The sequence below is a fragment of the Geodermatophilus obscurus genome (assembly GCF_900115395.1).
GTDB classification, from domain to species: Bacteria; Actinomycetota; Actinomycetes; order Mycobacteriales; family Geodermatophilaceae; genus Geodermatophilus; species Geodermatophilus obscurus_B.
Genome location: NZ_FOWE01000012.1, coordinates 112,438 through 169,202, shown reverse-complemented (window position 1 = coordinate 169,202; position 56,765 = coordinate 112,438). Strand labels below are relative to the sequence as shown.

55 protein-coding genes and 1 tRNA gene (1 of these 56 running past the window's edge) are annotated in these 56,765 nt (G+C 76.3%); 32 read left to right on the top strand and 24 right to left on the bottom strand.

The window, feature by feature from the left end; translation table 11 throughout:
• The first annotated feature begins 121 nt into the window (after positions 1 to 121).
• The 4 genes from BM165_RS22050 (at position 122) to BM165_RS22035 (ending at position 4,173) form a co-directional block, all read left to right on the top strand.
• Entirely contained in the window at positions 122 to 1,378 is a 1,257-nt protein-coding gene (locus tag BM165_RS22050) for a HupE/UreJ family protein (protein WP_075015681.1), read from the top strand.
• 221 nt (positions 1,379 to 1,599) lie between these two features.
• The gene (locus BM165_RS22045) at positions 1,600 to 2,655 is read left to right on the top strand and encodes a class I SAM-dependent methyltransferase (protein WP_083427602.1); all 1,056 of its coding nucleotides are present in this window, start codon (positions 1,600 to 1,602) and stop codon (positions 2,653 to 2,655) included.
• 79 nt (positions 2,656 to 2,734) lie between these two features.
• Positions 2,735 to 3,271, top strand: a complete 537-nt coding sequence (locus BM165_RS22040) for a peptidylprolyl isomerase (RefSeq protein ID WP_075015680.1) — start codon at positions 2,735 to 2,737, stop codon at positions 3,269 to 3,271.
• Between the two features lie 35 nt (positions 3,272 to 3,306).
• Complete coding sequence (locus BM165_RS22035) at positions 3,307 to 4,173, top strand: rhomboid family intramembrane serine protease (protein WP_143108273.1); 867 nt, start codon at positions 3,307 to 3,309, stop codon at positions 4,171 to 4,173.
• Between the two features lie 3 nt (positions 4,174 to 4,176).
• Here BM165_RS22035 and BM165_RS22030 read toward each other — a convergent pair whose 3' ends face one another.
• Both BM165_RS22030 and crgA read right to left on the bottom strand, forming a co-directional pair.
• On the bottom strand, positions 4,177 to 4,584 hold the full coding sequence (locus tag BM165_RS22030; RefSeq protein ID WP_075015679.1) for a PH domain-containing protein: 408 nt from the start codon (positions 4,582 to 4,584) through the stop codon (positions 4,177 to 4,179).
• Positions 4,585 to 5,075: 491 nt separating this feature from the next.
• On the bottom strand, positions 5,076 to 5,351 hold the full coding sequence (crgA, locus tag BM165_RS22025; RefSeq protein ID WP_075015678.1) for a cell division protein CrgA: 276 nt from the start codon (positions 5,349 to 5,351) through the stop codon (positions 5,076 to 5,078).
• 138 nt (positions 5,352 to 5,489) lie between these two features.
• Between crgA and BM165_RS22020 the strand changes: the two genes are divergently transcribed.
• Positions 5,490 to 6,266, top strand: a complete 777-nt coding sequence (locus BM165_RS22020) for a DUF881 domain-containing protein (protein WP_083427601.1) — start codon at positions 5,490 to 5,492, stop codon at positions 6,264 to 6,266.
• 25 nt (positions 6,267 to 6,291) lie between these two features.
• The gene (locus BM165_RS22015; RefSeq protein WP_075015677.1) at positions 6,292 to 6,939 is read left to right on the top strand and encodes an aminodeoxychorismate/anthranilate synthase component II; all 648 of its coding nucleotides are present in this window, start codon (positions 6,292 to 6,294) and stop codon (positions 6,937 to 6,939) included.
• Between the two features lie 55 nt (positions 6,940 to 6,994).
• Here BM165_RS22015 and pknB read toward each other — a convergent pair whose 3' ends face one another.
• From pknB to BM165_RS21980, 7 genes are all read right to left on the bottom strand, one after another.
• Positions 6,995 to 8,992 (bottom strand): Stk1 family PASTA domain-containing Ser/Thr kinase, encoded by a 1,998-nt coding sequence (pknB, locus tag BM165_RS22010; RefSeq protein ID WP_075015676.1) that lies wholly within the window; start codon positions 8,990 to 8,992, stop codon positions 6,995 to 6,997.
• A 136-nt stretch (positions 8,993 to 9,128) separates the two neighbouring features.
• Positions 9,129 to 11,036 (bottom strand): protein kinase domain-containing protein, encoded by a 1,908-nt coding sequence (locus BM165_RS22005; RefSeq protein WP_075015675.1) that lies wholly within the window; start codon positions 11,034 to 11,036, stop codon positions 9,129 to 9,131.
• Positions 11,036 to 12,484, bottom strand: coding sequence for a peptidoglycan D,D-transpeptidase FtsI family protein (locus BM165_RS22000; protein ID WP_075015674.1), 1,449 nt, complete (start codon positions 12,482 to 12,484; stop codon positions 11,036 to 11,038). Before BM165_RS22000 ends, BM165_RS22005 begins: the two co-directional genes overlap by 1 nt.
• Positions 12,481 to 13,896 (bottom strand): FtsW/RodA/SpoVE family cell cycle protein, encoded by a 1,416-nt coding sequence (locus BM165_RS21995; RefSeq protein ID WP_075015711.1) that lies wholly within the window; start codon positions 13,894 to 13,896, stop codon positions 12,481 to 12,483. The genes BM165_RS22000 and BM165_RS21995 overlap by 4 nt, the downstream gene beginning before the upstream one ends.
• Positions 13,896 to 15,278, bottom strand: coding sequence for a PP2C family protein-serine/threonine phosphatase (locus BM165_RS21990; protein WP_075015673.1), 1,383 nt, complete (start codon positions 15,276 to 15,278; stop codon positions 13,896 to 13,898). The genes BM165_RS21995 and BM165_RS21990 overlap by 1 nt, the downstream gene beginning before the upstream one ends.
• A gap of 82 nt (positions 15,279 to 15,360) precedes the next feature.
• The gene (locus BM165_RS21985) at positions 15,361 to 15,822 is read right to left on the bottom strand and encodes an FHA domain-containing protein FhaB/FipA (protein WP_075015672.1); all 462 of its coding nucleotides are present in this window, start codon (positions 15,820 to 15,822) and stop codon (positions 15,361 to 15,363) included.
• A gap of 13 nt (positions 15,823 to 15,835) precedes the next feature.
• Positions 15,836 to 16,657, bottom strand: coding sequence for a DUF3662 and FHA domain-containing protein (locus tag BM165_RS21980; RefSeq protein WP_075015671.1), 822 nt, complete (start codon positions 16,655 to 16,657; stop codon positions 15,836 to 15,838).
• Positions 16,658 to 16,842: 185 nt separating this feature from the next.
• On the opposite strand from BM165_RS21980, the gene BM165_RS21975 reads away from it, so the two are divergent.
• Positions 16,843 to 16,925, top strand: a tRNA-Leu gene (locus BM165_RS21975).
• A gap of 56 nt (positions 16,926 to 16,981) precedes the next feature.
• Here the strand turns inward: BM165_RS21975 and BM165_RS21970 are convergent.
• Genes BM165_RS21970 through BM165_RS21960 form a run of 3 tightly spaced genes read right to left on the bottom strand, consistent with a single transcriptional unit; the run spans position 16,982 to position 20,325 of the window.
• Positions 16,982 to 17,620, bottom strand: a complete 639-nt coding sequence (locus tag BM165_RS21970) for a response regulator transcription factor (protein ID WP_075015670.1) — start codon at positions 17,618 to 17,620, stop codon at positions 16,982 to 16,984.
• 9 nt (positions 17,621 to 17,629) lie between these two features.
• The gene (locus tag BM165_RS21965) at positions 17,630 to 19,549 is read right to left on the bottom strand and encodes a histidine kinase (protein WP_083427600.1); all 1,920 of its coding nucleotides are present in this window, start codon (positions 19,547 to 19,549) and stop codon (positions 17,630 to 17,632) included.
• 53 nt (positions 19,550 to 19,602) lie between these two features.
• The gene (locus BM165_RS21960) at positions 19,603 to 20,325 is read right to left on the bottom strand and encodes a hypothetical protein (protein ID WP_075015668.1); all 723 of its coding nucleotides are present in this window, start codon (positions 20,323 to 20,325) and stop codon (positions 19,603 to 19,605) included.
• 200 nt (positions 20,326 to 20,525) lie between these two features.
• Here BM165_RS21960 and BM165_RS21955 point away from each other — a divergent pair, with 200 nt between their 5' ends.
• Complete coding sequence (locus BM165_RS21955) at positions 20,526 to 21,056, top strand: SigE family RNA polymerase sigma factor (RefSeq protein ID WP_075015667.1); 531 nt, start codon at positions 20,526 to 20,528, stop codon at positions 21,054 to 21,056.
• Positions 21,053 to 22,120 (top strand): hypothetical protein, encoded by a 1,068-nt coding sequence (locus tag BM165_RS21950; RefSeq protein ID WP_075015666.1) that lies wholly within the window; start codon positions 21,053 to 21,055, stop codon positions 22,118 to 22,120. Before BM165_RS21955 ends, BM165_RS21950 begins: the two co-directional genes overlap by 4 nt.
• A 4-nt stretch (positions 22,121 to 22,124) precedes the next feature.
• Here the strand turns inward: BM165_RS21950 and BM165_RS21945 are convergent, their stop codons facing one another.
• The 3 genes from BM165_RS21945 to BM165_RS21935 form a co-directional block, all read right to left on the bottom strand.
• Positions 22,125 to 22,520: a nuclear transport factor 2 family protein gene (locus tag BM165_RS21945; protein ID WP_075015665.1), complete on the bottom strand. Its 396-nt coding sequence runs from the start codon at positions 22,518 to 22,520 to the stop codon at positions 22,125 to 22,127.
• A gap of 75 nt (positions 22,521 to 22,595) precedes the next feature.
• Positions 22,596 to 23,054, bottom strand: coding sequence for a DUF1707 SHOCT-like domain-containing protein (locus BM165_RS21940; RefSeq protein WP_075015664.1), 459 nt, complete (start codon positions 23,052 to 23,054; stop codon positions 22,596 to 22,598).
• Positions 23,055 to 23,165: 111 nt separating this feature from the next.
• Positions 23,166 to 24,329, bottom strand: coding sequence for an acyl-CoA dehydrogenase family protein (locus BM165_RS21935; protein WP_075015663.1), 1,164 nt, complete (start codon positions 24,327 to 24,329; stop codon positions 23,166 to 23,168).
• Between the two features lie 77 nt (positions 24,330 to 24,406).
• On the opposite strand from BM165_RS21935, the gene BM165_RS21930 reads away from it, so the two are divergent.
• Both BM165_RS21930 and BM165_RS21925 read left to right on the top strand, forming a co-directional pair.
• Positions 24,407 to 24,994 carry a TetR/AcrR family transcriptional regulator gene (locus BM165_RS21930; protein ID WP_075015662.1) on the top strand — a complete coding sequence of 196 codons (588 nt, stop codon included), beginning with the start codon at positions 24,407 to 24,409 and terminating at the stop codon, positions 24,992 to 24,994.
• A complete protein-coding gene (locus BM165_RS21925; protein ID WP_075015661.1) occupies positions 24,991 to 25,455 on the top strand; it encodes a GNAT family N-acetyltransferase in 465 nt (154 codons plus the stop codon). The genes BM165_RS21930 and BM165_RS21925 overlap by 4 nt, the downstream gene beginning before the upstream one ends.
• A gap of 7 nt (positions 25,456 to 25,462) precedes the next feature.
• On the opposite strand, the gene BM165_RS21920 is transcribed toward BM165_RS21925, so the two are convergent.
• The 3 genes from BM165_RS21920 to BM165_RS21910 form a co-directional block, all read right to left on the bottom strand.
• On the bottom strand, positions 25,463 to 25,972 hold the full coding sequence (locus tag BM165_RS21920) for a hypothetical protein (protein WP_075015660.1): 510 nt from the start codon (positions 25,970 to 25,972) through the stop codon (positions 25,463 to 25,465).
• Complete coding sequence (locus tag BM165_RS21915; protein WP_075015659.1) at positions 25,969 to 26,235, bottom strand: helix-turn-helix transcriptional regulator; 267 nt, start codon at positions 26,233 to 26,235, stop codon at positions 25,969 to 25,971. The genes BM165_RS21920 and BM165_RS21915 overlap by 4 nt, the downstream gene beginning before the upstream one ends.
• A gap of 202 nt (positions 26,236 to 26,437) precedes the next feature.
• Entirely contained in the window at positions 26,438 to 27,583 is a 1,146-nt protein-coding gene (locus BM165_RS21910; RefSeq protein WP_244274395.1) for an HNH endonuclease signature motif containing protein, read from the bottom strand.
• A gap of 480 nt (positions 27,584 to 28,063) precedes the next feature.
• On the opposite strand from BM165_RS21910, the gene BM165_RS21900 reads away from it, so the two are divergent.
• Genes BM165_RS21900 through BM165_RS21875 form a run of 6 tightly spaced genes read left to right on the top strand, consistent with a single transcriptional unit; the run spans position 28,064 to position 33,292 of the window.
• Positions 28,064 to 28,984, top strand: coding sequence for an aldose 1-epimerase family protein (locus BM165_RS21900; RefSeq protein WP_244274394.1), 921 nt, complete (start codon positions 28,064 to 28,066; stop codon positions 28,982 to 28,984).
• 1 nt (position 28,985) lies between these two features.
• A complete protein-coding gene (locus BM165_RS21895; RefSeq protein ID WP_075015656.1) occupies positions 28,986 to 29,690 on the top strand; it encodes an MOSC domain-containing protein in 705 nt (234 codons plus the stop codon).
• Positions 29,691 to 29,692: 2 nt separating this feature from the next.
• Positions 29,693 to 29,917, top strand: coding sequence for an RNA-binding S4 domain-containing protein (locus BM165_RS21890; protein WP_075015655.1), 225 nt, complete (start codon positions 29,693 to 29,695; stop codon positions 29,915 to 29,917).
• On the top strand, positions 29,914 to 31,344 hold the full coding sequence (locus BM165_RS21885) for an RNB domain-containing ribonuclease (protein ID WP_083427597.1): 1,431 nt from the start codon (positions 29,914 to 29,916) through the stop codon (positions 31,342 to 31,344). Before BM165_RS21890 ends, BM165_RS21885 begins: the two co-directional genes overlap by 4 nt.
• Positions 31,341 to 32,534 carry a pyridoxal phosphate-dependent aminotransferase gene (locus BM165_RS21880; RefSeq protein ID WP_075015654.1) on the top strand — a complete coding sequence of 398 codons (1,194 nt, stop codon included), beginning with the start codon at positions 31,341 to 31,343 and terminating at the stop codon, positions 32,532 to 32,534. Before BM165_RS21885 ends, BM165_RS21880 begins: the two co-directional genes overlap by 4 nt.
• On the top strand, positions 32,531 to 33,292 hold the full coding sequence (locus tag BM165_RS21875; RefSeq protein WP_075015653.1) for a nitrilase-related carbon-nitrogen hydrolase: 762 nt from the start codon (positions 32,531 to 32,533) through the stop codon (positions 33,290 to 33,292). Before BM165_RS21880 ends, BM165_RS21875 begins: the two co-directional genes overlap by 4 nt.
• On the opposite strand, the gene BM165_RS24470 is transcribed toward BM165_RS21875, so the two are convergent.
• Entirely contained in the window at positions 33,289 to 34,452 is a 1,164-nt protein-coding gene (locus tag BM165_RS24470; protein WP_075015652.1) for a PRC and DUF2382 domain-containing protein, read from the bottom strand. The genes BM165_RS21875 and BM165_RS24470 overlap by 4 nt on opposite strands.
• 130 nt (positions 34,453 to 34,582) lie before the next feature.
• On the opposite strand from BM165_RS24470, the gene BM165_RS21865 reads away from it, so the two are divergent.
• The 3 genes from BM165_RS21865 to BM165_RS21855 all read left to right on the top strand — a co-directional run bounded on the left by BM165_RS21865 (position 34,583) and on the right by BM165_RS21855 (position 38,367).
• Positions 34,583 to 36,202, top strand: a complete 1,620-nt coding sequence (locus tag BM165_RS21865; RefSeq protein WP_075015651.1) for a CYTH and CHAD domain-containing protein — start codon at positions 34,583 to 34,585, stop codon at positions 36,200 to 36,202.
• A gap of 148 nt (positions 36,203 to 36,350) precedes the next feature.
• Complete coding sequence (locus tag BM165_RS21860; protein WP_244274393.1) at positions 36,351 to 37,550, top strand: metallophosphoesterase; 1,200 nt, start codon at positions 36,351 to 36,353, stop codon at positions 37,548 to 37,550.
• A 76-nt stretch (positions 37,551 to 37,626) separates the two neighbouring features.
• Positions 37,627 to 38,367 (top strand): GntR family transcriptional regulator, encoded by a 741-nt coding sequence (locus tag BM165_RS21855; RefSeq protein WP_075015649.1) that lies wholly within the window; start codon positions 37,627 to 37,629, stop codon positions 38,365 to 38,367.
• Here the strand turns inward: BM165_RS21855 and BM165_RS21850 are convergent.
• Positions 38,354 to 39,502, bottom strand: coding sequence for a phosphotransferase (locus tag BM165_RS21850; protein WP_075015648.1), 1,149 nt, complete (start codon positions 39,500 to 39,502; stop codon positions 38,354 to 38,356). The genes BM165_RS21855 and BM165_RS21850 overlap by 14 nt on opposite strands.
• Before the next feature lie 139 nt (positions 39,503 to 39,641).
• Between BM165_RS21850 and BM165_RS21845 the strand changes: the two genes are divergently transcribed.
• From BM165_RS21845 to BM165_RS21835, 3 genes are all read left to right on the top strand, one after another.
• Entirely contained in the window at positions 39,642 to 40,112 is a 471-nt protein-coding gene (locus BM165_RS21845) for a MarR family winged helix-turn-helix transcriptional regulator (RefSeq protein ID WP_075015647.1), read from the top strand.
• A complete protein-coding gene (locus tag BM165_RS21840) occupies positions 40,109 to 40,567 on the top strand; it encodes an SRPBCC family protein (protein WP_075015646.1) in 459 nt (152 codons plus the stop codon). Before BM165_RS21845 ends, BM165_RS21840 begins: the two co-directional genes overlap by 4 nt.
• 111 nt (positions 40,568 to 40,678) lie before the next feature.
• Entirely contained in the window at positions 40,679 to 40,942 is a 264-nt protein-coding gene (locus BM165_RS21835; protein ID WP_075015645.1) for a GlsB/YeaQ/YmgE family stress response membrane protein, read from the top strand.
• A gap of 26 nt (positions 40,943 to 40,968) precedes the next feature.
• Here BM165_RS21835 and BM165_RS21830 read toward each other — a convergent pair whose 3' ends face one another.
• Positions 40,969 to 41,607: an MBL fold metallo-hydrolase gene (locus BM165_RS21830; protein WP_075015644.1), complete on the bottom strand. Its 639-nt coding sequence runs from the start codon at positions 41,605 to 41,607 to the stop codon at positions 40,969 to 40,971.
• Between the two features lie 18 nt (positions 41,608 to 41,625).
• Here BM165_RS21830 and BM165_RS24995 point away from each other — a divergent pair, with 18 nt between their 5' ends.
• Positions 41,626 to 41,952 carry a hypothetical protein gene (locus tag BM165_RS24995; RefSeq protein ID WP_244274392.1) on the top strand — a complete coding sequence of 109 codons (327 nt, stop codon included), beginning with the start codon at positions 41,626 to 41,628 and terminating at the stop codon, positions 41,950 to 41,952.
• Between the two features lie 48 nt (positions 41,953 to 42,000).
• Here BM165_RS24995 and BM165_RS24990 read toward each other — a convergent pair whose 3' ends face one another.
• The gene (locus BM165_RS24990) at positions 42,001 to 43,680 is read right to left on the bottom strand and encodes an Hsp70 family protein (protein ID WP_177225281.1); all 1,680 of its coding nucleotides are present in this window, start codon (positions 43,678 to 43,680) and stop codon (positions 42,001 to 42,003) included.
• Positions 43,681 to 43,872: 192 nt separating this feature from the next.
• A complete protein-coding gene (locus BM165_RS21810) occupies positions 43,873 to 44,682 on the bottom strand; it encodes an enoyl-CoA hydratase-related protein (protein WP_083427595.1) in 810 nt (269 codons plus the stop codon).
• Between the two features lie 381 nt (positions 44,683 to 45,063).
• Here BM165_RS21810 and BM165_RS21805 point away from each other — a divergent pair, with 381 nt between their 5' ends.
• Both BM165_RS21805 and BM165_RS26165 read left to right on the top strand, forming a co-directional pair.
• Positions 45,064 to 46,803 (top strand): protein kinase domain-containing protein, encoded by a 1,740-nt coding sequence (locus BM165_RS21805; RefSeq protein WP_083427594.1) that lies wholly within the window; start codon positions 45,064 to 45,066, stop codon positions 46,801 to 46,803.
• A 14-nt stretch (positions 46,804 to 46,817) separates the two neighbouring features.
• The gene (locus BM165_RS26165) at positions 46,818 to 48,407 is read left to right on the top strand and encodes a serine/threonine-protein kinase (RefSeq protein WP_075015642.1); all 1,590 of its coding nucleotides are present in this window, start codon (positions 46,818 to 46,820) and stop codon (positions 48,405 to 48,407) included.
• 25 nt (positions 48,408 to 48,432) lie between these two features.
• Here BM165_RS26165 and BM165_RS21795 read toward each other — a convergent pair whose 3' ends face one another.
• Positions 48,433 to 49,221 carry a hypothetical protein gene (locus BM165_RS21795; protein WP_075015641.1) on the bottom strand — a complete coding sequence of 263 codons (789 nt, stop codon included), beginning with the start codon at positions 49,219 to 49,221 and terminating at the stop codon, positions 48,433 to 48,435.
• A 151-nt stretch (positions 49,222 to 49,372) separates the two neighbouring features.
• On the opposite strand from BM165_RS21795, the gene BM165_RS21790 reads away from it, so the two are divergent.
• The 6 genes from BM165_RS21790 to BM165_RS21765 form a co-directional block, all read left to right on the top strand.
• Positions 49,373 to 50,656, top strand: a complete 1,284-nt coding sequence (locus BM165_RS21790; RefSeq protein WP_075015640.1) for a competence/damage-inducible protein A — start codon at positions 49,373 to 49,375, stop codon at positions 50,654 to 50,656.
• A complete protein-coding gene (locus tag BM165_RS21785; RefSeq protein WP_075015639.1) occupies positions 50,653 to 51,048 on the top strand; it encodes an SRPBCC family protein in 396 nt (131 codons plus the stop codon). The genes BM165_RS21790 and BM165_RS21785 overlap by 4 nt, the downstream gene beginning before the upstream one ends.
• A 115-nt stretch (positions 51,049 to 51,163) precedes the next feature.
• Positions 51,164 to 52,339, top strand: coding sequence for an HNH endonuclease signature motif containing protein (locus BM165_RS21780; protein ID WP_244274391.1), 1,176 nt, complete (start codon positions 51,164 to 51,166; stop codon positions 52,337 to 52,339).
• A gap of 101 nt (positions 52,340 to 52,440) precedes the next feature.
• Positions 52,441 to 54,078: an acyl-CoA dehydrogenase family protein gene (locus BM165_RS21775; protein ID WP_075015706.1), complete on the top strand. Its 1,638-nt coding sequence runs from the start codon at positions 52,441 to 52,443 to the stop codon at positions 54,076 to 54,078.
• Positions 54,079 to 54,221: 143 nt separating this feature from the next.
• Positions 54,222 to 56,321, top strand: coding sequence for a putative bifunctional diguanylate cyclase/phosphodiesterase (locus tag BM165_RS21770; protein ID WP_244274390.1), 2,100 nt, complete (start codon positions 54,222 to 54,224; stop codon positions 56,319 to 56,321).
• A gap of 145 nt (positions 56,322 to 56,466) precedes the next feature.
• On the top strand, positions 56,467 to 56,765 hold the start of the coding sequence (locus BM165_RS21765; protein WP_075015637.1) for an NYN domain-containing protein. The gene runs 406 nt beyond the window's last position; only the first 299 of its 705 coding nucleotides appear in the window; it begins with the start codon at positions 56,467 to 56,469; its stop codon lies off the right edge, out of view.

Here is a 56,765-nt window from a genome sequence, read left to right as displayed (position 1 = left end):
GTCTCCGCCGGCGCTGGGTAGCGCCTGTACGTACTCTGTGAGACAGGTATCTCACCGTCGGTAACGTCCTCCCAGTCGGCGTCCAGCGGACCCCCAGGAACGGTCGGCACGGTCGGCGGCCATGGCCTCCCTCCTCCGCCGCCGCACGCTCGCCACCGGCTCCGCCCTGGCCGGCGGCCTCGTCCTCCTGACCCCCTCGGCCGCGGACGCGCACGGCCTCGGGAGCAGCACGCTGTCGGTGCGGGTCGGCGAGGACGGGGTGGACGCCACCGTGAGCGTCGCCCTGGAGACCGTCGAGGAGGCGCTGGGCACCGCCGACCCCGACGCGGTGGCGGCCTACCTCGACGAGCACCTCACCGTCACCGGCCCGGACGGGACGACATGGGCCGAGACGTGGTCCGACCCGGTGGTCGAGTCGGTCGAGGGCATCACCTCCCTCAGCGCCGACGTCGCCCTCGACACCGGCGGCGCGGACCCGTCGGCCTTCACGCTCACCTACGACGGCGTCATCGAGGCCGACCCGACGCACGAGGTGGTCGTCGTCCTCACCGACGCCGCCGGGGACGTCTCCACCGCCGGCGTCCTCACCGCCGCCGACGACGGCCTTCAGGTCGGCGGGGCGACCGGGACCGGCGTCCTCGACATGGTCGGCCACGGCCTCACCCACGTGCTGCAGGGCGCCGACCACCTGCTGTTCCTCGTCACGCTGCTGCTGGTCGCGCCGCTGGCCGTCGTCGCCGGCCGGTGGCGACGGCGGGACGACGGCGCGGTCGCCACGCTGCGCCGGGTGCTCGGCGTCGTCACGGCGTTCACCGTCGGGCACTCGCTGACGCTGCTGGCCGCGGCGCTGGGCCGGGTCTCCCTGCCGAGCGCGCCGGTGGAGGTGCTCATCGCCGTGTCGGTGGGCGTCGCGGCGGTGCACGCGCTGCGGCCGCTGGCGCGCCGCGGGGAGCTCGCGATCGCCGGCGGGTTCGGCCTGGTGCACGGCCTCGCCTTCGCCGGCATCCTCACCGACCTCGGCGTCGACGGGTCGGCGTCGCTGGTGTCGCTGCTCGCGTTCAACGTCGGCGTCGAGCTGGCCCAGCTGCTCACCGTGGCGCTGCTGTTCCCCTCGCTGTACCTGGCCTCCGGGACCCGCTGGTACCCGGCGGTGCGCGTCACCGGCGCCGTCATGGCCCTGGCCGCCGCCCTGGGGTGGGGCCTGGACCGCCTCGGCCTGCTCGCCGACCCGCTGGCCGGGGTGGAGGCAGCGGCCGTCGCCTCCCGGTGGTGGGTCGTGGCCGGTCTGGCGGCCGTCGCGGGAGCCTGCCGGCTGGCCGATCGCAGCAACCCGGCGACGACGAGGAAGCGCGAGCCGGGCCCCGCGCTCGGGGGTTGAGGACATCTCCTCCCGAGGCGGACCCGTCTCTCTTGACCCGGGCGGGTCCCGGACACGAGAGTCCCGGGCGCCTGCTCAGCGACAGGCGATCGCCGGGTGACCGGGAGATGGTCACCCCGACCGGCGCGCGGTGTCGTCGTCGGACCTCGCAGCCCGCGCCCGCCCGGCTCGTCCTCCGCACGGGCCCCGCAGCACCCGTGACACACGACCAGGGGGATGGCATGGCCATCGACCAGGATCGACTCGACGCCCTGCTCGGCCGCTTCGTCACCGATGTCGGTGCCGGCTTCCACGCCGTCAACGCAGTCATCGGGGACCGGCTGGGCCTGTACCAGGCGCTCGCCGCCACCATGCCCGCCACAGCGGCGGAGGTCGCTCGGCACGCCGGCGCCGACGAGCGCCACGTCCGCGAGTGGTTGTCCGGACAGGCCGCAGGGGGATACGTCACCTACGACCCGGAGACCGAACGCTTCTCACTCACCGAGGAGCAGGCCTTCCTCCTCGCCGCGCCCGAGGGACTGCAGGCCGCCGCCGCGTTCCACCTGCCGGTGGCGTTGGCGATGAACGCGGGACCGATCACGGAGGCGATCCGCACGGGGGAGGGCTTCGCGTGGCACCGGCACGACCCGACCCTGTTCGAGGGGACCGAGCGCTTCTTCCGCCCGGGCTACGCCATGAACATCGCCTCGTCGTGGATCCCCGCCCTGGAGGGCGTGGAGGAGCGGCTGGCCGGCGGGGGCCGGATCGCCGACGTCGGCTGCGGGCACGGCTCCTCCAGCCTCCTGATGGCCCAGTCCTACCGGGCCGCGCAGGTCGTCGGCTTCGACTACCACCGGGCGTCGATCGAGCAGGCGGGCAAGCGGGCCGGCGACGCCGGGCTGACGGACCGGGTCTCGTTCGAGGTGGCCTCCGCGGCGGACTTCCCCGGCCGCGACTACGACCTGGTGACCGTCTTCGACGCCCTGCACGACATGCCCGACCCGCTGGGCGCCGCGCGGCACATCCGGGACGTGCTCGCCCCGGACGGCACCTTTATGCTCGTCGAGCCCTACGCCGGTGACCGGCTCGAGGACAACCTCGGTCCGGTGGGCCGGCTGTACTACACGGCCTCCACGGCCATCTGCGTCGCCCACTCCATGACGGAGGAACCGCGCACCGCTCTCGGCGCCCAGGCAGGGGAGGCCCGCCTCACCGACCTGCTGCACGAGGCCGGCTTCAGCCGCGTCCGCCGGGCTGCGGAGACACCGTTCAACCTGGTCCTCGAGGTGCGGCCCTGACCCGCCGTCCTCCCTGCACCGGACGGTCCGGAGCCCCTCGGCCCCGGACCGGTCCAGGCGGGGGTGGGAGAGTGGGGGCGTGACCGAATCGACCTCGCCCGCCCGCCGCGCGGTGCTGCACACCAACCACGGCGACATCACCGTGGACCTGTTCCCCGACCACGCGCCCAAGACGGTCGCCAACTTCGCCGACCTGGCCGAGGGCCGCCGCGAGTGGACGCACCCGGCCACCCGCGCGAAGACGACCGACCCGCTGTACGACGGGACGATCTTCCACCGGATCATCAGCGGCTTCATGATCCAGGGCGGCGACCCGCTGGGTCAGGGCTTCGGCGGCCCCGGCTACCAGTTCGGCGACGAGTTCCACCCCGAGCTGCAGTTCGACCGGCCCTACCTGCTCGCGATGGCCAACGCCGGCCCCGGCACCAACGGCTCGCAGTTCTTCATCACCGTCGGCCCGACGCCGCACCTCAACCGCAAGCACACGATCTTCGGCGAGGTGGCCGACCAGGCCGGCCGCGAGGTCGTCGACCGGATCGCCGCGGTGCGCACCGGTCGCGGCGACAAGCCGGTCGAGGACGTCGTGATCGAGTCGGTCGAGGTGCAGCGCAGCTGACCAGCTCCCCACCCGACGGGGGTGCCGGCGGCGCCGTGCCGTCGGCGCCCCCGCCGACCACCTGCTACCGGCACCCCGACCGGCCCACCGGCGTCCGCTGCACGCGCTGCGACCGGCCGATCTGCCCGGAGTGCATGACGCCGGCCTCGGTGGGCTTCCAGTGCCCCGACGACGTCCGCGCGGGCAACGCGGCGGTGCGCCGGCCGCGCCGCGCCTCGCAGTGGGGTGCCGCGCGCCGGCGGTTCGGGCCGGTCACCACCACGCTGGTGGCGGTCAACGTGCTCGTCTTCGTCGTCACCGCGGTCTCGGCGGTGTCGGTGGGCGAGAACCCGCTGGACAACTACCGGTCGCCGGTGTTCGTCCGGTTCTCGCAGGTCCCGGTCCTCGTCAGCCTGGCCGACGAGCAGTGGCGGCTGATCACCGGCGCGTTCCTGCACATCGGGCTCACGCACCTGCTGCTCAACATGCTCAGCCTGCTGCTGTTCGGCCCCGAGATCGAGTCGCGGCTGGGCTGGTGGCGCTACCTCGCCGTCTACCTGCTCTCGGCCCTGGGCGGCTCGGTGGCCATCCAGCTCCTCGGTGAGCCCGGCCGGCCCGTCGCCGGGGCCTCCGCGGCCATCTACGGGCTGCTGGGCGCCCTCGGCGTGCTCATGCTGGTCGCCCGGCAGGACCTGCGCGGCCTGCTCGCCCTGCTGGCCATCAACGTGGTCATCAGCTTCCTGCCCGGCGTCTCGCTGCTGGGCCACCTCGGCGGCCTGGTGGCCGGGGTCCTCGCCACCGGTGTCGTCGTGCTGGCCCGGCGCCGCACCGGGCTGCAGGCCGCGGGCCTGGCCGTGCTCGGGGTGGTGCTCCTCACGCTGGCCCTCGCCGTCCCCGTGCCCCTGACCGTCCTCGGCTCCTAGTCGTCATCCCGGGCGCAGCGCCTCCAGCGCCTGTGCGACGGCGGCCGGGTCGGTCCCCAGGTCGCGGCGGCCGAGCAGCACCAGCGTGCCGTCGTCGTCGGGGCCGGCGGCGGTGTCGAGCTCCAGCAGCCGCGAGCGCACCCCGAGGCGGCTGGTGGTCCGCAGCCGCACCCGCAGGCCGGACCAGGGCAGGCGGGTGCGCCCGGTCAGCGTCCGGACGACGACGCCGCCGGGATCGGCCGCCAGCCGCGGCCGCAGGACGACGTCGCGCAGCGCCAGCCCGAGCAGCAGCCCGCCGGCGGCTCCGACGAGCACGGCGCCGGCGGCGTCGAGGGTCAGCGCGGCCAGTGCCAGGAGCACGCCGCCCGTGCCCAGGACCGTCGTCTCCGCCGTCCGCGCCGACCACTGCACGTCCCCACCCTGCCCGATCGGTGCACACGTCGCCGGGGACCTCCGTCCACAGGCTCGAGGCCCTGGGGACAACCGTCGGCGGCGGGCATCCGCCCTGCTCGGCCCGCGTGTCGAGCGTCTGTGCGCAAGCCTCTGCTTGCTGTGGGTGACGGCCGGGGGAGGGGTGCCATGTCGACACGTCCACAGGTGGGTACACAGCTGGGGACAAAGCACAGCTCTGTAGTTACGCGGCCGTCCTGCGTGTCCCACGCGCCTCACTGCTGACGTCCCCGCAGGTCAGCGCGGTGCACTCGAACACCCGTTCTCCACATGTCGTGGACAACCCTGGGGGCGGGACGTCATGTCGACCTGTGGACCCCCCGCGGGCCTGTGCACAGCGGTGGACACCCCGGCACGGGCACTGCCGGCCCCCTGGTGTAAGGACCCGGAACGCACGAGACCCCCGTCCCGGGAGGGGACGGGGGTCTCGTGGCGGACGGAGCGGTCCGGCGTCAGCGCCAGCGCATCGACATGACCAGGCCGACCACCATGAGGCCGAAGCCGATGGCGAAGTTCCACGCGTTGAGCGAGACCATGAACGGGATGCGGTCGCCGGCCACGTAGTAGACGACGATCCACAGCAGGCCCAGCAGCATGAGCGTGACCATGAGCGGGGCGTACCAGCGGGGGCTGGGCTGCGCGGCGCGGGCGGCGGCCGCCGTGCGGGACTGCAGCACACCCTCGGGCGGCGTGTAGACCGACTTCTTGCGGACCTTCGACTTGGGCACCGGAACCGACTCCTGCTGACTCTCCTCGGGTGCCGGTCCGTCGCGACCGGCACGATCGCTGCCCAGCCTAAGCTCCGGGGGGACGGCCGCGGCCCCGCCGACCGTCGCGTCCCCCCTCGCGTCCCTCCAGGAGCTCCCGTGACGGCCCCCGAGCCCCCCGCTCCGGCCCCGGGCACGTCCCCCGGCCGGCGGACGGCGTGGGGCGCGCTGGTGCCGGTGGTGGCGCTCGCCGCGGGGCTGCTGTTCGCCACCTCCGGCCAGACCGCGCAGGGGTCGGACCTGCGCGCCGGTGACGTCACCGAGCTGTCGGGGCTCATCGCCGAGCGCACCGAGGTGAACGCGGCCCTGGAGGCGCAGCTGGAGGACCTCCAGGAGCAGGCGCAGGCGCTCACCGACCAGGCCGCCACCCGCGACGGCGCCGTCGCCGCCGCGCAGACCGCGGGGCAGCGCGGTGAGGTGTCCGCGGGCCTGGTCGGGCTGCGCGGCCGCGGCGTGGAGATCACCCTGGACGACGCCCCACGCCGGCCCGACGGCAGCCTCCCGGTGGGGGCGCGGCCGGACGACGTCGTCATCCACCAGTCCGACGTGCAGGCCGTGGTGAACGCCGTGTGGGCCGCCGGTGCCGACGGCGTCGCCATCATGGACCAGCGGCTGATCGCCACCAGCGCGGTCCGCTGCGTGGGCAACGTGCTGCTGCTGCAGGGCCGCACGTACTCGCCGCCGTTCGTCGTCACCGCCATCGGCGACCCGGCCGCGATCCGGGCCCAGCTCGCCGCGTCACCGCAGGTGGCGGTCTTCGAGCAGGCGGTCGAGGACTTCGGCCTCGGCTTCGCGGTGCGCGAGCGGCCCGACGTCGTCGTCCCGGCCTACGGCCGCCCGCTGGACATGGCCTACGCCACAGCCGCTGACGGCTGACCCCGCGCGCGTGTAGACAGGGGGCGTGAGCCGCCCGGTCCTCGTCGTCGACAACTTCGACAGCTTCGTCTACAACCTGGTCCAGTACCTCGGCCAGCTCGGCGTCACCTGCGTGGTGCGCCGCAACGACGCCGTCACCGTCGACGAGCTCGCCGACCTCGACGTCGCCGGGGTGCTGCTGTCCCCCGGCCCCGGCACGCCCGCCGACGCCGGCGTGACCGTGCCGATGGTGCGGGCGGCCGCCGACGCCGGGACCCCGGTGCTCGGCGTCTGCCTCGGTCACCAGGCCATCGCCGAGGCCTTCGGCGCCGAGGTGGTCCGCGCACCCGAACTGCTGCACGGCAAGACCAGCGAGGTCGTGCACGACGGCGCCGGCGTGCTGGCCGGCCTGCCCTCGCCGTTCACCGCCACCCGGTACCACTCGCTGGCCGTCGACCGTGACACCGTGCCCGCCGAGCTCGAGGTCACCGGCACCACGCCGTCGGGCATCGTCATGGCGCTGCGGCACCGCGAGCTGCCGGTCGAGGGCGTGCAGTTCCACCCCGAGTCGGTGCTCACCGAGGGCGGGCACCGGATGCTCGCCACCTGGCTGGCCACCTGCGGCCTGGCGCCCGACCCCGACGTCGTCGAGACGGCCTCGGCCGGCGCCCGCCGGCTCACCGCCGCCGTCTGACGCAGCGAGGGCCCCTCCCGGTCCGGGAGGGGCCCTCGCTGCTGTGTGCGGGGGACTACTGCGGGGTGTCGGGGTCGTCGTCGACGCCTCCGGCGCCGTTCCCCTCGCCCTCCTCGTCCTCGCCGCCGGTCCCGGCGTCGTTGCCGTTCCCACCGCCCGGGGCCTCGCGCAGGACGATCAGCGTTATCTCCCCGTCGGCGGGCACGGTCTGACCCGGAGTGGGCTGGCTGCCGGCCACGGTGCCCGGCGTCTCGCCCTCCTCGGCCGGCAGGTCCTGGACGGTGATCGTCCCGGTGAACCCGGCGGCCGCGAGGGTCTGCCGCGCGACCGCCTCGGTCTGCCCGACGATCGACGTCGGCACGGTGATCTCGGCGACCCCGCCCGACACCTGCAGCGTGATCTCCGTGTCGGCGGTGGCCTGCTGGCCGGCGGCCGGGTCGCTCGCGACCACCGTGCCGGCCGGCTCCTCGGAGTCGACCTCCTCGGTCGTGACGTTGGTGAACCCGGCGTCGCGCAGCGCCTGTACCGCCGCGGCCTGCTCCTGGCCGGTCACGCCGGGGATCGGGGCGTCCCCGTCGGAGACCGCCAGCGTCACCGTGGTGCTCGGCGCGACCGCGGTGCCCTCCTCCGGGTCGACCGCGGTGACGGTGCCCTCCTCGGCGAGGTCGTCGACCTGGTCGGTGTTCACGCTGCCGGTGAAGCCGGCGTTCTCCAGCGCCGTGCGGGCCCGGTCCTCGTCGAGGTCGACGACCTGCGGCACGGTGACGGTGTCGGGGGCGACCCCGACGGTCAGCGCGACCTCGCTGCCCTCCGCCACCTGGGCCCCGCTGTCGGGGTCGGTGTCGAGCACACGGCCGACCTGGGCGTCGTCGGCGACCTGCTGCTGGGTGACCTCGGCGGCGACGGCGAGGCCGGCGCCCTCGATGGCCGTGCGGGCCTCGGCCTCGGTCGCGCCCACCAGTCCGGGGGGCACCGTCACCTGCGCGGCGGTCTCGGGCGGGGGTTCCTCGTCGCCGGAGCCGACCAGCAGTGCGATCCCGACGACGGCGCCGATGAGGACCAGCGCCCCGACGACGGCCGCGATCACGCGGTTGCGCTTGCGGCGGCGGTCGGCCTCGTCGTCCCAGGCGTCGTCGGAGCCGTAGCCCGACGGCGTCGCGCCGAGGATGGTGGTCTTCTCGTCGTCGCCCATGACCGGCGTGGCCTCGACCCGCTGCCCGGCCAGGGCCCGGAGCAGGTCGTTGCGCATCTCGGCGGCCGACTGGTACCGGTTGGCCGGGTTCTTGCTCAGCGCCTTGAGGACGATGGCGTCCAGGTCCGGTGGCACGGCCGGGTTGATCGACGACGGCAGCCGCGGGTCCTCGCGCACGTGCTGGTAGGCCACCGACACCGGGGAGTCGCCGGTGAACGGCGGCGCCCCGGTGACCAGCTCGAAGAGCAGGCAGCCGACGGAGTAGACGTCGGAGCGGGCGTCGACGGACTCGCCGCGCGCCTGCTCGGGGGAGAGGTACTGGGCGGTGCCGATGACGGCGGCCGTCGACGTCATCGTGGCGGCGGAGTCCGACACCGCGCGGGCGATGCCGAAGTCCATGACCTTGACCGAGCCGTCGGGCGTGATCATCACGTTCCCGGGCTTCACGTCGCGGTGCACGATGCCGTTGCGGTGGCTGAAGTCCAGCGCGGCGCAGATGTCGGCGGTCAGGCTCATCGCGCGGTCGGGCGGCAGGACGCCCTCGCGGCGCAGCACGTCGCGCAGGGTGTCGCCCTCGACGTACTCCATGACGATGTAGGGCGTCGCACCGCTGGTGGTGCGGTCCTCGCCGGTGTCGTAGACGGCCACGATCGCCGGGTGGTTGAGCGAGGCGGCCGCCTGGGCCTCCCGGCGGAACCGCACCTGGAAGGACGGGTCGCGGGCGAGGTCGCTGCGCAGCACCTTGACGGCGACCTCGCGTCCCAGGCGCAGGTCGCGTCCGCGGTGGACCTCCGCCATGCCGCCGCGGCCGAGCACCCCGCCGATCTCGTAGCGCTCACCGAGCACCTGGGGGGTGGTCATCGGAGGTCCTCTCGGGCGGTGCGGTGGTGCGGCGCGGGCGGGCCCGGGCACGGGGGAGCGCCGGGTACGGCCCCGGTCCCGGCGGGGAGCCTAACCGCGGGAGCGCCCGGGACCCGGGCAGCGCGAGGGAGGGGTGTCACTCGGCCGCACCGTCGGCCACGCGCGCATCGGCGGCCTCGGGAGTCGCGCCCCCGGCCTGCCCGGTGACCTCACCGGTGCCGGCGTCGCCACCGGTCGCACCGCCGTCGACGGGCGCCTCGGGATCGGGGTCCAGGGACGGCTCGGGCGCCGGCGACCCGGGCTGGGTCTCCACCGTGTCGTCCGGGGCCTCGCCGCCGCCGTCGCCCTCGCCGTCGTCCCCGCCGTCGGTCCCGTCCCCGGGGGGCGCCGGTGCGGTGGAGGACGAGGACGTCGTGGTGGGCGCGCGGCTCGTGGTCGTGGCCGAGGAGCTGCTCTGCTGGCCGCCGCCGGTGTCGGGCTCCTCGCCGCCGCCGGTGTCGGGCTCCTCCTCGGCCGGGGCGGGCTCCTCCGCCTCCTCGGCCGGGCTGTAGTCCTGCCGGGCCACCGCCAGCGTCACCGTCGTGCCCCGGGGCACCGGGATGCCCGAGGGGTCGATGGCGGCGACCTCGCCGGCGGCCAGGTCGATCCCGGCCGCGACGAGCTCCTCGTCGGAGGCGTCGACCTGCGCCACCTCGAGTCCGGCCTCGCGCAGCTCGGCCTCGACGTCGTCGGCGTCCTCGCCGAGGTACTCCGCGGCCGCGGGGATGGTGACGAGGTCCTGGGTCGCGCCGGATGCCCCGCTCGTCGGTGCGCTGCTCGTGGTCGGCCCGGCCGTGGTGCCGTCGCCGGCGTCGTCGCCGTTGCCCGCGAGGACGAACCAGGCGCCGGACAGCAGCGCCGCCACCAGGACGAGCGAGGCCAGCACCAGCGCCCACCGCCGGTTGCCGCCGCGCTGCGGCTCCGGCCGCGCCCAGCCCCGGTCGTCGTCGTCGCCGTCGACCGGCGGGCCCTGCAGCGGCGGCATGGTGCGCGGGCCGCCCGCGGCGTGCCGGCCGCCGGTGCGCGGGCCGACCACCGCGGCGGCCCCGGTCACCGGGCCGCCGAGCACGCGCGTGCCCTCGGGATCGGTCCCGCCGGAGACCTCGGGGATCACCTCGGTCTGCGCGGCGGCCATCGTGCCGGTGGCCGACGTCGCGGGACCGCGCCCGTCGGTCGCCTGCGCCACGGCCCGGATCGCGGCGGCGAACGCGGCGCCGTCGGTGAACCGGTCGTCGGGGTGCTTGGCCAGCGCCCGCTCGATGAGCTGTCGCACGGCGAGCGGGATGTCGGCCGGGAGCGGCGCCGGCTGCTGGTTGATGTGCGCCAGCGCGATGGCGACCTGGGAGGTGCCGTCGAAGGGCCGCCCGCCGGTCAGGCACTCGTAGCCGACGACGCCGAGGGAGTAGACGTCGGAGGCCGCGGTGACCTCCAGGCCCTGCGCCTGCTCGGGGGAGAGGTACTGGGCGGTGCCCACGACCATGCCGGTGCGGGTCAGCGGCGTGGCGTCGCGGGCGCGGGCGATGCCGAAGTCGGTGAGCTTGACGACGCCGTCGGGCCGCACGATGAGGTTGCCCGGCTTGATGTCGCGGTGCACCACCCCGGCGGCGTGCGCGGCCGACAGGCCGTCGGCGGACTGGCCGAGGACGTGCAGCGTCCACTCGGGGGAGAGCCGGCCCTCCTCGTGGAGGATCGTCACCAGCGGCTTGCCCTCGACGAGCTCCATGACGAGGAACGCCAGCTGGTGCCCGCGCTCGTCGACGCTCTCGCCGTAGTCGTAGACCGAGGCGATGTTGGGGTGCGACAGGGCGGCGGTGTGCCGGGCCTCGTTGCGGAACCGGGCCACGAAGCTCGGGTCGCCGGTGAACTCGCTGCGCAGCACCTTCGCCGCGACGACGCGGTCGAGCACGCGGTCGCGGGCGCGCCACACCTCGCCCATCCCGCCGGTGGCGATGGGCTCGGTGATCTCGTAGCGGCCGGCCAGGATGGTGCCGGTCGACAGGGCCATCAGCCCCCCTGACCCTCGAGATAGGCCTGCATCACGTCGCCGGCGATCGGTGCGGAGACGTCCCCGCCGGTACCCCCGCCGTTCGCGACGAACACCGCGACGGCGATCTGCGGGTCGTCGGCCGGGGCGAAGCCGACGAACCAGTTGTGGTCGGGCACGTCGCCGGAGACCTGCGCGGTCCCGGTCTTGCCCGCGACCGTCACGCCCGGGATGCGGGCGGCCCGCCCGCTGCCCTCGGTGACGACGCTCTCCATCATCTCCTGCAGCTGGTCGGCGACCTCCGGCGTCACCGGCTCGGAGAGCTCCTCCGGGTCGGCCCGGTCGATCACGGTCCGGTCGGGGGCGCGGACCTGGTCGATGAGGTGGGGCGTCATCAGGGTCCCGTCGTTGCCCACCGCGGCGGCGACCATGGCCGCCTGCAGCGGGGTCATGCGGACGTCGCGCTGGCCGATCGAGGTCTGGCCCAGCGCCGCCTCGCTCTCGATGTCACCGATGCTGCTGCCGGCGGTCCGCATCGGGATCTCCAGTCGCTCGCCGGTCATGCCGAACGCCTCGGCCATCTCCCGGACGCGGTCCTCGCCGAGGTCGATGCCCAGCTGGGCGAAGGCGGTGTTGCAGGAGATGGTCAGCGCGTCGATGAGCGACTGCTCCTGGCTGCTGCTGCACGAGGAGTTCCCGAAGTTGCGCAGCTGGGTGGAGGTGCCGGGCAGCGTGAGCACGTCCGGCGCCGGGACGACGGTCTCGGGGGTGTACTCGCCGGTCGACAGCGCGGCGGCCGACACGATCACCTTGAACACCGACCCCGGCGGGTAGTTGTCCTCGGTCGCGCGGTTCAGCCGCGGGTCGGCGTCCATCGCCCCGAGCTCCTCGGCGTAGGCGCGGATGTCGGCGGGATCGTGGCTGGACAGCCGGCCCGGGTCGTAGGTGGGGGTGCTCGCCATCCCGAGCACCGCGCCGGTGGAGGGGTCGAGCGCGACGACGGCGCCGGTGACGCCCTCGAGGCCGGCCATCGCGGCCTCCTGGACGCCGGCGTCGAGGGTCAGGACGACGTCGCCGCCGGAGGGGTCGCGGCCGGTGAAGAGGTCGGTCAGGCGCCGGGTGAACAGCCGGGCGTCGGAGCCGGCGAGCACCTCGTTCTCGGCGTCCTCCAGCTGCCAGGCCCCGTAGACCAGCGAGTAGTAGCCGGTGACCGGGGCGTACAGCGGACCCTGCGGGTACTGGCGGAGGTACTCGAGCGTGTCCTGGGTGGGCACCGACAGCGCCACCTCGGTGCCGTCGACGACGATCGAGCCGCGCTCGCGGGAGTACTCCTCGGTGAGCACGCGGGTGTTGCCGGAGTCCTCGCGCAGCTCGTCGGAGCGCACGACCTGGATGTAGTTGACGTTGACGATCAGCAGGGTGAACAGCACCAGGACGCTGATCGCCACCCGCCGCAGGGGCGCGTTCACGAGCTCACGACCTCGGTCGGCGCCTCACCGATCGCCTGCTTCGGCGGAGGGGGTGGGGTGGCCGGGCGACGGGCGGCGTCGCTGATGCGCACCAGGATGGCCACGAGGCCGAAGTTGGCCACCAGGGAGGACCCGCCGTAGGCGACGAACGGCGTCGTCAGGCCGGTCAGCGGCAGCAGGCCGGTGACGCCGCCGAGGACGACGAACAGCTGCCAGGCGACGGCGAAGGCCAGGCCGCCGGCGAGCAGCTTGCCGAAGGCGTCGCGCACGACCAGCGACGTCCGCAGGCCGCGCTCGACCAGCACCAGGTAGATGACGATGACGGCGACCAGGCCGAACAGGCCCAGCTCCTCGCCGATCGCCGAGGCGATGAAGTCGCTCTTGGCCACCGGCACCTGGTCGGGGCGGCCGCCGCCGAGCCCCGCGCCGAACAGCCCGCCGGTGCCGAGGCCGAACAGCGACTGCACGAGCTGGTAGCCGCCCTCGTCGCGGTAGGCGAACGGGTCGAGCCAGGTGTCGACCCGGACCCGCACGTGGCCGAACAGCTGGTAGGCCAGGAACGCGCCGCCGGCGAACAGGCCCACGCCGATGAGCAGCCAGCTGGCCCGCTCGGTGGCGACGTAGAGCATCACCACGAAGATGCCGAACAGCAGCAGCGAGCTGCCGAGGTCGCGCTCGAAGACCAGCACGAGGATCGACACCACCCAGACGGCGAGCACCGGGCCGAGGTCGCGGCCGCGCGGCAGCTCCAGGCCCGCGACGCGGCGGCTGGCCAGCGCCAGGACGTCGCGCTTGTCGACCAGGTAGGCGGCGAAGAAGACGATCAGGCAGATCTTGGCGAACTCGCCGGGCTGGATGCTGAAGCCCGCGACGCGGATCCAGATCTTGGCGCCGTAGACCTCCGAGATCGAGGCGGGCAGCACGGCGGGCAGCGCCAGCAGCACCAGGCCGACGAGGCCGAGGGTGTAGGCGAAGCGGGACAGCAGCCGGTGGTCGCGCAGCACGACGACGACGGCGACGAACAGCGCCACCCCGATCGTGGCCCACAGCAGCTGGACGGGGGCGTCCTCGCGCGTGGCCTCGGCGCCGTCCTGCATGCCGGCCAGGTCGAGCCGGTGGATCATCGTCAGGCCCAGGCCGGAGAGCACGGCGACGGCGGGCAGCAGCAGCGGGTCGGCGTAGGGCGCGAAGCGGCGGACGACCAGGTGGACCACCGCCCACAGCGCCGCGAACCAGCCGCCGAAGGTCGCCAGCTCCGGGCGCAGCGAGCCGGTGATGGTGACGTCGACGATGGACTGCGCCGCGAGGGTGATGAGCACGGCGAAGCCGAGCAGCAACAGCTCGGTGTTGCGCCGCGTCGGGACGACCGTGCCCGGGGCCGCGGCCCGGGGGTCGGTGGTGGGACCGGACATCACTCCGCCTCCCGGCAGGGCTCCCCCGGCTCGGGCGACGGGGTCGAGGCACCCGCCGAGGTCGAGATCCCGGTGGGGCCGGCGTCGGTGTCCAGGGACGGCGCCCCGCTGTCGGTCGCCCCGCTGTCCGGGGTCTGGGAGGAGGTGGCCCGGCCGGAGCCGCCGCCGTCGCACTCGGGGACGGCGGCGGCCTGCAGGTCGTCGACGATCCGCTGGGCGTCGTCGGCGTCGCCGGCGTCGATGCCCTGCCGGACGCTGTTCCGGTCGTAGGACGTCAGGTCGTCGAGGGGGATGTCGGTGACGTCGTCGACCCGGTAGAGGTCCAGGCCGAGAAGGTCGGCGTTGAAGCCGCGGTAGACGGCCACGTGGTCACCGCCGTCGGCCGCCGCGACGCCGACGAACCAGTGGGTCAGCACCCACAGCCAGGTGGCGATGCCGGCGCCGACGAGGAGGAGCACCGCCCCCCCAGCGACGAACAACCGCCGCCGGGAGCGGCGGCGGTCGCTGGGTGCGGCGGCCGTGGGTGCTGTGGGCGGCGGTGGTGGCGCCGGTGGCGGGTCGGCCAGCGCGGCGCGGCCGGCGGCCGACCGCGGGTCGACCTCGCGCTGCCCGCGGTTGTCCCCGGCCGCGCCGTCGACGACCGGCTCGAAGGCGATGCCGCTGCCGTTGTCCTCGACGACGTCGGCGACGATCACCGTGATGTTGTCGGGGCCGCCGCTGCGCAGGGCGAGCTCGACGAGCCGGTCGGCGGTCGACTGGGGGTCGGGGTCCTTGAGCGCCTCGGCGAGGGTCTCCTCGCTGACCACGCCGGAGAGCCCGTCGGAGCACAGCAGGTAGCGGTCGCCGGCGCGGGCCTCGCGCATCGACAGGTCGGGGTCGACGTCCTGGCCGTTGAGCGCCCGCAGCAGCAGCGAGCGCTGCGGGTGGTGGTTGGCCTCCTCGGGCGTGATCCGCCCGTCGTCGATGAGGGTCTGCACGAACGTGTCGTCGTGGGTGATCTGGGTGAAGACGCCGTCGCGCAGCAGGTAGGCGCGGGAGTCACCGACGTGGCAGAGGGCGATCCGCCCGCCGGCGAACAGGACGGCGGTGAGCGTGGTGCCCATGCCCTCCAGCTGGGGGGACTCGCGGATGACCTCGCGCAGGTGCTCGCTGCCGTCGAAGACCGCCTCGCGGAGGGCCTGGAGCATGTCGCCGCTGGGCGCGTCCTCGTCGAGGTGCTCCAGCGCCGCGATGACCACCTTGCTGGCGACGTCACCGGCCGCGTGCCCGCCCATGCCGTCGGCCACGGCCAGCAGCCGGGGCCCGGCGTAGACCGAGTCCTGGTTGTTGCCGCGGACCAGACCGCGGTCGGAACGGGCGGCGTAGCGCAGCGCGAGACTCATCGGACCCTGCTCACGTGTGCGCTGCTCACGTCTGCTCTGTCGCTCCCCGCGGTCGTGGCCTGCCTGGTCGGAGTGTGTCCGGTCATGAGCGCAGCTCCAGGGCGGTCTGGCCGATGCGGATCGGCTGGCCGGGAGCCACCAGCAGCGGCCCCTGGACCCGCTGCTGGTCCAGGTAGGTGCCGTTGGTCGAGCCGAGGTCCTCGACGTACCACTGTCCACCCCGGTTGGTCAGCCGCGCGTGCCGGCTGCTGGCGAAGTCGTCGGTGAGGACGAGGGTGGAGTCGTCGGCGCGCCCGATGAGGATGGGCTGCTCGCCGAGCGTGATCTTGGTGCCGGTGAGGGGGCCGGCGGTCACCACGAGGGTGCGCGGCCCGCGTCCGCGCCGGCGTCCGGGGGCGGCCGCCCGCGGCGGCACCGAGGCCACCCGCCCGGCCCGGCCGCCGAAGAGGTCGGCGCGCACCACGCGGAACGCGGCGAAGATGAACAGCCACAGCAGCAGCAGGAACCCGAAGCGGAAGACCTGCAGGACGATCTCGGCGGTCACGACCGGCGCCCGATCACGTGCCGTCCTGCCGGTACACCAGGACGGAGTGGCCGATGCGGATGACGTCGCCGTCGGCGAGCGCCTGGCGGCTGATGCGGCGGCCGTTGACCAGGGTGCCGTTGGTCGAGCCGAGGTCCTCGGCGAAGGCGGTGCCGCCCTCGAGGACGACGTCGACGTGCTTGCGGCTCACGCCGGTGTCGGGCAGCCGGATGTCGGCGTCGGTGCCGCGGCCGATGACGTTGCGGCCGGTGGTCAGCTCGTGGCGGGTGCCGGGCCCGTCGACGACGAGCACGTGGGTCACGCCCGGCTTCGACCCCGCGCGACCGACGACCGACGGGTGCTGGCGGCCGGTGTCGGTGGCCACGCGCCCGGGCAGCGGCGGCAGCGGCGGCACTGCGCCGGAGCCGGTCATCGGCGGGGCGGGCGGGACGGCGACCGCGTCGGCCCGCGACGCCGGGCGGGCGGGGTCGGCGACGTGCGAGCTGACCTCGAAGACGCCGGTGGGCAGGTCGTCGTCGCGCTCGAGGCGGACCTGCACCGCGCCGAAGGTCTGCCAGCCCTCGCCGTCGATGTGCTCGGAGACCATGTCGGCGAGCTGGGCGGCCAGCTGCTCGGACCACTCGCCGAGGTTGGCGTAGTCGGTGGGGCCGAGCCGGACGTCGTAGACGTTGGGGGCGAGCACGCGGCCCTCACCCATGACCGAGCGCTGCTCGTCGGCCTCCCGCTGCAGCGCCTTGGCGATCTCGGCAGGATGGACCTTGCCCTTGAACAGGCGGGCGAAGGCGACGCCGACCATCCCCTCGAGGCGTCGCTCGAAGCGCTGCAGCACGCCCACAGTCGCTCCTCCACCTCGGTCTGATGACGGTCCTCCAGCCGATCCTAGCCGTGCGCGTGAGTGCTGACCGGCCAGCAACGCCCATCGCCACGCAGGCCACCGGCGTCACGTGGGCCCCACCTGCCGGCACCTCCCGGCCCCTCCGCCGGGTGCCCTCGGACGGCTGCTAAGGTCGTTCCTCGCCAGGGCAAGTGGCGGAATGGCAGACGCGCACGGTTCAGGTCCGTGTGTCCGAGAGGACGTGGGGGTTCAACTCCCCCCTTGCCCACCCCCTCGCGCAGACCCCGTCCGGAGACCCGGGCGGGGTCTCGTGCGTCTGCGGGGTCAGCACCCCCGGCCGAGGCCGGCCTCGCGGGCGCGCACCACCGCCTCGGCGCGGTCGCGCACCGCCAGCTTGGCGAAGATCGACGTCACGTTGTTGCGGATCGTCTTCTCCGACAGGAACAGCCGGTGCGCGATGGCGGTGTTGGGCAGCCCGGCGGCGATCAGGTCGAGGACCTCCCGCTCGCGGTCGGACAGCTCCGGGAACGGCCGGGCGACGACGCCGGAGCCCGCGGTGAAGAACGCGCGCAGCCGGCGGGCGACCTCGGCGCCGTAGACGGCCTGCCCGGCGGCGACCGCCTCCAGCGCCCGCCCGATCTCGGCCTGCCCCGCGCCCTTGAGCACGTACCCGAGCGCGCCGGCCTGGATCGCGGCGAACACGGCCTCGTCGTCGGCGACCATGGTGAGCACCAGCACCCGCGCCTCCGGCCACCGCTCCAGCAGTTGCCGGGTCGCCTCGATGCCCGACAGGCTGGGCATCTGCACGTCCATCAGGACGACGTCGGGGCGCTCGCGCAGGGCCACCTCGACGGCCTCCGTCCCGTCGGGGGCCTCGGCCACGACGTCGACCCCGAGGTCCTCGAGCAGGACCCGCAGGCCCTGGCGGAACACGGGGTGGTCGTCGGCGACGACGGCTCGCACGGGGTCTCCTCAGTCGGACGGCGGGAGCGGCAGGACGGCGTGCACGCGGGTGCCCGACGACTCCGCCGCGCCGGTGGTGCCGGGCCCGACGGAGCAGGAGCCGCCGAGCTCGGCGGCGCGCTCGCGCATGGACGACAACCCGACGCCGGGGACCGGCCGGGCGGGGAGGCCGCGGCCGTCGTCGGTGACCTCGACCTCGACGGCGTCCGCGGCGGCCCGCACGCGGATCGCCACCGCCGTCGCGTCCGCGTGCCGGACGGCGTTGTGCAGCGCCTCCTGGGCGATGCGCAGCGCGGCGACCTCGAGCGCGGCGGGCAGCCCCGCCAGGTCGCCCTCGCCGGTCACCGTGACCCGCGGCCCGCCGTCGGCCAGGGGCGCGGCACCGGCGCGCAGGGCACCGAGCAGCCCGAGGTCGTCGAGGGTGGGCGGGCGCAGCCCGTGCACCAGCCGCCGGACGTCGGCGACGGCGTCGGCGGCCTGGGTGCCGGCCGCGGCGACCAGCGTGGCGGCGCGGCCGGCGTCCTCGCGGCGCAGCGCCGAGCCGGCCGTGTCCAGGGTCATCACCACCGCCGACAGCTGCGGGCCGAGGCCGTCGTGCAGGTCCCGCCGCAGCCGGCGCCGCTCCTCCTCGCGGGCGGTGACCAGCCGCTCCCGCGACTCGGCGAGGTCGCCGCTGAGCCGGACCGCGTACGCGGCGGCCGCCAGCCGCCCGGCGAGGTCGGCGAGCACCCGGTCGTCGGCCGGCTCGAGGCCGGCGGCGGCCGCCCGCGGGGCGACCAGCAGGTCGCCGACGGGCTCGCCGTGCAGCGCCAGCGGCACCCGGCGGGCGCCCGCGGGCACCTGCCCGGCCTCCTCCCGGACCACCGCACCCCCGGGCAGCGGCACCTCGACGGCCGCCCCGCGCAGCCGCAGGCCCGCGGCCACCGCGGCGGCGCCGTCGCGCAGCGCCTGCCGGGGCGACGCGGCCGCCCCCAGCGCGGCGTCGACGCGGGTGAGCAGCGTGTAGGGGTCGCCGCGGTCGCCGAAGAGCAGCCGGTCGACGAGGCGCTGCACCCGCAGCCGGGCGGGGTGGAAGGCCAGTGCGACGGCGAAGGCGGCGAGGAAGGGGGCCGACCCCCGGCGGTCGCCGAGCAGCGCCCCGGCCCAGCCGACCACCGCGGCGTACACCAGCGCGGTGAGGCCGAGCAGCACACCGCCGACGACGGTGCGGTTGACCAGGACGTCGATGTCGTAGAGCCGGTACCGGAACGCGGCGACGGCGAGCCCGGCGGGCACCAGCAGCACCGCGAGCGAGACGCCCCACCACGGCGCGAGGAACGTGGCCGCGATGGCGACGACGACGCCGTAGCCGGCCCACGCGAGCTGCCGCCGCTGCACGCCGTCGGCCCGGCGGACGCGGACGACGAGCGAGGCGACCGCGGTGGCGACCAGCAGGCCCAGCACGGCGGGGAACGCCGGGACGCCGAACGGGTCGCCGGCGCCGGCCGCGACCGCCGCGGTGGTGACGGCGGTGAGCGTCCACGCGGCGGCGAGCGGGACCCGCCACCACCCCGGCAGCGGCCGGCCGTGCGGCAGCACCTGCGGCAGCACCGTGGTCACCAGCAGCAGCGCCGGGACCCAGGCCCAGCCCCGCACCCACCCGGGCGGCCCGGTCTGCCCCGCCGCCGCCCACCACGACGTCGCCAGCACGTAGGCCGAGGCCGAGCAGCCGATCGCGAGCAGCAGCCAGCCCAGCCGGCGGGCGCGGGGGAGCCCGGCGAGCAGGGCACCGGCGACGGCGAACGACGGGCCGGCCACCGGCTCCGGCGTCCGGAACAGGCGGGGCAGCCAGTCGCCGCCGGCCAGCACCGGCAGGGCCACGGCGGCCGCCGTCGCGAGGACCGCGGCCACGGCCAGGAGCCGGGCCGCCACGGTGGCGGCCCGGCTCACGGGCGGGTTCCTGAGCATGTCGGGGAGACCGTAGGTGCCCCGGCCGCCGCCGGTCAGGAGGTGGCGCCGCGCCGCTCGCCCGAGCGGGCGACGGAACCCGAGCGGGCGACGTGCGCCGCCAGCCCCAGGGCGCCGGCCAGCCACAGCCAGTGCGGGTCGACCGGACCGACGGCGCCCACGGAGAAGTCCAGCACGATGAAGGCCAGCCACACGGCCGGGATCCAGCGGGCCACGACGCCCGAGCGGAGCATCCCGACGGTCAGGGTGACCATGCCCAGCGTCGTGCCGAGCAGGAACGGCGCGAGGAACAGGGCCAGGAACACCGGGTGCGACTCCGCCGCCCACAGCAGGTCGGCCGCGGCGTCGAGGTCGGCCGACTGCGAGGCCGGCAGCTGCAGGTAGCCCACGAGGTGGATGCCCACGAAGCCCCACATGCCGGCGAGCAGGAGCGCACCCGCGGCGTAGGCGGTCCTGCGCATCCGGGTGGCCAGCAGCCCGGCGGCGGCGAGGAAGGCGATCGCCATGAACGGGATCGCCACCGTGCCGGTGACCAGCCGGGTGGTGAAGACGGCGGTGTGCTCCCCGACCAGCGCGAGCTGGTCGACCAGCGCCTCGGGGCGCTCGGGGAGGAACTGCAGCAGCGCGGCCTCGGCGGTGTTCAGCACGCTGCCGACGACCAGCGCGGTGACGGCCAGCCGGCGGCCGACGGGCCCCGCGGCGCGGGCGGGGGCCGGTGCGACGTCGACGGGAGCGGGGACGGGGACGGTGGTGTGCACGGTAGGGACCTCCGGGTCCGCTGCGGCGGGTCGCTCCCGCCGGTGTGCACCCACCGTCTGCTCGGACCGGTCCCGGCCACACGGGAGCGGTGTCCCGACCTCGCCGGGACGACCGTGACCGGATCGTGACGTCCCGGTGTCGCGGATCCGGGCCGTCCACCGGGTCTGCTCGGTAGGGACACCACTCGGGAGGGAGGAGCGTGGGCGCGGACCGGGACGAGTTCACCGCGTTCGTCGTCGCGCACGAGGCGGCGCTGCTGCGCACCGCGCACCTGCTCACCGGCGACCGCGGCCACGCCGAGGACCTCGTGCAGACGGCGCTGGCGCGGGCCCACCGGCACTGGGGGCGCGTGCAGCGCGCCGACGTGCCGATCGCCTACGTGCGCCGGCTGCTGGTCAACTGCCACCTGAGCTGGCGGCGCCGGCTGTGGCACGGCGAGCAGGTGCTCGAGACGCTGCCCGACTCCCCGGTCGGTGACTGGCAGGACGCCCACGCGCTGAACGACGAGCTGCGCCGCGCCCTGGACCTGCTGCCCCCGCGGGCCCGGGCGGTGCTCGTCCTGCGCTTCTACGAGGACCTCACCGAGACCGAGACCGCGCAGGTGCTGCGCTGCTCGGCGAGCACGGTCCGCACCCACACCGCCCGCGGCCTGGCCGCCGTGCGCGCGGCCCTGGGCCCGCAGGCCCCGCGTCCCGAGACCACCCGGCTGACCGATGGGAGCCCGTCGTGACCGACCTCGACGACCACGACGTCCGGGACGCCCTGGCCCGCCTGGCCACCCGGGCCGCGCCGCCGCGGGGGGTGGACACCGCCGACGCCGCGATCGCGCTCTCCCGCCGCCAGCGGCGCACCCGGGTGGCGTGGGCGGGCGGCGCGGTGGTGCTCGCCGTGCTGGCCGGCGCCGTCCCCGCCCTGCTGCCCGACGCCGGCCCGGTCCCGGGGCAGACCGCCACCGAGAGCACCCAGCAGGCCACGCAGGAGCCCGCGCCCGCGCTGACCGACCTCCCGGCCCGCGGCTCGCTCGCCGGCGACGGGGAGTTCCTCGCCGGCGTGGCCGCCATCGAGTGGTCGGCGCCGCTGGGGCTCAACGGTGCCGCGCTCACCCCGACGGCGTCCTCCCGGCAGGTGCTCTTCGCCGGCGACCTGCCCGGCGGGCGCCGCTGGGCGCTGGTCGTGGGCGAGGACGCGGGCCAGGGGGTGTCCGCCTGGTTCGGCGGGCCGGCCGGCGCCGCGCCCGCCGACCTGGCGCTGCTGGCGCCGCCCGAGCGGTTCAGCGCGGACGAGCCCGTGGCCCTGCTCGACGGGACCGGCGCCGCGCCCCTCCTCGTCGTCGTCGCCCGGCCCGGCGACGGCGCCCGCTGGTCCTCGGGGTCGATCCGCTTCGACGACGGGTCCATCGACCGGCTCTGGACCGACCTGCCCGGGGGCGACGGCGTGTTCGTGGCGGAGGTGGACCCGCCTGCCTACGACGGCGCCGACATCGTCGAGGTCGCGGCCACCGGGAGGTCGGCGCTGCTGCGCGGCGTCCCCCGGACGGACGGGTCGCCGTCCCGGCCGGCCCTGCCGGTCGCCTGGGTCCAGGTGTCGGCCACGACCGACCCGGCCCTGCGCGACCGTCTCACCGCCTGCCTGCTGCCGGAGGGGTTCACCGTCAGCACCGTCGCCGGCGGCGACGTGCAGTACGGGTACCCGGACCAGCCCGGGCGGCGCAGCGACGTCGAGCTCGCCCAGATCCAGGCCGGCTACGACGCCGTCCTCACCGAGTGCCTGCGCCGGGTGAGCACGGGGGACTGAGCTGTCAGGCGGTGCCGGCCGTCTCCTGGATGAACGCCGCGGAGTCGTAGTAGGTGCGGACGCCGGTGACCATCTCGTTGTCGGACCCGTCGCTCTCGATGACGGTCACACCGCGGTAGCTGAACGGCTTGCCGCTGCTCAGCGTCCCGGTCGACTCCCACTCCAGCGCGGCGGTCTTCTCGCCCACGGTGCTCGAGGTGAACGTCGTCTCCAGCTCGCCGAAGACGTGGCGGTAGTCCTCCCAGAAGCGCTTGGCGCCGTCCCGGCCGCGTGCCTCGTGGGTCTGGTTGAGCTTGATCAGCTGGGCGTCCTCAGAGGTCAGCTCGACCATCGGCGAGGCGTCGCTCTCGGCGTCGAGGTGGTGGAGGGCGGCGGTGAAGCGTTCGGTCAGGTCGTGCACGGGGGTCCTCCAGGTGCTCCGGGCTGTTGTCGGGGAGCCCCTACCCGGGCACTGCGGACGACACCCGCCCGGATGTCAGGCCCGCAGCCGCTCCCGGCCGGCGCTGCCCGAGCGGCGCTCGCCGAGGGTGCGGGCGGCCAGCACGACGCCCCACGGGCCGATGACCCACACCGGCCAGGGGTACTGCAGGTCGCCGGTGGCCAGCATCGAGACCAGCCAGATGCCGACGACGATCACCGCGGTGGTGGCCCAGCCGGTCCAGGCGGTCCGCAGGTCGCGGTCCCAGGCGCCGTGCCAGGCGCCGGCGTGGACCGCCTGGGTCACCGCGGAGCGCTGTCCCTGCTGCGGGCGGGCCGGGCGCGGCAGGTCGGCGGTGAGCTCGGCCAGCTCGCCGTAGGTGCGGGCGGCGTGCGCGCGGGCCGACCGGTCCTCGTACTCGGCCAGGGTCAGCCGGCCGTCGGTCAGCGACGCGTCGAGGCGGGTGACGACGGCGGCGCGGTCGGCGTCGGCGGCGAGCAGGTGCGGGTCGGGCATCTCGGGCTCCTCGTCAGGCGGTGTGCCTCAGGTGGTGTGCACCGAGTCTTTCCCGCGGGGGTGCCCGCCACCATTGACAGACGTCACCGATCGCCCGTGCGTCCTGCACCCTCAGCCGTTGGCCGGGGTGGCCTCCCTCGCCAGGTGCTTGCCGATGACCATCCGCTGGATCTGGTTGGTCCCCTCGAAGATCTGCATGACCTTCGCCTCGCGCATGTACCGCTCGGCCGGGTGGTCGCGGGTGTAGCCGGCGCCGCCGAGCACCTGGACGGCGTCGGTGGTCACCTTCATGGCCGCGTCGGTGGCCACGAGCTTGGCGATGCTGGCCTGCCGCGAGTAGGGGAGCCCGGCGTCCTTGCGGCGCGCGGCGACCAGGTAGGTGGCGCGGGCGGACTCGACCGCGGCGGCCATGTCGGCGAGCAGGAACGCCACGCCCTGGTGGTCGACGATGCGGCGGCCGAACGCCTCGCGCTCCAGGGCGTAGGCGACGGCGACGTCGAGCGCGGACTGGGCCAGCCCGACGGCGACCGCGCTGACGCCCAGGCGCCCGGAGTCCAGCGCCGACAGGGCGATCGCCAGGCCGCGACCGGGCTCGCCGACCATCCGGCCGGCGGGCACGGCGACGTCGTCGAGGCGGATGGCGGCCGTCGTCGAGCCGGTGAGGCCCATCTTCTGCTCCGGCGGCGCGGGGGCGAACCCGGGCAGGTCGGGGGTGAGGTGGAAGCAGGAGATGGCCCTGTCGCCGTCGTCCGGGGTGCGTAGGAAGGAGGAGTAGAAGTCGGCGTGCCCGCCGTGGGTGACCCAGGCCTTCTCACCGGAGGCCACCCAGCCCTCGCCGTCGCGGACGGCGCGGGCGCGCATGGCGGCGGGGTCGGAGCCGGCGTGCGCCTCGGACAGGCAGTAGGCGCCGAGCAGGCGGCCGCCGACCATGTCCGGCAGCCACTGCTCGCGCTGCTCGGTGGTGCCGAAGCGGTCGACCGGCCCGCAGGCGAGGGTGTGCACGCTGACGCCCAGCGCGACGCTGGCCCAGCGCATCGCCAGCTCCTCGACCACCTGCAGGTAGACGGCGTAGGGCTGCCCGCCGCCGCCGACGTCCTCGCCGAAGGGCAGGCCCAGCAGGCCCACCTCGCCGAGCTTCGCGAACACCTCCCGGGGGAAGCGCTCCTCCCGCTCGTACTGCGCCGCCCGGGGCGCCAGCTCGGCGTCGGCCAGCTCGCGGGTGAGCGCGATGAGGTCGGCGGCCTCCTGGGTGGGCAGCTCACGGTCGACGGCCACGGGGGTCCCCTCGTCGGACAGCAGTACCGCCGACAGTACCGCGGTACTGTTCTCCGTCCAGGAGGCGAGAGGCGCGCATGACGACGACGGAGAGCGGCGAGCGGCGGCTGACCGCGCGCCAGGCCCAGCTGCTCGACCAGCTCGAGGAGCTCTTCCTCGCCGAGGGCTTCGCCCGGTTCACCCTCGAGGACCTCGCCGTCCGGCTGCGCTGCTCGAAGACCACGCTCTACGCGCTGGCCGACAGCAAGGAGCAGCTCGCCGTCCGCGTGGTGCGGCACTTCTTCCGGCGGGCCACCGCCGACGTCGAGACCCGCACCGCCGGCGAGGACGACCCCGCCCGCCGGGTGACGGCCTACCTGGAGGCGGTGGCGCGGGCGCTCACCCCGGCGTCGCGGGCCTTCCGCCGCGACCTGGAGGCCTTCTCGCCCGGGCGGGCGGTGTACGAGCACAACACCGCCGTCGCGGCGGAGCGGGTGAGCGCCCTCATCGGCGACGGCGTCGCCGCCGGGGTGTTCCGCACGGTGCACCCGGCACTGGTGGCCGACACCGTGACCACGCTGATGCTCCGCATCGGCCGCGGCGACACCGCCCGCGCCACCGGCCTCGACGACGCCACCGCCTACCGGGAGCTGGCCGCGCTGCTGCTGCACGGGATCAGCCGGTGAGGCTGACGCCGGCGGCCTGGGACGACGCGGAGGTGCAGCGGCTGACGACGGCCCAGCAGGCGGAGCTGCGGGCGCGCTACGACGGCGACACCGAGCCGGGGACGCCGCCGTCGGCCGCGGACGTGAGCGTGGTGCTGGTGGCCCGCGATGACGACGGCACCGTGGTCGGGTGCGGGGCGCTGCGGGCGCTGGGCGGCGACGCCGCCGAGGTCAAGCGGATGTACGTCGTGCCGGCGGCCCGGGGGCGGGGTGTGTCGAAGCTGCTGCTGACCGGGCTGGAGGACGCCGCCCGGGGGCGCGGGTGGACGACGCTGCGGCTGGAGACCGGGCCGCGGCAGCCGGAGGCGATCGCGCTGTACGAGGGCGCCGGGTACCGGGCGATCCCGGCGTTCGGCGCCTACGTCGAGGCGCCGGACGCCGGGTGCTCGCTGTACTACGAGCGGGTGATCGGTCCGGCCTGAGCGCGGGTCAGGCGGGCAGGGCGTCGTCCTCGGTGGTGTCCTCGTCGGCCAGCGTCCAGGCGAGGTGCCAGTAGGGGAGCAGCCCGGCGGCGAACCACAGCAGGAAGCCCAGGCAGAGGGCCAGGACGGTGTGGCCGGTGACGGCCACCAGCGCGACAGCACCCGCCCAGGCGGCGAACGTCAGCGCCGTCGCCGGCCAGCCGACGCGGGCGTGCGAGTGCTCGCGCAGGCCCTGCTGGTGCTCGTCGAGGGAGTGCCGGCCGCGGTCGAACAGCCCGCGGATGCCGAGGTTGAGCAGCGAGTGCAGCGGGATGAACAGCACCATCCCGACGGACCAGACGACGAAGAACGAGGTGGTCCAGCCGTCGTCGGTGCCGGCGGCCAGGAGCGTCGCGACGACGAGGGCGGCCAGCAGCGCCGCCTCGGCCAGGACCGCGCGGTGCCGGGTGCCGCGGGTGCGGGCCCAGGAGTAGCGCTCGTCCTCGAAGGTGGCGGTCAGGGAGGTCTGGGTGGTCACTGGTTCCTCCTGAGGAGCTCGGAGCCGATGGCGGGCAGCGGGTCGAGGGAGAACACGGCCTCGACCGGCAGGTCGAAGAAGCGGGCGATGCGCAGGGCCAGGACGAGCGAGGGGCTGTACTCCCCGCGCTCGAGGTAGCCGATCGTCTGCGGGTGGACGCCCACCGCGTCGGCCAGCTCCTTGCGGCTGACCCGGCGTTCCGCGCGGAGGACGGCGATGCGGTCGTGGACCCTGTCGGCGTCCCCACGTGGCTGGCGACCCATGCCTCCATTCGTAGCATTACTGCTACACATTGCGCAAACAGTGCGACGCTCGCGCGGGGTTCGTGGATCCGACTCGCTGCTCCGGACACGACTCGCTGCTCCGGACACGAGGGGGTGTGGCGACGTCACGTCCCGCTCTCCTGGACGCAGGCAGCACCGCACGGCCGTCCCTCCGGGGAGCGGGCGGCCGTGCGGTGTGCGGTCAGGCGGCCGTGGGTGCCAGGGGTGCGGGGACGGTGATCTCGGTGCCGTCGGGTCGCCAGGTGCGCCATCGGCCGCTCGGTTGTCGTTCGACGCGGAACCCGTGGTGGACCTCGGTGTGGTGGCGTTCGCACAAGAGGGCGCTGTTGTCGAGGCTGGTGTCGCCGCCGTCGATCCAGTGCACGAGGTGGTGGACGTCGCACCAGGGGTTCGGTGCGTCGCAACCGGTGAACACGCAGCCGCCGTCGCGCACCTCGACTGCTCTGCGGAGGTGGCCGCTGACGAGGCGCTGCTCGCGGCCGACGTCGAGGGGGACGCCGTCGGGGCCGAACACGACCCGGGAGATGCGGCCGTCGCAGGCCAGCCAGCGGGCGCGGGCGGCGGAGATGGTGGCGCCGAACCCCGTGGTGGCCACACCGGCGCCGGTGGCCGGGTCGGCCAGGTCGTCGAGGTCGATGCGCACGGCCACGTGCGGCTTGACACTGCGCAGCACCGGCACCGAGCCGGACGCGAGGGCGTTGTCGGCGATCTGCACCAGGGCGTCGCCCTGCCGCTGCGCGCGGGTGCGCTCGTCCCCGGCCGGGCGGTCGGCCTGGACGTGCGCCTCCACCGCCGTCTGGAACTTCTCCCCGCCGACGGCGTCGAGGTGCCCGCGGAAGCTGACCGACCCGTCGGCGTGCTTGACGATCGTCAGTGACCGCCCCTCCGTGGGGTCCGGTTCCGGACCGTCGGGATCGAGCGCGTCGCCGTAACGCTTCACGACGAGCACCAGCGCGTCGTGTTCCTGCTCGACGGCGACGCCGGTGAGGATCGCGTCGACCTCAGCGAGGTCGACGCCCTGCGCCGCGGCGGCCGCGAGCCGCCGCGGGGTGACCACGTCCGCGGCGACCGCCACCTGCGACGCCGACACCAGACCCGCGTCATGGGCTTCGGCCAGGACGGGGAGGTGCTCCATGGCTCGCCCGTTGCGGACCGAGCGGGACGCCTCCGACCCCGACAGCCGGCAGTGCCCGCGCAGCCAGGAGGCCATCGACCTCTGCCCGTCCCGCTCCGGCGCCTGCGACAGCTCCGCGGCCCGCACCGCCCGGGCCAGCGCGGCGTCGATCCGGTTCCGTTCGGCGACCAGCGCGGCGACGTCGTCGAGCACGTCACCCGTCCGCCACCGTCCGAACACATGATCGAATACTAGCCGACCCAGGGCCGACCGACCACTCGAATTCGCAGGCCAGGAGCGTGTCCACAGATGTCCGACAGCCCTCGACCGGGCAGGGTGGGAGGCTCGTCGCCGACTGCGACGACGGCGACCTCAGGGACTCGCCGACGCCGCCGAGGACGACGTCGGACGGGCCGCTCACGTGCTCCAGGGGTTCCCCGGCATCGGGCCCACCGGTGTCACCGTCTCCCTGCACGAGGTGCAGGTCGTGTGTCCGTGGGTCCGTCCACACCTCGACGAGCGGGTCCTCGACGGTGCCCGCCGCAGCGGTCCCCGGACGACCCGCGGTCACCCGCAGGCCCCGCCGACGGGCGACGACCCATGTCGCCTCGCCGCCTGCTCACCCGGATCACGCCGCTCCGGGACGACGTGGATCCGCTGCGCCCGGTCGGCGGGATGTGGTGGGGTGGGCCCGTGAGCGTCCCGCCGATGACCTCGTGGCCCGACACCGAGCCGGCGGAGGTGGAACTCGTCAGCGGCGACGCCCGGCTCGCCGTCGACCTGCGCGGTGGTGGCCTGCGGGCGCTGACCGTCGGCGACCGCGCCGTCCTCGACGGCTACGCCGCCGGAACCGTGCCGTCCGGCCGGCGCGGCGGCGTCCTGCTGCCCTGGCCGAACCGGCTCCGCGACGGACAGTGGACGTGGGAGGGGCAGCAGCTCCAGCTCGACACCGCCGGCCCCGGCAAGCCCGCCGCGCACGGGCTGGTCACCTGGCAGCGCTGGTCGGTGCTGGCCCGCCACTCGGACGCGGTCACCGTCGGCACCGTCGTCGAGGCCCGCCCCGGCTATCCCTTCCGGCTGGCCGCCGCTCTCGACCACTCCCTCGCCGCCGACCGGCTCACCGTCACCGTCCGCGTGCGCAACGCCGGCGAGCGGGCCGCGCCGTTCGGTGCCGGCATGCACCCCTACCTCGCCGTCGGTGCCACGGCCGACGGCGGCATCGGTGACGCCGAGCTCACCGTCCCGGCCCGCACCGCGATCGACCTCGACGGCGGCCTGCCCACCGGCACCCGCCGGCCCTTCGACGGCGCGATCGGCCGCATCGGCGACCGCGCCCTCGACGACGCCGTCACCGACCTCGTGCGCGACGACGACGGCTGGGCCCGCGTCTCCCTGCGCGGCCCGGCCGGAGCGCTCGAGCTCGCCGTCGACGGGTCCTGGCCGTGGCTGCAGGTGTACAGCGGCGACACCCTGCCGGAGGGCCAGCGCCGCCGCAGCCTCGCGGTCGAGCCGATGACCTGCCCGCCCAACGCGCTCGCCGACGGCGTGGACCTCGTCGTCCTGGAGCCGGGGGAGACCTGGTCGGGCACGTGGACCCTCGGCTGGGCGGCCTGACGTGCGTGTGCGCGAGCTGTGGCGCTACCCCGTCAAGTCGCTGCAGGGGGAGCGGCTCGACGCCGTCGACGTCGGGACGCAGGGCCTGGCCGGTGACCGGCAGTGGGCGCTGTTCGACCGCTCCACCGGCTTCGGCCTGACCGCCCGCCGCGTGCCCGACCTGCTCTTCGCCGCCGGCCGGCTGCGCGCGGACGGCGGCGTCGAGGTGGTCCTCCCCGACGGCACGGTCACCACCGACGACGACGTCCTCTCCGGTTGGCTGGGCCGGCCGGTGACGCTGCGCGCCGCGGAGGCCGAGCGCGGCCCGCGGCACTACGAGAGCCCCGACGACGACGAGGACGTCTGGGACGCCTTCGAGGGCGCGTCCGGGGCGTTCCACGACAGCTCGCGCATCCGGGTGTCGCTGGTCTCCACCGGCACGCTCGGCACCTGGGACCGGCGCCGGTTCCGCGCGAACGTGCTGCTCGACGGCGCGGGGGAGGACGAGCTCGTCGGGTCGACGATCGGGCTCGGGACGGTCGCCCTCGACGTCCTCAAGCCGGTGAGCCGCTGCGTGATGGTCACCCGCCCCCAGCCCGGCGGCATCGGCCGCGACAACGGCGTCCTCAAGAGCATCCACCGCGAGCGCGGCAGCACGCTGGCCGTCGGCGCCCTCGTGCCGGTCCCCGGCCGGGTCGCGGTGGGCGACGAGCTCACCGTCGCGTGACGATGGGCACCGTGCGCACCGTCGAGCTCCGTCCCGGTGAGGACTCCATCCGCCTCGGCCAGCTGCTCAAGCTCGTCGATGCCGTCCCCACCGGCGCCCAGGTGAAGGACGTGCTGGTCACCGGCGCGGTGCGGGTCAACGGCGAGCCCGAGGACCGACGCGGCCGGCAGGTGCGCCGCGGCGACGTCGTCTCGATCGAGGGCGCCGGGGACGTCCGCGTCGCGTGAGTTCCACGTGGAACCCCGTCGTCCCGCGGTGGCCGGCCGCCGTCCCCGGGCCGGACTTCGACGCCATCCGCGCCGAGTTCGAGGTCCCCGGCGAGTTCCCGCCCGGGGTGCTCGCCGAGGCCGGGGCGGTCGCCGCCTCCCCACCGCTCCCGGACGAGGACGCCACCGACCTCCCGCTGGTCACCCTCGACCCGCCGGGCAGCCGTGACCTCGACCAGGCCGTGCACCTCGAGCGGGACGGGGAGGGCTACCGCGTCAGCTACGCGATCGCCGACGTCGGCGCCGTCGTCGTCCCCGGCGGCGCCCTCGACGCCGAGGCGTGCCGCCGCGGCCAGACGCTCTACGCCCCCGACCGGCGCACCCCGCTGCACCCGGAGGTGCTCAGCGAGGGCGCGGCCAGTCTGCTGGCCGGGGAGGTCCGCGCCGCGGCGCTCTGGACGATCCGGCTCGACGCCGGCGGGGAGGTGCGCGCGGTCGACCTGCGCCGCGCCCGCGTCCGCAGCCGCGCGCAGCTGGCCTACCCCGACGTCCAGGCGCAGGCCGACGCCGGCACGCTGACCGGCGCGCTGGCGCTGCTGCCCGACCTGGGCCGGCTGCTGCAGGAGCAGGCCGCCGCCCGCGGCGCCATCGAGCTGGGCTCGCCCGAGCAGGAGGTCGTCCGCACCGACGGCGGCTGGACGCTGGTGACCCGCGCGCCGCTGCCGGTCGAGGGCTGGAACGCGCAGATCTCGCTGCTGACCGGCCGGGTCGCGGCGCGGCTCATGCTCGACGGCGGCGTCGGCCTGCTCCGCACCCTGCCGCAGGCCCGCCCCGAGGACGTCGCCCGGCTGCGCCGCCTGGCGCCCGCCCTGGGCGTCGACTGGCCGGCCGGCGCCGGAGCCGGGTCGGTGCTCGCCGTCCTCGACCTCACCGACCCGCGGCACCTGGCCTTCCTGGAGGAGGCCACCGCCCTGCTGCGCGGCGCCGCCTACACGCCCGTCGACGGCGACCCCGGCACGGAGACCGGCCACGCCGGCGTCGGCGCCCCCTACGCGCACGTGACGGCTCCGCTGCGCCGGCTGGTCGACCGGTTCGGCACCGAGGTCTGCCTCGCGCTGGCCGCCGACCGCGAGCCCGACCCGGCGGTGCGGGCCGCGCTGCCGGGGCTGCCGGCGCTCATGGCCGCCTCCGACCGGCGCACCCGCGCGGTGGAGCGGGCGGTCGTCGACGCCACGGAGGCCTGGCTCCTCGCCGGCCGCGAGGGAGAGGAGTTCGACGCGGTGGTGGTCGACGCCGACGAGGGACGCGGCACCGTCGTCCTCGCCGATCCGGCCGTCCGGGCGCGCTGCGCCGGGGCCGGGCTGGAGCCCGGCTCACGGGTGCTGGTGCGGCTGGAGGAGGCCGACGTCGACCGCCGGACGGTGCGCTTCACGGCGGTGACCGGGTGAGCGCGCCGTACCTGGCCGGCCGGCTGCAGGGCTTCGGGACGACGGTCTTCGCCGAGATGAGCGCGCTGGCGACGGCGACCGGCTCGATCAACCTGGGGCAGGGCTTCCCCGACACCCCGGGTCCGGCCGAGGTCCTCGACGTCGCCCGGGCGGCGATCGGCACCGACGCCGACCAGTACCCACCCGGACCCGGCACCCCGGGACTGCGCGCGGCGATCGCCGCCCACCTCGAGCGGTTCCGCGGCCTGTCCTACGACCCCGACGCCGAGGTGCTCGTCACCGCCGGCGCCACCGAGGCGCTCACCGCGGCGATGCTCGCGCTGGTCGAGCCCGGCGACGAGGTGGTGCTCTTCGAGCCGGTGTACGACAGCTACGCCGCCGCGGTCGCGATGGCCGGCGGCGTCCTGCGCCCGGTGCCGCTCGCCCCACCACCGGCCGACACCGACGGTGCCGTGTGGACGTTCGACCCCGCCGACCTGCGCGCCGCCGTCGGCCCGCGCACGAAGCTGCTGCTGCTCAACACCCCGCACAACCCCACCGGGAAGGTGTTCAGCCGCGCCGAGCTCGACCTGGTGGCCGAGGTGGTCCTGCAGGCCGGGCTGCTGCTGGTCACCGACGAGGTCTACGAGCACCTCGTGTTCTCCGGCGCCGGGCACGTCTCCGCGGCCACGCTGCCCGGGCTGCGCGAGCGGACGCTGGTGGTCGGCAGCGGCGGCAAGACGTTCAGCACGACGGGCTGGAAGGTCGGCTGGGCGTGCGGGCCGGCGCCGCTGGTGGCCGCCGTCCGCACCGCCAAGCAGTTCCTCACCTACGTCAACGCCGGCCCGTTCCAGCCGGCGATCGCCGCCGGGCTGGCCCTGCCCGACGCCTACTTCGCCGGGATCGCCGCCGACCTCGAGCGCCGGCGGGACGTGCTGGTGGCGGGCCTGCGCGCGGCGGGGCTGCCGGCCATCGCCCCGGAGGCGACGTACTTCGCGATGGTCGACGTCCGGGGGGTGCGGGACGACGCCGACGGGCTGGCGTTCTGCCGCGACCTGCCGGAGCGTGCCGGGGTGGTCGCCGTCCCGGCCGGGGCGTTCTGGACGGCGGGACACGCCGACCGGGGCCGGCACCTGGTCCGGTTCGCGTTCTGCAAGCGCGACGAGGTGCTCACCGAGGCCGTCGACCGACTGAGCAGGATGTCGGCATGAGGTTCGGGGTGGTCCAGCACGACGTCGTCTGGGAGGACCGGGCGGCCAACTACGCCCGGCTCGCCCCGCAGGTGGCCCGCGCGGCCGGTGCCGGGGCGGAGTTCGTGCTGCTCAGCGAGACGTTCTCCACCGGCTTCTCCATGACGCCGGGCATCGGCGAACCCGAGGACGGCCCGTCGGCGGAGTTCCTCCGCGACCAGGCCGCGCGGCACGGGGTCTGGGTGGCCGGCAGCTGTCCGGAGATCGCCCCCGACGGCGACCTGCCCTACAACTCCTTCGTCCTGGCCGGGCCGGACGGCACGGTGCATCGCTACCGGAAGCTGCACCCGTTCACCCACGGCGGCGAGGCCGAGCGGTTCCGGGCCGGCGAGGCCCCGGTGACGGTGACCGTCGGCGACCTGCGGATCACGCCGTTCGTCTGCTACGACCTGCGCTTCGCGAACGTCTTCTGGACCGCGGCCGAGGACACCGACGTCTACCTGGTGACGGCGAACTGGCCGGCCGCGCGCCGGCACCACTGGACCACGCTGCTGCGAGCCCGCGCGATCGAGAACCAGGCGTACGTGGTGGCCTGCAACCGCGTCGGCACCGCCGGCGACGGTCTCGAGCACGCCGGCGACAGCCAGGTGGTCAGCCCGATGGGGGAGCTGCTGGCCACCGCCGCGGGTGGGGAGACCCTGGTGCTCGCCGACGTCGACGCCACCGAGGTCGCCGCCACCCGCGCGCGGTTCGCCTTCCTGGCCGACCGCCGCGCCTAGCGCGGCGGCACGGTGCCGGGCTGGCCCTGTTGGACCGCCTGGCCCTGCTGGACCGCCTGGCCCTGCTGGACGGGCTGGCCCTGCTGGACGGCCTGGCCCGGCTGGCCGGCAAGGCCCGTCGTGGTCTGGTCGACGACGATCTGCTCGCGCTGGACCCGGTCGGTGACCTGCTCCTGGCCCTGGACCACCTCGGTGCGCAGCCGCACGCGCTCGACCGGCACCACCTCGACGTTCACCACCGGCCGCTCGGCGTGCAGCACGATGTCCTCCGGCAGGCCACCGGTCGGACCCGGCGTCCCCGCGGCTCCCCCGCCGGCCGTCCCCGCCGGGACCAGCGACTCGCCGGGGCCGGGGTCGGGCGCATCGAGGGGGACCTCCTCGATCCGGATCTCCTCCCGCCGGAGCGGGACGGTGACCTGCACCTCCTCGGTGACGACGTACTTGACCACCCGGACGCGGGTCGCGGCGACCTGCTGCGTGCCGACCCGCAGCTGCTCCTCGCTGCGGGTCATGGCGCCGTCGGAGGCGTGCCGGCCGGTGTCGGCACCGGCGTACTGGCCGGTGTGCTGCGCGGCGGGCGGCGGCGCGGCCTGGCCGACGGCGGTGCGGACGTCGGTGGCCGGCGCCGGGACCGGACGCGTCCCCGGGTCGACCACCGCCGGGGAGGGTGTCCCCGCGACACCCCCGGCGACACCGCCCGACGCGCCCTCCGCCGTCGCCCCGGACGTCGTCCCCGGCGTCGTGCCCGAGGCCATCTGCTGGTCGGCGTACCGGGGCGGGGGACCGGCCGGGCCCGCGTCGCCGGTACCGCCGGTGCCGATGCCGCCGGTGCCGTCCGTGCCGATGCCGCCGGTGCCGATGCCGTAGTGCCGGCGCAGCTCGGCCTCCTCCTCCGGCCCCAGGTGGTCGCCGTGGACAGCCGGTGCGTGCTTGACGGCGTCCTTGCCGACGGGCAGCCGCAGCAGTCCGTCGGCGAAGCTCGCGTCGGTCGCCGGGACGATGGAGTGGCGGGTGCCGAAGAGCCCGGTGCTGATCGCCACCCAGGTCGGTGCTCCGGTGCGGTCGTCGACGAAGAAGCTCTCGACGGTGCCGATCTTCTCGCCATCGGGTCCGTGTGCCGTGCTCCCGATCGCCGCGGACAGGTCTCGCTCGCTCAACACGGTGCTCGCCTCCTCCGGACCGCCTGCTCTGGCGCCCCACCAGCGGGGAGTGCCCGGTCCGGCGTGCCCCGACACGCCCTCGCCGCCTACGGTCGGTACGGGAGAGGGACCCACGGCCGAGGAGGACGACGTGAGCAGCGGACAGCTCGAGGTGGAGCGGAAGTTCGAGGCCGGGCCGGAGGTCGTCCTGCCCGACCTGACCGGGACGGGTGGCATCGCCGCGGTGGGCGACGCGGCGACGCACGAGCTCGACGCCACCTACTTCGACACCCCCGACCTGCGGCTGGCCCGCGCGCGCATCACGCTGCGCCGCCGCACCGGCGGCACCGACGCCGGGTGGCACCTCAAGCTGCCCACCGCCGTCGCCGGGACCCGCCGGGAGGTGCACGCACCGCTCGGCACGCGGCGCACCGTCGTGCCGCGCGCGGTGACCGAGCCGGTGACCGCCGTCCTGCGCGGCGTCAGGCCGGAGCCGGTCGCCACCCTGCAGACGACGCGGCTGGTCACCGAGCTGCGCGACGGCGAGGGCCGGGTGCTGGCCGAGGTCGCCGCCGACACCGTCACCGGCACCGCGTCCGCGCCCGACCCCGGCTCGCCGGCCGAGGTGACCACCTGGCGGGAGCTCGAGGTCGAGCTCGTCGACGGTGACGTTGCGCTGCTCGACGAGGTGACCGCGGCCCTCGTCGCCGCGGGCTTCCGCCTGTCGGACTCCCCGTCGAAGCTCTCCCGCGTGCTCGCCGGGCGCCTGGCCGCGCTCACCCCGCAGGCGCCGTCCCCGGTCGCGCCCGCGACTCCCGCACCCGAGGGGAAGAAGGGCAAGAAGGGCAGGAGGAAGGCCGCGGAGCCCGGGCCGGCGGCGGCCGACGTCGTCCTCGGCGCCCTGCGCCGGCAGGTGGAGGCGCTGCAGGTCGCCGACATCGGTGTGCGCACCGGCGACCCGGAGGGCGTGCACGACCTCCGCGTGGCCTGCCGCCGGCTGCGCAGCATCCTCGCCGCGTTCCGGCCCGTCCTCGACCGCACCGCCACCGACCCCCTCCGCGACGAGCTGCAGTGGATCGGCAGCGCCCTCTCCGGCGCCCGCGACGGCGAGGTGGCGCTGGAGCACCTGCGCGCCGTCGTCGCCGCCCAGCCGGTCGAGCTGGTCCGCGGTCCGGTGTCCGCGCGGCTGCGCTCCACCGAGGTCGCCGACGTCGAGCGGGGCCGCAAGGCGGCGATCCGGGCGCTGTCGGACCGCCGCCACCTGGCGCTGCTGGACGCCCTCGACGGGCTGCTCACCGACCCGCCGCTGGCGGAGGCGGCCGGCGAGCCGGCGCGCACGGTGCTCGCCGACGCCGTCAAGCGCGCGGGCAAGCGGCTGACGGCACGCATCGACGAGGCCCGCGAGCGCGAGGCGGTCGACCCCGGTGCCCACCAGGACGCGACCGAGCACGCCCTGCACGAGGCGCGCAAGGCGGCCAAGCGGGTCCGCTACACCGCCGAGGTCGCGGCCCCGGTGCTCGGCGCCCCGGCCGAGGCGCTCGTCACGTGCATGAAGCAGGTGCAGGACGTGCTCGGGGAGGCGCAGGACACCGTCGTCACCCGCCAGTGGTGCCTGCGGCTGGCCGCGGCCGCCGTCGGGGCGGGGGAGGACACCTTCACCTACGGCCGGCTGCACGGCCTGGAGGAGGCCCGCGCCGAGCACGCCGACCAGGCGTTCTGGGCGCTCGAGCCGACCCTGCGCGCGGCCGTCAAGGCGGCCGTGAAGGCCTGAGTCCGGCCCGCCGGCCGGTGCGGGAACGCCGCGGGCCGGCCGGTCGTCTCCCTGGCCGGGTGCGCCGCGCGCCCGTCGGCTGCCACTCCCCGAAACGAGGCCCGTCCTGTCCCTGATCGCTCTGCTGGGGTTCGCGACGGTCGTCCTGGTGGCGGTGTCCCTGCTGCACGGCTACCTGTGGTGGCGGCTGGTCCGCAGCACCACGGTGCCCGGTCGGCTGCGCCGGCGGCTCACGCTGCTCACCGTCGTGCTGGCGCTGCTGCCCGCCGTCGCCGTGCTGACCCGCCGGGACCTGTCCCTGGCGGCGCAGGCGCCGCTCGCCTGGGTCGGCTACACCTGGCTGGGCATCGCGTTCTACGCCTTCCTCGCGCTGCTGGCCCTCGAGCCGGTGCGGTTCCTGCTGCGGCTGCGCGACCGCCGCCGGGCACCTGCCCCCGAGCGCGAGCCCGTGCCCGTCGGCGGTCCCGGGGCTCCCGACCCGGTCGACGGCGTCCCGGCCGACCCGTCGCGGCGGCTGTTCATCGCCCGCTCGCTCGCGGTCACGGCGGGCGTGGCCGCCCTCGGCACCGCCGGGACCGGCGTGTACCTGGCCAACTCGGCCCCCGTCGTCCGCCGGGTGCCGGTCACCCTGCCGCGGCTGGACCCCGCCCTCGACGGGCTGCGCATCGTCACCTTCTCCGACGGCCACCTGTCGGCCACCTACGGCGGCCGGCGCTTCGAGCGGCTGGTCGAGACGGTGAACGCGCAGCGCCCCGACGTCGTGGCGATCGTCGGCGACCTGGTCGACGGCGAGGTCGACGAGCTGCGCGGGGAGGCGGCGCCGCTGGCCGACCTGGTCAGCGCGCAGGGCGTCTTCTTCGTCACCGGCAACCACGAGTACTTCGTCGACACCGACGCCTGGCTGCGGCACCTGCCCACCCTCGGCGTGGAGGTGCTGCGCAACGAGCGCGTGCCGATCACCCGCGGCGGGGCCTCGTTCGACCTGGCCGGCATCGACGACCGGACGGCAGCCGGCTCCGGCGTGCCGGGGCACGGGGCCGACCTCGACACCGCCCTCGACGGCCGCGACGACGCCACGCCGGTGGTCCTGCTGGCCCACCAGCCGTTCATGGTCGACCAGGCACGGGCGGCCGGGGTGGACCTGCAGCTGTCCGGGCACACGCACGGCGGCCAGCTGTGGCCCTTCGACTACGCCATCCGGCTCGACCAGCCCGCCGTCGAGGGGTTGTCCCGGCACGGCGACACGCAGCTCTACGTCACCGCCGGCGCCGGCTACTGGGGCCCGCCCATGCGGGTCGGCGCGCGGCCCGAGGTCACCGTCGTCGAGCTGCGCGCGCCGCGGACCTGATGGACACCACCCGGACGAGAGACGTCCCATACGACATGACGTCCACAGACGTCTTCCTCCGCCTACGCTGGCGGGCGTGACGGCAGCGACGGCGGGACCGAAGTACCTCGCGGTCCGGGAGCACCTCCGGCGCCGCGTCGCGGCGATGCCGGAGGGCGCGCTGCTGCCCCCGGAGCCCACGCTGTGCGCCGAGTACGGCGTCAGCCGGATCACGCTGCGCCGCGCGGTCGACGGGCTGGTCGCCGATGGGCACCTCGTGCGCGAGCAGGGCCGCGGCACCTACGTCACCCGGCCGGCCATCCGGCACGAGTACCGCGAGAGCTTCGTGCACCGGATCGCCGGCTGGAGCTCGGTGATGGCCGAGCAGGGCGCCCAGGTGGGCACCACGGTGCTCCGGCAGCGGGTGGTGCCCGCCCCGCCGGGCGTCGCCGCCGACCTGGGCCTCGACGTCGCCGAGGACGTCGTCGAGCTCGAGCGCCTGCGCAGCGTCGACGGCGCCCCCAACCACGTGGCGCACAGCTTCCTGCCAGCCGATCGCTACCCCAAGGCCGCCGTCGAGGACTTCAGCGAGGGATCGCTCTACGAGTTCCTCCGCCGCGAGTACGGCGCCGACCTAGCCCACGCGCGGATCGTCGTCGACGTCGGCACCGCCGCGCCCGACGAGGCCGACCTGCTGCAGATCGCGGCCGGCTCCCCGCTGCTCGTGGTGCGCACCACCGTCCACGACGGCGCCGGACAGCCGCTGGTGCACAGCTTCTCCCGGCTGCGCCCCGACGTCAGCCAGGTCGAGTTCGAGGTCTCGGTCACCGGCCGCTGAGCGCGGCCGGGTGGGGCTCGAGGTCGAGCACCATCCGCACGAAGGCGGCCTTCTCGCGGGCGCGGGCCGCCAGCCCGGGCGTCGGCGGCCCCTCCAGCTCGTCCAGCGGGAGGCTGGTGCACGGGTAGCGCAGCAGCGCGGCGGTCACCACCGCCCGGTGCAGCCGCTCCACCGGCACATGCAGCCCCTCGGCGGCCATGCCCTCGGCGTAGGCCGGGACGGCGACCTCCAGCAGCGCGGGCACCTCCCCGGCGGGGCCGGTGCCCGCCTCCGCACGCCCGAACACCAGCGGGACGACGTCGAAGCCGATCGGCGCGGGCGTCGCCGTCCCCCAGTCGAGCAGCACGAACCTCCCCGGCTCGGCCTCGGGTCGCAGCAGGTTGTCGGGCGTGGCGTCGCCGTGCGCGGGCAGTTCGGGCACCGCCGACAGCTCCTCCCACAGCGCCGGCACGCGGGCGGCGAGACCGGTCAGGGCGGGGCGCAGGGCGGCGACCCCGGGCTGGCGCATCGCCGGGTGGGCCCACGTCGCGTCGTCGGCGAGCAGGGGCAGGGCCCGCCGGTGCAGCCGGTTGGCGACGAAGTTGCCGAGGAACGAGCCGCAGGGCACCGGGACGGGCGGTTCCTCCCGGCGCCGGACGGCCATCCGTCCCAGCGCGGTCGCCGCCCGCCGCACGTCGTCCGCGCTCCACGGCCGGTCGACGGCGTGGACGTCCTCCAGCCACAGCGCGAACCGGTCCCCGGGCCCCTCGGCGACGTGCACCAGGTCCGGCATGCGCAACCCCGGCGGCAGGGAGGCGCGCACCCCACCGGTGTAGGCGTCGGCCTCGGTCCGCCACGGGATCTGGCTGTCGATGAACTCCCGCAGCGACGCCGGGATCTCCGGCGGCAGGCCCTCGATCGCCCGCTGCAGCTCCTTGACGACCAGGCGCAGCGGCACGGCCTCCGCCCCGTCCCGCGCGGACACCGCGACGCGGGTGAGCGCGCGGGTGGTGGGCGCCGAGTACCGGTGGGCGACCGGTGCGGTGGCGACGGCCTCGACGGCGAGCCCGGGCCGGCCGGTCCAGCGGCGCAGCGCGGCGGTCAGGTCGTCGGGGGTCGGCCCGCCGGGGAGGGCCGTCGGCAGGTCCGCCGTCACCGGGTCCGCCGGGGGTCGGGGCGCTGCGGGCGACGGGGGTGCAGGGGACTGGAGAGCACCAGCCAGGGCGAGGTCGGCATCGCGGACTCCGTGAGAGGATGGTCAAGCCGCTTGTCTGACTCGCAGATGGTGAAGCAACTTGACCGAATCCGTCAACGGGGATCCCGGTCCCCTCGTCGTCGTGCTCCTCGAGCACGCCGTCCAGCGGATCCGGGCCGAGCTGTACGCGCTCAGCGACGCGTCGTTCCCCGGGCTGCGCACCCGGCACTACCGGCTGCTGTCCATGGTCCCGCCCGGCGGGGAGCGGCTCAGCCGCATGGCGGCCACCAGTGGGCTGACCAAGCAGGCGCTGGCGCAGGCGCTCGAGCCGCTGCAGCGCGGCGGCTACGTGGAGGTCGTGCCCGACCCGACGGACGGGCGCGCCCGGCTGGTGCGGCTCACCGAGCGCGGGCGGGCGGTCAACGAGACCGTCCGGCGCCACCTGGCCGACGTCGAGCGGGAGTGGGCCGACCGGGTGGGGGAGGAGCGCTACGCCGTCGCGCGGGCCGTGCTCGCCGACCTGGTACCCCGCCCGGCCGCAGCCGGGACGACGGTTACCGTCGAGGAGTGACCACGGCCAGCGGGACCCGGGAGGTGGCCGCCCCGCGCGACCGGGTGTGGCGGGCGCTGGCGGTGCTCGAGCCCTACTGCGCCGTGTGCGACGTCTCCTACGTGGTGGACGGCGAGGGGTCGGGCCCCGGGACGCGGTTCGTCTGCGTGCCCGGGAAGCTGGCCGGCGAGGCTCCCCGCTCCGGCGCCCCGCGCGGCGAGATCGTCGAGTGGGAGCCCGAGCGCGTGGTCACCACCCGGCTGGAGCTCACGCCCGAGACCTGGACGACGCGCATCGAGCTGGCCGACGCCGCCCCCGGCACCACCCGGGTCACCATCACGCTCACCCACGCGCCGCGCCGGGTCCGGCTGGCCGACCGGTTCACCCGGCCGGCGCTGCGGCGCATGGTGCAGACCACCGTGGACGGCGAGCTGGACAAGCTCCCCGCGCACGTCGAGCAGGTCGCCGCCGGCTGAGCCGCTCACCCGTGTGGGTGGGCACACGCGTCGGCCCGGCCGGCGCGGGTAGGGGAACGGCAGGAGCGCCCGGCGACCGGCCGGGTGCCGCATCCCCACGGAGGTCACGTCGTGATCGGTTTCCTCGTCGCCGGGCTCGTCATCGGTGCCCTGGCCCGCCTCATCGTCCCGGGCCGTCAGCGCCTCGGCATCCTCGCCACCCTGGCCCTCGGCCTGGTCGGCTCGCTCATCGGCGGGCTGATCGCCCAGTTCTTCGGCACCGGCAGCATCTGGGAGCTCAACGTCCTGGGCTTCGTGCTGGCCGTGGTGGCCGCGGTGCTGCTGATCGGCGTCGCCGAGGGCATCGCCGGGCGCAACCACCGCGCCGTCCGCTGACGTACCGCCGGGGGAGCGCACCGGGCTCAGAGCTCGACCGACTCCCCCGGCGCCAGGCGGGCGTAGGGCGTGGGCGTGCCCGGGCCGCGCTCGCCGAGCAGTCCGCCCACCAGCCCCAGGCCGGTGTCGTTGAGCAGCCCGTCGTGCACGGCGTAGGCCTGGTCGGCGCCGACCTCGCGGACGTAGTCGATGACCTCGGCGATCTTCGACCACGGCGCGTGCACCGGCAGCAGCAGCGTCGACACCGGCGTGCCGGGGACGGTGAACGCGTCGCCGGGGTGGAACACCTCGCCGCCGACGACGAACCCGACGTTGGGCACCCGTGGCAGCTCCGGGTGCACCACCGCGTGCCACTCCCCGTGCACCGTGACGTCGAGGCCGGCGACGGTCAGCGCGTCGCCGTCGCCGACCGCGTGCACCCGCCCGCCGAGCCCCTGGAGCTGACCCGCGACCGACGGGTTCGTCCACACCTCCAGCGCCGGGTCGGCGTCCAGCGCCGCGCGCAGCCGGTCGCCGGCGAAGTGGTCGGGGTGCTCGTGGGTCACCAGCACCGCGGTCGCGCCATCGAGCACGCCCGGGTCGGTCCACCCGCCGGGGTCGATGACCAGCCGCCGGTCGCCGTCGGTGACCACCACGCAGGCGTGACCCTGCTTCGTGAGCTCCATGGGGGCATCCTCCCGCCGGTGCCACCGGGCTGCCGCCTCACCCGCACGGGGGAGGCCGCCGCGCCCCGGCTGGCGCCCGGGCGCCGGGCTGCCGACCTCCCCGGCATGGCCCTCACCACCTTCGCCACCACCACCTTCGCCGCCGCCCGGAGCCGCGCCCACGGGCCCACGGCCGCCCTCTGGCACGCCGTGGAGGTGCACCGGCTGCCGGCCGAGGTCGACGGCGCCTGCGAGCTCACGCTCTGCGGCACCCTCGCCCGCGTGGCGCTCGACGAGCCGTGGCCGTCGTCGTCGCGCGAGGTGTGCGGCACCTGCACCACCCTCGCCGGCGTCACGCCCGCGTAGCCGACCCCGCTCAGCACCCCTCGGCAGGTCCGGCGGGCCGGGCCGCGGTCACGGCGCCGAGGCGAGGGTGACGGCGTCCTCCGCCGGGACCTCGGGAGCCGGCTCCGGCTCGGGGGCCGGCTCGGGCTCGGGAGCCGGCTCCGGCTCCGGCTCCGGCTCCGGCTCCGGCTCCGGTTCCGGTTCGGGCTGCGGCTCGGGCTCGGGCTCCGGCTCCGGCTCCGGCTCCGGTTCGGGCTCCGGCTGCGGTTCGGGCTCGGGCTCCGGCTGCGGTTCCGGTTCGGGCTGGGGCTCCGGCTCGGGCTGGGGCTCCGGCGCGGGCACGCCAGGGGCGGGAGGTGTCGTCCGCGGGGGCGTGGTGGCTGGCGTGGTTCCGGGCGTGGTCCCGGGCGTGGTCCCGGGTGCCGGCGCGCCGGGCGCCGGGGTCCCGGGCTCGGCGGTCCCAGGGTCGGCGGTGACCGGCTCGCGGGTGCCGGACAGGCCGCCACCGGCGGACGCCGAGCTGCCGGCGCGGGCGGTGCCGGGCGCGGGCGGGGTGCGCCCGTCCGGTCCGTCGTCCTGGGCGGGCACCTCGTCCGGGCCCTCGCCGGCCGGCGCCGGGACGCCGTCCTCAGGCGTGCCAGGCCCGGGCGCCGGGTCGTCCGCCCGGGTCGTCGCGTCCCGTGCGGCGGAGGTGCCCGCCTCGTCGGTCGCGCCGAGCACCTCGTCGAGCGTCGCCGGGACGACCACCGCGAGCGCGAGGAGTGCCGCCACCAGGCCGGTCCGCCGGCGCCGGCGGCTCCGGGCGGGGCCGGAGCCCTCGCGGGAGCGGGACGGCGGCGCCGACGGCGAGGACCCCCGCGCGGCTCCGGCCACGGCGGCCGGCCGGCCGGCCGGTGTCCCGGCGCCGGGGGTGGTGTCCGCGGCGGTGTCGACGGCGGTGTCGACGGAGAGGGCCCAGGCGGCCAGGCCGGAGGCCCCGAGCGCGGCCGTGAGCGCCGGGTCGGGCCCGACCACCAGCGGCCGGTCGAGCTCGTCTCCGAGCACCTCGGCCACCCGGGGAGCGCCCGCGCCCGCGCCGGTGAGCACCACGGCGTCCAGGTCGCCGACGGCGAGGCCGGCCGCCGCTGCCGCCGCCACGACCGCGGCTGCGGACTCCCGCGTCCGGTCCGCCAGCAGTTCGTCGGACTCCCCGGGGGCCGGCCGGACGGCCCAGGACACCGGGTCGGGCGGAGCGGCGAGCTGGTCGAGGGCGGCCGAGCCGTCCGGCGCCGGGCCGACCACCGCCAGCTCCAGCCTGCTCGGGCCCAGGTCGTAGACGGCGACGGTCGCGCCGGCCCGCAGCCGGCCGACCGCCACCTGGCGCGCGGTCGCGGCCACCGCCCGCGACAGCAGGGTGAAGCGCGGCACCCCGGCCCGCTGCAGCGCGTCGGCGAGGGCGGCGCACCGGGGGCCGTCCCAGGACGGCGGCACGGTGACGACGGTCCAGCCGTCGGGACGTCCCCGGGTCGCGGCCGCGGCCTCCCGGACCTGCTGCACGACCTCGGCCAGGAGGTCGGCGGCCGCGACCTCGCGGCCGCCGACGCGGACCGGGGTCGCCGTGCCGGTGTGCGCGAGCAGGCTCCGCAGCGTCCCCTCCGGGACGGGCGGCGGAGGCAGCGGCCGGGCGGTCGGTCCGTCGTCCTCGCAGACCGCCACGGCGATCCTGCGGTCGCCGACGTCGATACCCAGCCCGTACTGGCCGTTGCGCACAGGTCCCCCAGGCGTCTCCCGCGTCCGGCCGACTGCTGGGCCGGGAACTCCGACGACCGTATGTCGCGTCCGTCCTCCCTGTCCGGGGCCGGGAGGTGCCCGGACGGGATCAGGCGGTCACGCGGGCGCGACACCCCGCGGCCCTTGACAGGGAGTCAGCAGACCCCCGCCGTCCGTGTGGAAACGGGCTGGTCAGCGGCCGGTAAACCGGGGCGCCCGCTTGGCCAGGAACGCCTCCACCGCCTCGGTGTGGTCCGCCGTCCGCCCCAGCTCGGTCTGCAGCCGCGCCTCGAGCGCGAGGGTGTCCTCCAGCGAGTCGGTGGGCGCGGAGGCGAGCACCGTCTTCACCGCGCGGTGGGCCGCCGTCGGGCCGCCGGCGAGCCGCTCGGCGAGGGCACGCGCCTCGTCGGCCACCTGCTCGGCCGCCACCACGCGGTGCACCAGCCCCCACTGCAGCGCGGACTCGGCGGGGAACGGGTCGGGCAGCAGCAGCAGCTCGGTGGCCCGCCCGACGCCCACGGTGTGCACGAGGCGCGCGGCCAGCGCGGAGTCGCTGCCCAGGCCGATGCCGGTGAACGCCGTCGTGAACTTCGCGCCCGCGGCGGCCACCCGCAGGTCGCCGGCCATCGCCAGCCCCAGACCCGCCCCGGCGCACGCCCCGTTGACCGCGACGACGACGGGCATCCGGAGTGCGGCCAGGGCCAGGACCAGCGGGTTGTACTCCTCCTCGACCACCGAGAGCGACGTCGAGGCGTCCCCGCGCAGGGCCTCGACGTGCTCGCCGAGGTCCTGGCCGACGCAGAAGGCCCGGCCGGTGCCGGTCAGCAGCACCGCGCGCACCGACTCGTCGGCGGCGATGCCGTGCACCACCGCGAGCAGCTCCCGGCGCATCGCGCGCGACAGCGCCGGCCGCCGGAGCGTGACCGTCGCGACGCCCCCGGCGTCCTCGCGGGTCACCGTGGTCTGCGTCGACGTGGTGGAGGTAGCCGTCGTCTCGGACATGTGCCCACCCTGCCACGGTCGCGGGGGCCGGACAGGGGGCTCCCGTCAGCGACGGGCCAGGCGTTCACCGCCGGCCACCTCATCGGCCTCCGCGAGGGTCCGGAGCCGCGGCGACCGGTCCCGGGCCGGCCGCTCCCGCCTCCGACCGGTGGGGCCGCGCGCTGTTCCAGCGGTGGCCACGGGGAGTGCCCGGCGCGTCGTCCGCGCGTCCCCGGCGTGTTGCCGCGTCGATGCCGAGCCGTGACGCGAGAGGCCCCCCGGACGGGTGTGACTGCTGGGAACATGTGTGTGTGCACGGAGCGCGCGGGCACCCCGGCGGGGGGTGCGGCGTCTCCGGGTGGACGGCGTCGGCCGGTGGTCGGCAGGGATGGGAGTGCCCCCGTGGTGGAACCGGGTCGCCGGATGCTCGGCGACCGCTACGAGCTGGCCCAGCTCATCGCCGCCGGCGGCATGGGCCAGGTGTGGCGCGCCACCGACCTGCTGTTGCACCGCCCCGTCGCGGTCAAGGTGCTCCGCAGCGAGTACACCGGTGACCCGACCTTCCTGGCCCGGTTCCGCGCGGAGGCGCAGCACGCCGCGGCGCTGAGCCACCCGAACATCGCGGCGGTGTACGACTACGGCGAGACCGAGGCGAGCGACACCGGCGAGCAGCTGGCCTACCTCGTCATGGAGCTCGTCGAGGGCCGGCCGCTGTCGACCCTGCTGCAGCAGGAGGGCCGGCTCGACACCGCCACCACGCTGTCGGTGCTCGGCCAGACCGCCGCGGCCCTCGCCGAAGCCCACCGTGCGGGCCTGGTGCACCGCGACGTCAAGCCCGGCAACATCCTGGTCCGGCCCGACGGCAGCGTGAAGATCACCGACTTCGGGATCGCGTGGTCGGCCGGCAGCGTGCCGCTGACCCGCACCGGCCAGGTCATCGGCACCCCGCAGTACCTCTCGCCGGAGCAGGCCGAGGGACACCTGGCCACCCCCGCCAGCGACGTCTACGCCCTGGGTCTCGTCGGCTACGAGTGCCTCACCGGGCGCCCGGCCTTCGACGGCGACAACGTCGTCACCATCGCGCTCAAGCAGCTCCGCAGCGACCCCGAGCCGCTGCCCGAGGAGCTGCCCCCCGGCGTCCGCACGCTCGTCCTGTGCGCCTTGTCAAAGGACCCCGCCGCCCGGCTGCAGGACGGCGCGGCGTTCGCCGCCGCGGTCGAGGACGTCCGCGCCGGCCGCCCGCCGGCGCTCCCGCGCCCGGTCGCCCGTACCTCCGCGGCGGTCGCGGGGCCCGTCGCGGCGTCGGTGCCCACCGGCGCCACGCCGCCCGCACTCGGCGACGGCCCGGAGACCCAGCTCGTGTCCCCGCCGCCCGGTGCCCGGCCGCACCGCAGCCCGCCGGCACCGCAGCGCCGGCGGGCGGCCGTCGTCCTCGTGCCGCTGCTGGCCCTGCTGGTGGGCGCGGGGCTGGCCGCGGCCGTGCTGTCCGCGCTGACCGACGGCACCCCGCCGACCGCCGTGGCCGCGCAGACGCAGGAGGAGGACGCGGGCATCCTGCTGGAGGCCGCCGACCACCTCGGCCGGCCGATCGAGGACGTCGCCACGCAGCTGTCGGCCCTGGGCCTGTCGGTCGAGCGTCGCGAGCAGGTGACGGACCGGACCGTCCCGGGCCGCGTCCTCGGCGTCTCGCCTACCGGGGTCGTGCTCGAGCCCGGGGACGACGTCGTCGTCACCTACGCCGTCGCCCCGCCGGACCCGGCCCCCCGGACGGGCGAAGGGGACGACGGCGGCGGCGACGTCTCCCCGGTGACCGGCGTCGGCGTGCCCGACCGCGCCCCCGAGCCCCCCGCGGCACCGACGGGCACCGCCGCCGGCGCGCCGGCCCCGCCGCCGGCGGCCCCGGCGACGACCCCCGCGCCGACGACCCCCGGGACGCCGTCGCCGACGTCGTCGCCGACGTCGACCTCCGCGACACCCACCCCGGCCGGGGAGCCCAGCCCGACGACGTCGTCCCCCACGGCCACGACGTCCTCGTCCCCGACCACCACCACGCCGTCGGAGCCCGTTCCCCCCTCCGGTGGTCCGCCCTCCTCCAGCGCGAGCGACTCCCCCGGTGCCGGGGGAGGATCCCCGCAGGTCTGATCGAGGAGGTGGCGGTGACCGACGGTGCGCGGCGGCGGGTCGTCGGCGGCCGCTACGTGCTCGAGGGGCTCATCGCCGTCGGCGGGATGGGCCAGGTCTGGCGCGGGCGGGACACGCTGCTCGACCGCCCCGTGGCGGTGAAGCTGCTGCGCGCCGAGTACGGCAGCGACGAGACCGTACGCGCCCGCTTCCGCACCGAGGCGCACCTGGCCGGCCGCCTCGCGCACCGCAACATCGCCGCGCTCTACGACTACGGCGAGCAGGCCGGGGACGACGGCGCGGTGTGCGCCCACCTGGTGATGGAGCTCGTCGACGGCGAGCCGCTCGCGGCGCTGCTGGCCCGCGACGGCACGCTGCCGGCCGACCGGGTGCTCGACCTGGTCGGGCAGACCGCGCAGGGCCTCGCGGTCGCGCACGCCGCCGGGGTGGTGCACCGCGACGTCAAGCCGGGCAACCTGCTGGTCGGCCGCGACGGCGTCGTCCGGATCACCGACTTCGGCATCGCCTGGTCGGCGGCGAGCGCACCGCTGACCCGCACCGACCAGGTGGTCGGGACGGCGCACTACCTCTCGCCGGAGCAGGCCGGCGCCGGCCGCGCGGGGCCGGCCAGCGACGTCTACGCGCTGGGGATGGTGGCGTGGGAGTGCCTGGCCGGCCGGCGCGCCTTCGACGGCGGGAACCCGGTGCAGATCGCGCTGCGGCAGCTCCACGAGGAGCCTCCGCCGCTGCCCGGCTCCGTCCCCGCGCCGGTGCGGGAGCTCGTGTCGCGGATGGTCGCCAAGGACCCCGCCGCCCGGCCCGCCGACGGCGCGGCGCTGGCGGAGGTCGTCGCGGCGGTGCGGGCCGGGCGTGCCCTGCCGCCCGCGCCCCTGCCGCGCACCTCGCCGCTGCCGGTGGGGGCACCGGCCGGCCGGCCGCCGCGACGGCGGCGGACCGTCCGCGCGCTCGGGGTGGCCGTGACGCTCGCCGCGGGCGCGGCCCTGGGGGTCGGCGCCCTCCAGTTGGCCGCACCCGGCTCCGGGACACCGCCGTCCGCCGTCGCCGACGCCGCGCCCACCGGCGTCGACGTCCGGCGGGGGAACGCCGTCGGCCGCTCCGCCGACGAGGTCGAGGACGCCCTGGTGGCGGCCGGGCTGCGGGTCACCCGCGGGACGCAGGAGTCCGCCGTCGCGGCGCCGGGCACGGTGCTCGGGGTGACTCCGGTCGGGCTGCTGGCGCCCGGGGAGCTGGTCACGCTGACCGTCGCGGTCGCGCCGCCGAGCCCCCCGCCGACCGTGGCACCGCCGCCGGCGGCGCCGTCCCGGTCGCCGTCCCCGGCGCCGTCGCGCGGACCGTCGGGCTGGCCCTCGCCCGTGCGGGAGCAGGTGTCCTCGGCGCCGGGACGGACGCAGGCCGTCGACGCGGGCTCCGTGACGTCGGAGGCACCGCCGCCCGCACCGGCCCCGGCTCCGGTCGAGCCGGTCGCCTCTGCGCCACCGGAGCCGGCTCCGGAGCCCGAGGACGACGGGACGGGCGACGGCGGGAACGGCAACGCCGGGGGCAACGGGAACGGCAACGCCGGCGGGAACGGCAACGGCAACGGGCGCGGCGGCCGGGACGGCTGACCCGGCCACCGCGCCCGCGCGCGTCTCAGGCCCCCGCGGGGGAGCGGCGGCGGCGCGACGGGGACAGCCAGACGGCCGCCCCCAGGGCCCCCAGCGCGGCGGTGAGCAGGAAGCCGCGGTCGGAGTCGACCCGCGGCAGGGCGATGAGCACCCAGAACACCGCCAGGCCGGCCAGGCCGCCGAGGGCCAGCTTCTCGGCGACGGCCGGGCCCACGCGGCGACCCGGGAGCAGGCCCGCGGCGAGGCCGACGATCCCGACCAGCACGGCGAGCGTCGCGAACGCCGACCACAGCGGCAGGTCCGACCAGATCACCTGGCCGCCCAGCCGCAGCGCCAGCCCGAGCTCGAGCAGCACCAGCCCCAGGACGCCGAGGCCGGTGGTGACGAGCACCGCCCGGTCGCGCGGGGTGCGCGGCGCCCGGGCCGGCTTCCCGCCGGCGGGGCCCTGGGCCGTCGGCGCGGCGGCCGGGGGGACCGCCGCCGCGCCCGGCGGCGGGGGCGGTGTGCCGAAGAACGGGTCCAGTGGCCCGGTGGGGATCGGGCCGGCCGCGTCGTGGCCGTGTCCGGCCGGCGGGACGACGGCGGTCCGCGCGTCCGCGGCGACGGGCTGTGCGGCGGGCTGGTGCGCGGCGGGCTGCGGGGCGGTGACGGGGTAGGCGGGCGGCGGCAGCGCAGCCGACGGGGGAGCCGGGTGCGGGTCGGCCGTGCCCACGGCGGTGGCCCCGTGCGCGGCCGGGTCGGCGGGAGCCGATCCCGGCGACGGGACGGTGATCTCCTGCGTGCGCGGGCCGGCCGGTGGCGGCGAGGCGGTCACGGTCGTTCCTCCAGGCGGTCGGCGGTGGACCGGGTCGGGCCCTCCGGAGCACGCTAACCGGGGCCGGCCGCGGGACGGCGCAGGAGCCCCGGCGGGTCCGTCCGGCTCGCACGACCGGCGGGTGCGGGGCGGTCCTCCTAAGGTCGGGCGGGTGGGCACGCGCGCGGGGATCGTCGTCACCGGCACCGAGGTCCTGACCGGCCGGGTCGCCGACCGCAACGGCCCCTGGCTGGCCGAGCGGCTGCGGCAGGCCGGCGTCGACGTCGCCGCGGTCGTGGTGGTGGGCGACCGGCCCGAGGACATGAGGGGTGCCCTGGAGTACCTCGCCGGCAGCGGGGTGGACCTCGTCGTCACCTCCGGCGGCCTCGGGCCCACCGCCGACGACCTGACCGCCGCCGTCGTCGGCGAGGTGCAGGGCCGCCCGCTCGACCTCGACCCGGAGCTCGAGCAGCGGGTCGCGGCCGTCGTGGAGGAGCTGATGAGCCGCCGCGGCTGGCGCGCCGATCCCGAGGCGACGGCGGCCGGCGTCCGGAAGCAGGCGATGGTCCCGGCCGGCGCCACGGTGCTCGAGCCGGTGGGGACCGCGCCCGGTCTCGTCGTCCCCCCGGCCGGCGCGCGCGGCGGACCGGTCGTCGTCGTGCTGCCCGGGCCGCCGTCGGAGCTGCAGGGGATGTGGCCGGCGGCGCTGGCCGCCGGGCCCGTGCGGGAGGCGCTGGCCGGGGCCGCCGAGCTGCGGCAGGGGACGGTGCGGCTGTGGGGGACGCTGGAGGCGCAGCTGGCCGCGACGCTGCGCGAGCACCAGGCCGGGCTCGGCGGGCTGGAGGTCACCACCTGCCTGCGCGAGGGCGAGCTGGAGATCGTCACCCGGTTCGCGCCCCAGGCGCAGCCGGCCCACGACCACCTGGTCGCCGTCCTGGCCGAGGAGTACGCCGCGACGCTGTTCTCGACCGGGCCGACGCTCGACGAGCTCGTCGCCGACGCCCTGCGCGACCAGGGGCTGACCATCGCCACCGCCGAGTCCTGCACCGGTGGGCTGCTGGTGGCGCGGCTGATCGAACGGGCGGGGTCGTCGGCGTGGGTGCTCGGCGGGATCACCTCCTACGCCAACTCGGCGAAGGAGCAGCTCGTCGGCGTGCCGGAGGAGGTGCTGGCGGAGTTCGGCGCGGTGAGCCCCCAGGTGGCGCTGGCACTGGCCGAGGGCGCGCGGGCGCGGTTCGGGGCCGACGTCGGGGTGGGGATCACCGGGATCGCCGGGCCGGGCGGCGGGACGCCGGACAAGCCCGTGGGCACCGTGCACCTGTGCGTCGTCGGGCCGTCGGGGACCGAGGCGCGGTCGGTGCGGCTGCGGGGCTCGCGGACGGCGGTGCGCGAGCGGTCCGTCGTCCTCGCGCTGCACCTGCTGCGGCACCTGCTGCTCGGCGGTCCGCCGGCGTGACGACCCTGACCCTGCACGCGACCGGACCGCTGGCGCCGGCCGAGGCGTGGGAGCGTTACGCCGAGCCCGCCCGCTGGCCCACGTGGGCGCCGCAGATCACCGGCGTGCAGGTGCCCGAGCCCCGGCTGCGGGCCGGCCTGGAGGGCCGGGTGCGCGGACCGCTGGGGCTCGTGCTGCCGTTCGTGGTCGAGTCGGTCGACGAGGTGGCCCGGCGGTGGGCGTGGACGGTGTCGGCCGGACCGGTGCGGCTGCACCTCGTGCACTGGGTGTCCGACGGCCCCGATGGCGGCAGCACCACCGGCCTGCGCATCCGGGGGCCGCTGCCCGTCGTCCTGGGGTACGCGCCGCTGGCGCAGCTGGCGATCAGCCGACTGGTGCAGCCGCTCGACTGAGCGCTGGGAGGTCGGCGGAACCGACGCTGTCAAGGCCGCTGATGGGATTGTGGACGGCGGCCTGACCTGCGAATTCGGCTGGTGGACCACCTGATGTGCCGCTATGACTTCGATCATGTGTTCGACCGGCTGGCAGACGGGTGACGTCCTCGACGACGTCGCCGCGCTGGTCGCCGAGCGCAACCGGATCGACGCCGCGCTGGCCCGCCGGGTGCGGGCGGCGGAGCTGGCGCAGGCGCCGGAGCGGGACGGGCAGAAGTCGATGGCTTCGTGGCTGCGGGGTCACTGCCGGGTGTCGGGATCGGTGGCGTCGCGGATCGTCGGCAACGGCCGCGTCCTGCAGCACCTGCCCGTCCTGGCCGAGGCGGCCGAGGCCGGGCTGGTCACCGCCGAGCAGGTCGCCGAAGCGGCGAAGCTGGTGGCGCCGCAGAGGCTGGCCGCGTTCGCCGCGGCCGGGGTGGACCTCGGTGAGGTCGACGGCGTGCTCACCGGCGTGGCGGTGGAACGGGACCACGCCACGTTGGTGAAGGTCGTCGAGCACTACCTCGACCGGCTCGACCCCGACGGTCCGGAGCCGGACCCCACCGAGGGGCGCTCACTCACCATCTCCAGGCACGCCGACGGGTCGGTGTCCTTCCGCGGTCACCTGGATGCCGTGGGTGGGGAGAAGTTCCAGACGGCGGTCGAGGCCCACGTGCAGGCCGACCGCCCCGCCGGGGACGACCGCACCCGCGCCCAGCGGCAGGGCGACGCACTGGTGCAGATCGCCGACAACGCCCTCGCCACCGGCGCGGTGCCGGTGCTGCGGTCGGTCAAGCCCCACGTGGCCGTGCGCATCGACCTCGACGACCTCGCGTCGGGTGCGGGCACCGCGGACATGGGCTTCGGCGCCACCATCTCCGCCGCCCGAGCCCGCTGGCTCGCCTGCGACGGCCGCATCTCCCGCGTGGTGTTCGGCCCCGACGGCGTACCGCTGGACGTGGGACGCGAGCAGCGACTCGTCTCCGGGGGCCTCCGACGGGCGGTGGAGCTGCGCGACGGCGGCTGCGTGTTCACCGGCTGCGACGCACCCAGCCACTGGACCGACGTGCACCACCTCGTGCACTGGATCGACGGCGGCGAGACCTCGTTGGAGAACTCCGCGCTGCTGTGCGAGCGGCACCACACGAAGGTCCACCACGGCTTCCGGGTCGAGCGACAACCGAGCGGGCGGTGGCGCACCTGGCGACCCGACGGCACCGAGATCACCGTCCCCGCACACCTGGCACCCATCGCACCCACGGCCGCCTGAGTCGGCAGCCCCGGACGCGCACCCGCCGTTCCACGTGGAACGGCGGGCCGTGGGCGCGCGAGTGAGGTGCACAGCCGGCCGACGGCCGTACGGTGCCCGCCGTGGGCACGACGCACGAGGTGACCAACCAGGTGCCGCCGCTGACCGGGTACGACCCGGTCGCCGACGACGCAGCGCTGGCCGAGGCCTGCGTCCGGCACGCCGACGAGGCCACGCTCGCCTCCCTGGCCGACCTCGGGCGGCTCGCCGGCAGCGAACAGGCACGCGAGTGGGGCCGCCTGGCCGACGAGTACCGGCCCGTCCTGCGCACGCACGACCGCTACGGCCACCGGATCGACGAGGTCGAGTTCCACCCCGCCTGGCACGAGCTCATGGCGACGGCGTTCGGGCACGGCCTGGCCGGGGCGCCCTGGGCGGCCGCAGACGCCGGCGACCGGCACGCGCACGTCCGCCGCGCCGTCGGCTACCTGGCCTGGACCCAGGTCGAGGCCGGCCACGGCTGCCCGGTGACGATGACCTACGCCGTCGTCCCGGCGCTCCGCGCGGCGCCCGACCTGGCCGCCCGGTACGAACCCGGTCTCACCGGGACCGGCTACCGGCCCGGCCTGACCGACCCCGCCGCCAAGCCCGGGCTGGTCGCCGGCATGGGCATGACCGAGAAGCAGGGCGGCTCCGACGTCCGCACCAACACCACCCGGGCGGTCCCGAACGCCGACGGCACGCACACCCTCACCGGGCACAAGTGGTTCACCAGCGCCCCGATGAGCGACCTCTTCCTCGTGCTGGCCCAGGCGCCGGAGGGCCTCTCCTGCTTCCTCGTGCCCCGGGTGCTCCCCGACGGCAGCCGCAACGTCTTCCGCCTCCAGCGCCTCAAGGACAAGCTCGGCGACCGCGCCAACGCCTCGGGCGAGGTCGAGTTCGACGGCACCACCGGCTGGCTGGTCGGTGACCCCGGCCGCGGTGTCCCGACGATCATCGAGATGGTCGCCGCCACCCGCCTCGACTGCGTCATCGGCTCGGCGGCCACCGTCCGCGCCGCGCTCACCCAGGCGCTGCACCACACCCGCCACCGCCGCGCCTTCGGCGCCCGGCTGGCCGACCAGCCGCTCATGCAGAACGTCCTCGCCGACCTCGCGGTCGAGAGCGAGGCCGCGACGGCCCTGGCCATCCGGCTCGCGGCCGCCGTCGACGCGGGGGAGACGGCGTTCCTGCGGCTGGCCGGCGCGGCCGCGAAGTTCCTCGTCTGCAAGCGCACCCCGGCCGTCGTCGCCGAGGCCGTGGAGGTCCTCGGCGGCAACGGCTACGTCGAGGAGTCCGGCCTGCCCCGGCTCTACCGGCAGGCGCCGCTGAACAGCATCTGGGAGGGCTCGGGCAACGTCATCGCCCTCGACGTGCTGCGCGCGCTGGGCCGCAGCAGCGAGTCGCTGAGCGCCGTCACGGCCGAGATCGACCTCGCCCGCGGCGCCGACGTCCGCTTCGACGAGGCGGTGGGGCGGCTCGCCACCGAGCTCGGGGACACCGACGCCCTGCCGCTGCGTGCCCGCCGGGTCGCCGGGCTCCTCGCGCTCTGCCTGCAGGGCTCGCTGCTGCTCCGCCACGCCCCGCCGGAGGTGGCCGACGCCTTCTGCGCCACGCGGCTCGGCGGCGACTGGGGCACGGTGCTGGGGACCCTCCCGGCGGGCGTCCCGGTGGCCCGGCTGGCCGAGCGCGCCGCCGTGGGAGGCCGGACGCGCGGTTGACCAGGGGACCTGCCCCAGACGGTTTGCTCCACTACTCTCGGACAGGCGTCGCGCACGGACCGACTTCCCATCCCTCCCGGTCCGTCCCCCGGGACAGGTCTGTACAACGGGGCCCGGAGCGCGACCGGGGGGAAGAGGGACGAGTGCAGCACTCCGACCAGATGGTCATGACCGCGCCACCGGACCTGTTGGCAGGCGTCCCGGACGCGGTCTGCCGCCTCGATCACGAGTGGCGGTTCACCTGGGTGAACGCCGCCCTCGCCGACCTCCTGCAGCGGCCTCCGGCCCGGCTGCTCGGCCGCCCGGTGCGCGACTGCGTCCCGGACGTGCTCGGGTCCGAGCTGCAGGCCCACGTGCGCGCCGCCGTCGCCGAGGGCCGGCCGCGGGCCTTCGAGTACCTCTACGAGCCGCACGGCCGGTGGTTCGAGGTCCGCGCCTCGCCCGACACGCACGGCGGGGTCGTCGTCTTCCTCCGCGACATCGACACCCGGCGCCGCCAGCAGGCCGCCCAGGTGCACGAGCTGCAGCAACTGGCCCGCGTCCTCGACGCGCTGCCCTCACCCACGGTCCTCCTCGACGCGCAGGGCCGGATCCTCACGGTCAACCGGGTCTGGGCGGGCAACGCCGAACAGGTGCGGCGCAGCGGCTGGCAACCGGCCGAGATCGGGGACGACTACGTCACCCGGATCCGGCAGGGCCTGGCCCCGGGCGACGCCGAGCAGATCGCCGCGGGCCTGCGCCGGCTGCGCACCGGCGTCGGCGGGGCGCCGGACGGCTTCGCCCACGACTACTCCCACGACCTGGCCGGCGAGACGACCTGGTGGCGGCTGCAGGCAGCGAGGGTGGACGACACCGGGCAGGTCGTCGTCACCCACACCGACGTCAGCGAGCGCGCCCGCGGCGAGCTGCGGCTGGCCTGGCAGGCCACCCACGACGACCTCACCGGCCTGCCCAACCGGGCACGCCTGCTCGAGCTCATCGAGGAGGCGCTCACCGACGACACCTCGCGGCCGGCCCTCCTCTTCCTCGACATCGACGGCTTCAAGACCGTCAACGAGTCCCTGGGCCACGAGGTCGGCGACGAGCTGCTGCGCCAGGTGGGCGCCCGGCTCACCGGCCAGGTCCGCCCGGGTGACGCCGTCGGCCGGCTCGGCGGCGACCAGTTCGTCGTCCTGGCCCGCTCCTGCGACAGCCCCGAGGCCGCCTCGCTCGCCTTCCGCCTGCAACGCTCCTTCGCCCGGCCGTTCACCGCGGCCGGGCTGACCGTGCCCGTGTCGGCGAGCATCGGCGTCGCCGTCGCCCAGCCCGGCCTCCGCAAGCCGCACCAGCTGCTCAGCGACGCCGACGCCGCCGGCTACGAGGCGAAGGCCGCCGGGCGCGACCGGGTGCACCTGTTCTCCCCGGGGCTGCGCGACGCCGCCCGCTGGCGCATGGACGTCGCCACCCGCCTCCGCGACGGCGTGATGGACCAGCTCGTCGTCCACTACCAACCCGTGGTGCGGCTCGACACCGGCCAGGTCGAGGGCGTGGAGGCGCTGCTGCGCTGGCAGCACCCCGAGCGCGGGCTGCTCGGCCCCGACGCCTTCCTCTCCGTCGCCGAGGAGACCGGCCAGCTCATCCCCATCACCCGCTGGCTGCTGCACGAGACGACCCGGCAGGCCGCCGCGTGGGCCGAGCAGGGGCTGGCGCTGCGGATGGCGGTCAACATCAGCGCCCGCCACTTCTCCGCCGAGACGCTGGTGCGCGACGTCCGCACGGCGCTCCGGGACTCCGGCCTCGCCGCCGAGCAGCTCATGCTCGAGCTGACCGAGACCTGCGTCGCCGAGGACCCGACCCGCGCCGAGGACCAGCTCGCCGTCCTGCAGAACTTCGGCGTCCGGGTGGCCATCGACGACTTCGGCACCGGCTGGTCCTCGCTGGCGCAGCTCATGGCCCTGCCCATCGGCACGCTGAAGATCGACCGCTCGCTGATCACCGCGGCCGAGCGGTTGGCCTCCGGCGGCACGGGCGCCGTCCTCGGCGCCATCGTCGAGCTGGCCCACACGCTGGGCATCCGCTCGGTCGCCGAGGGCGTGGAGACCGCCGAGCACCTGCGCATGGTCCGCGAGGCCGGCTGCGACTCCGCGCAGGGCTACCTGCTCGCCCGCCCGATGGCGGCGGCCGACGTCGAGCGCTGGGCCTCCCGGGTGCACGACGGCGGCGGTGACTCCTGCGCGATGGCCCTCGCCGGCCAGCTCGGCTGAGCCCACCCGGACCGGCATGGGGAGCGGGACCAGTCCGGTGCGCCGGCGCGCCGTCCGGCGGGCGACGTCACCGGCCGGGCCGCCTGCCCGGGTGCCCACCGCCCTGCAGCCCGGTGCTCGGGAGCCGACCGGGCAGACTGCCCCCGTGACCGAGACCAGCGTGGCCGTGGAGCCCACCGTGTCGGCGACCGCGTTCCCCGACGAGGCGCAGGGCCGGGGACGACCGGCCCTCGACCTGCTCATCTGGGACGCGCCCAACATCGACATGACCCTGTCCACGGTCATCGGGGCCCGCCCCACCGCCGCCTCCCGGCCGCGCTTCGACGCGATCGCCGCGTGGTTCGTCGACGGCGCCGGCGACCCCGCCGCTGCGGACGCACCCGAGGTAGAGGCCTGCGTCTTCGCCAACATCCCGCCGGTCGTGGGCTCCCTGCAGCGCTGGGT

Coding starts and splice junctions, on each gene's coding strand:
- BM165_RS22050 (WP_075015681.1), top strand. CDS start 122: ATGGCCTCCCTCCTCCGCCGCCGCACGCTCGCCACCGGCTCCGCCCTG.
- BM165_RS22045 (WP_083427602.1), top strand. CDS start 1,600: ATGGCCATCGACCAGGATCGACTCGACGCCCTGCTCGGCCGCTTCGTC.
- pknB (WP_075015676.1), bottom strand. CDS start 8,992: ATGACCACCCCCCAGGTGCTCGGTGAGCGCTACGAGATCGGCGGGGTG.
- BM165_RS22005 (WP_075015675.1), bottom strand. CDS start 11,036: ATGGCCCTGTCGACCGGCACCATCCTGGCCGGCCGCTACGAGATCACC.
- BM165_RS21995 (WP_075015711.1), bottom strand. CDS start 13,896: ATGTCCGGTCCCACCACCGACCCCCGGGCCGCGGCCCCGGGCACGGTC.
- BM165_RS21990 (WP_075015673.1), bottom strand. CDS start 15,278: ATGAGTCTCGCGCTGCGCTACGCCGCCCGTTCCGACCGCGGTCTGGTC.
- BM165_RS21940 (WP_075015664.1), bottom strand. CDS start 23,054: ATGCCCGACCCGCACCTGCTCGCCGCCGACGCCGACCGCGCCGCCGTC.
- BM165_RS21930 (WP_075015662.1), top strand. CDS start 24,407: ATGACGACGACGGAGAGCGGCGAGCGGCGGCTGACCGCGCGCCAGGCC.
- BM165_RS21915 (WP_075015659.1), bottom strand. CDS start 26,235: ATGGGTCGCCAGCCACGTGGGGACGCCGACAGGGTCCACGACCGCATC.
- BM165_RS21890 (WP_075015655.1), top strand. CDS start 29,693: ATGGGCACCGTGCGCACCGTCGAGCTCCGTCCCGGTGAGGACTCCATC.
- BM165_RS21875 (WP_075015653.1), top strand. CDS start 32,531: ATGAGGTTCGGGGTGGTCCAGCACGACGTCGTCTGGGAGGACCGGGCG.
- BM165_RS21830 (WP_075015644.1), bottom strand. CDS start 41,607: ATGGAGCTCACGAAGCAGGGTCACGCCTGCGTGGTGGTCACCGACGGC.
- BM165_RS21810 (WP_083427595.1), bottom strand. CDS start 44,682: ATGTCCGAGACGACGGCTACCTCCACCACGTCGACGCAGACCACGGTG.
- BM165_RS21780 (WP_244274391.1), top strand. CDS start 51,164: ATGTGTTCGACCGGCTGGCAGACGGGTGACGTCCTCGACGACGTCGCC.